60 protein-coding genes (2 of these 60 cut by a window edge) are annotated in these 55,096 nt (G+C 66.1%); 11 read left to right on the top strand and 49 right to left on the bottom strand.

Annotated elements, in window-relative coordinates; all coding sequences use genetic code 11:
• Both AC5Y42_RS07985 and AC5Y42_RS07980 read left to right on the top strand, forming a co-directional pair.
• Positions 1 to 702, top strand: the 3' portion of a protein-coding gene (locus tag AC5Y42_RS07985) for a mycofactocin-coupled SDR family oxidoreductase (RefSeq protein ID WP_499897563.1). 123 nt of this gene lie to the left of the window's left edge; 702 of the gene's 825 nt are visible here — the last part of the coding sequence; its start codon lies beyond the left edge, outside the window; its stop codon occupies positions 700 to 702.
• Positions 703 to 704: 2 nt separating this feature from the next.
• Positions 705 to 1,577 carry an SAM-dependent methyltransferase gene (locus tag AC5Y42_RS07980; RefSeq protein WP_499897127.1) on the top strand — a complete coding sequence of 291 codons (873 nt, stop codon included), beginning with the start codon at positions 705 to 707 and terminating at the stop codon, positions 1,575 to 1,577.
• A gap of 65 nt (positions 1,578 to 1,642) precedes the next feature.
• Here AC5Y42_RS07980 and AC5Y42_RS07975 read toward each other — a convergent pair whose 3' ends face one another.
• The 6 genes from AC5Y42_RS07975 to AC5Y42_RS07950 form a co-directional block, all read right to left on the bottom strand.
• Entirely contained in the window at positions 1,643 to 3,319 is a 1,677-nt protein-coding gene (locus AC5Y42_RS07975; RefSeq protein WP_499897125.1) for a ribonuclease J, read from the bottom strand.
• Between the two features lie 7 nt (positions 3,320 to 3,326).
• Positions 3,327 to 4,229 carry a 4-hydroxy-tetrahydrodipicolinate synthase gene (gene dapA, locus AC5Y42_RS07970; protein WP_499897124.1) on the bottom strand — a complete coding sequence of 301 codons (903 nt, stop codon included), beginning with the start codon at positions 4,227 to 4,229 and terminating at the stop codon, positions 3,327 to 3,329.
• Between the two features lie 21 nt (positions 4,230 to 4,250).
• A complete protein-coding gene (gene thyX, locus AC5Y42_RS07965; protein WP_499897123.1) occupies positions 4,251 to 5,003 on the bottom strand; it encodes an FAD-dependent thymidylate synthase in 753 nt (250 codons plus the stop codon).
• A 72-nt stretch (positions 5,004 to 5,075) separates the two neighbouring features.
• On the bottom strand, positions 5,076 to 6,284 hold the full coding sequence (locus tag AC5Y42_RS07960; RefSeq protein WP_499897122.1) for a winged helix-turn-helix domain-containing protein: 1,209 nt from the start codon (positions 6,282 to 6,284) through the stop codon (positions 5,076 to 5,078).
• Complete coding sequence (locus tag AC5Y42_RS07955; protein ID WP_499897120.1) at positions 6,284 to 6,766, bottom strand: dihydrofolate reductase; 483 nt, start codon at positions 6,764 to 6,766, stop codon at positions 6,284 to 6,286. The genes AC5Y42_RS07960 and AC5Y42_RS07955 overlap by 1 nt, the downstream gene beginning before the upstream one ends.
• The gene (locus AC5Y42_RS07950) at positions 6,763 to 7,563 is read right to left on the bottom strand and encodes a thymidylate synthase (RefSeq protein ID WP_499897119.1); all 801 of its coding nucleotides are present in this window, start codon (positions 7,561 to 7,563) and stop codon (positions 6,763 to 6,765) included. Before AC5Y42_RS07950 ends, AC5Y42_RS07955 begins: the two co-directional genes overlap by 4 nt.
• 98 nt (positions 7,564 to 7,661) lie before the next feature.
• Here AC5Y42_RS07950 and AC5Y42_RS07945 point away from each other — a divergent pair, with 98 nt between their 5' ends.
• Both AC5Y42_RS07945 and AC5Y42_RS07940 read left to right on the top strand, forming a co-directional pair.
• Positions 7,662 to 8,402 carry a dienelactone hydrolase family protein gene (locus tag AC5Y42_RS07945; RefSeq protein WP_499897118.1) on the top strand — a complete coding sequence of 247 codons (741 nt, stop codon included), beginning with the start codon at positions 7,662 to 7,664 and terminating at the stop codon, positions 8,400 to 8,402.
• 9 nt (positions 8,403 to 8,411) lie between these two features.
• A complete protein-coding gene (locus AC5Y42_RS07940; RefSeq protein WP_499897117.1) occupies positions 8,412 to 9,428 on the top strand; it encodes a TIGR03617 family F420-dependent LLM class oxidoreductase in 1,017 nt (338 codons plus the stop codon).
• Positions 9,429 to 9,435: 7 nt separating this feature from the next.
• Here the strand turns inward: AC5Y42_RS07940 and AC5Y42_RS07935 are convergent, their stop codons facing one another.
• From AC5Y42_RS07935 to AC5Y42_RS07845, 19 genes are all read right to left on the bottom strand, one after another.
• Entirely contained in the window at positions 9,436 to 10,464 is a 1,029-nt protein-coding gene (locus AC5Y42_RS07935; protein ID WP_499897115.1) for a phosphotransferase family protein, read from the bottom strand.
• Positions 10,457 to 11,221, bottom strand: a complete 765-nt coding sequence (locus tag AC5Y42_RS07930) for an SDR family oxidoreductase (protein WP_499897561.1) — start codon at positions 11,219 to 11,221, stop codon at positions 10,457 to 10,459. The genes AC5Y42_RS07935 and AC5Y42_RS07930 overlap by 8 nt, the downstream gene beginning before the upstream one ends.
• On the bottom strand, positions 11,212 to 12,033 hold the full coding sequence (locus AC5Y42_RS07925; RefSeq protein WP_499897114.1) for an SDR family oxidoreductase: 822 nt from the start codon (positions 12,031 to 12,033) through the stop codon (positions 11,212 to 11,214). Before AC5Y42_RS07925 ends, AC5Y42_RS07930 begins: the two co-directional genes overlap by 10 nt.
• Positions 12,034 to 12,087: 54 nt before the next feature.
• Positions 12,088 to 12,444 carry a type II toxin-antitoxin system PemK/MazF family toxin gene (locus AC5Y42_RS07920; protein ID WP_499897112.1) on the bottom strand — a complete coding sequence of 119 codons (357 nt, stop codon included), beginning with the start codon at positions 12,442 to 12,444 and terminating at the stop codon, positions 12,088 to 12,090.
• Entirely contained in the window at positions 12,441 to 12,683 is a 243-nt protein-coding gene (locus AC5Y42_RS07915; RefSeq protein ID WP_499897111.1) for a ribbon-helix-helix protein, CopG family, read from the bottom strand. Before AC5Y42_RS07915 ends, AC5Y42_RS07920 begins: the two co-directional genes overlap by 4 nt.
• Before the next feature lie 129 nt (positions 12,684 to 12,812).
• Complete coding sequence (locus AC5Y42_RS07910) at positions 12,813 to 15,989, bottom strand: acetyl-CoA carboxylase family protein (RefSeq protein ID WP_499897110.1); 3,177 nt, start codon at positions 15,987 to 15,989, stop codon at positions 12,813 to 12,815.
• Positions 15,986 to 17,500, bottom strand: coding sequence for a class I adenylate-forming enzyme family protein (locus AC5Y42_RS07905; RefSeq protein ID WP_499897108.1), 1,515 nt, complete (start codon positions 17,498 to 17,500; stop codon positions 15,986 to 15,988). Before AC5Y42_RS07905 ends, AC5Y42_RS07910 begins: the two co-directional genes overlap by 4 nt.
• Positions 17,501 to 17,659: 159 nt before the next feature.
• Positions 17,660 to 18,106 carry a flavodoxin family protein gene (locus AC5Y42_RS07900; RefSeq protein ID WP_499897559.1) on the bottom strand — a complete coding sequence of 149 codons (447 nt, stop codon included), beginning with the start codon at positions 18,104 to 18,106 and terminating at the stop codon, positions 17,660 to 17,662.
• Positions 18,107 to 18,111: 5 nt separating this feature from the next.
• Positions 18,112 to 18,567: a tetratricopeptide repeat protein gene (locus tag AC5Y42_RS07895; RefSeq protein WP_499897107.1), complete on the bottom strand. Its 456-nt coding sequence runs from the start codon at positions 18,565 to 18,567 to the stop codon at positions 18,112 to 18,114.
• Complete coding sequence (dapB, locus tag AC5Y42_RS07890; protein ID WP_499897105.1) at positions 18,564 to 19,301, bottom strand: 4-hydroxy-tetrahydrodipicolinate reductase; 738 nt, start codon at positions 19,299 to 19,301, stop codon at positions 18,564 to 18,566. Before dapB ends, AC5Y42_RS07895 begins: the two co-directional genes overlap by 4 nt.
• A 112-nt stretch (positions 19,302 to 19,413) precedes the next feature.
• The gene (locus tag AC5Y42_RS07885; protein ID WP_499897103.1) at positions 19,414 to 19,647 is read right to left on the bottom strand and encodes a hypothetical protein; all 234 of its coding nucleotides are present in this window, start codon (positions 19,645 to 19,647) and stop codon (positions 19,414 to 19,416) included.
• A gap of 7 nt (positions 19,648 to 19,654) precedes the next feature.
• A complete protein-coding gene (locus AC5Y42_RS07880; RefSeq protein ID WP_499897101.1) occupies positions 19,655 to 19,876 on the bottom strand; it encodes a hypothetical protein in 222 nt (73 codons plus the stop codon).
• 74 nt (positions 19,877 to 19,950) lie between these two features.
• Entirely contained in the window at positions 19,951 to 20,421 is a 471-nt protein-coding gene (locus AC5Y42_RS07875) for an SRPBCC family protein (protein ID WP_499897100.1), read from the bottom strand.
• Between the two features lie 34 nt (positions 20,422 to 20,455).
• A complete protein-coding gene (locus AC5Y42_RS07870; protein ID WP_499897098.1) occupies positions 20,456 to 21,478 on the bottom strand; it encodes a nitronate monooxygenase in 1,023 nt (340 codons plus the stop codon).
• 4 nt (positions 21,479 to 21,482) lie between these two features.
• Positions 21,483 to 22,832, bottom strand: a complete 1,350-nt coding sequence (locus tag AC5Y42_RS07865) for a M16 family metallopeptidase (protein ID WP_499897097.1) — start codon at positions 22,830 to 22,832, stop codon at positions 21,483 to 21,485.
• Entirely contained in the window at positions 22,810 to 25,107 is a 2,298-nt protein-coding gene (locus AC5Y42_RS07860; RefSeq protein ID WP_499897096.1) for a polyribonucleotide nucleotidyltransferase, read from the bottom strand. The genes AC5Y42_RS07865 and AC5Y42_RS07860 overlap by 23 nt, the downstream gene beginning before the upstream one ends.
• A gap of 300 nt (positions 25,108 to 25,407) precedes the next feature.
• A complete protein-coding gene (gene lppU, locus AC5Y42_RS07855) occupies positions 25,408 to 25,914 on the bottom strand; it encodes an LppU family putative lipoprotein (protein ID WP_499897094.1) in 507 nt (168 codons plus the stop codon).
• A 12-nt stretch (positions 25,915 to 25,926) separates the two neighbouring features.
• On the bottom strand, positions 25,927 to 26,196 hold the full coding sequence (gene rpsO, locus AC5Y42_RS07850; protein ID WP_065016389.1) for a 30S ribosomal protein S15: 270 nt from the start codon (positions 26,194 to 26,196) through the stop codon (positions 25,927 to 25,929).
• A 122-nt stretch (positions 26,197 to 26,318) separates the two neighbouring features.
• Positions 26,319 to 27,293, bottom strand: a complete 975-nt coding sequence (locus tag AC5Y42_RS07845) for a bifunctional riboflavin kinase/FAD synthetase (protein WP_499897092.1) — start codon at positions 27,291 to 27,293, stop codon at positions 26,319 to 26,321.
• A gap of 79 nt (positions 27,294 to 27,372) precedes the next feature.
• Here AC5Y42_RS07845 and mntR point away from each other — a divergent pair, with 79 nt between their 5' ends.
• Entirely contained in the window at positions 27,373 to 28,062 is a 690-nt protein-coding gene (gene mntR / locus AC5Y42_RS07840) for a manganese-binding transcriptional regulator MntR (protein WP_499897091.1), read from the top strand.
• A gap of 4 nt (positions 28,063 to 28,066) precedes the next feature.
• On the opposite strand, the gene AC5Y42_RS07835 is transcribed toward mntR, so the two are convergent.
• Positions 28,067 to 28,951, bottom strand: a complete 885-nt coding sequence (locus AC5Y42_RS07835; RefSeq protein WP_499897089.1) for a metal-dependent hydrolase — start codon at positions 28,949 to 28,951, stop codon at positions 28,067 to 28,069.
• Positions 28,952 to 29,037: 86 nt separating this feature from the next.
• Positions 29,038 to 30,084, bottom strand: coding sequence for an AraC family transcriptional regulator (locus tag AC5Y42_RS07830; RefSeq protein WP_499897088.1), 1,047 nt, complete (start codon positions 30,082 to 30,084; stop codon positions 29,038 to 29,040).
• Between the two features lie 58 nt (positions 30,085 to 30,142).
• Between AC5Y42_RS07830 and AC5Y42_RS07825 the strand changes: the two genes are divergently transcribed.
• On the top strand, positions 30,143 to 30,574 hold the full coding sequence (locus AC5Y42_RS07825) for a type II toxin-antitoxin system Rv0910 family toxin (RefSeq protein ID WP_499897086.1): 432 nt from the start codon (positions 30,143 to 30,145) through the stop codon (positions 30,572 to 30,574).
• Positions 30,575 to 30,577: 3 nt separating this feature from the next.
• Here the strand turns inward: AC5Y42_RS07825 and AC5Y42_RS07820 are convergent, their stop codons facing one another.
• The 13 genes from AC5Y42_RS07820 to AC5Y42_RS07760 form a co-directional block, all read right to left on the bottom strand.
• The gene (locus tag AC5Y42_RS07820) at positions 30,578 to 31,423 is read right to left on the bottom strand and encodes an SDR family oxidoreductase (RefSeq protein ID WP_499897085.1); all 846 of its coding nucleotides are present in this window, start codon (positions 31,421 to 31,423) and stop codon (positions 30,578 to 30,580) included.
• A complete protein-coding gene (locus AC5Y42_RS07815) occupies positions 31,420 to 32,925 on the bottom strand; it encodes a flavin-containing monooxygenase (RefSeq protein WP_499897083.1) in 1,506 nt (501 codons plus the stop codon). The genes AC5Y42_RS07820 and AC5Y42_RS07815 overlap by 4 nt, the downstream gene beginning before the upstream one ends.
• Complete coding sequence (locus tag AC5Y42_RS07810) at positions 32,922 to 33,770, bottom strand: SDR family NAD(P)-dependent oxidoreductase (RefSeq protein WP_499897081.1); 849 nt, start codon at positions 33,768 to 33,770, stop codon at positions 32,922 to 32,924. Before AC5Y42_RS07810 ends, AC5Y42_RS07815 begins: the two co-directional genes overlap by 4 nt.
• Complete coding sequence (locus AC5Y42_RS07805) at positions 33,767 to 35,083, bottom strand: cytochrome P450 (protein ID WP_499897079.1); 1,317 nt, start codon at positions 35,081 to 35,083, stop codon at positions 33,767 to 33,769. Before AC5Y42_RS07805 ends, AC5Y42_RS07810 begins: the two co-directional genes overlap by 4 nt.
• An 82-nt stretch (positions 35,084 to 35,165) precedes the next feature.
• On the bottom strand, positions 35,166 to 36,737 hold the full coding sequence (locus AC5Y42_RS07800; RefSeq protein WP_499897077.1) for an acyl-CoA synthetase: 1,572 nt from the start codon (positions 36,735 to 36,737) through the stop codon (positions 35,166 to 35,168).
• The gene (locus tag AC5Y42_RS07795) at positions 36,738 to 37,595 is read right to left on the bottom strand and encodes an alpha/beta fold hydrolase (protein WP_499897075.1); all 858 of its coding nucleotides are present in this window, start codon (positions 37,593 to 37,595) and stop codon (positions 36,738 to 36,740) included.
• A complete protein-coding gene (locus tag AC5Y42_RS07790; RefSeq protein ID WP_499897074.1) occupies positions 37,592 to 38,854 on the bottom strand; it encodes an acyl-CoA dehydrogenase family protein in 1,263 nt (420 codons plus the stop codon). Before AC5Y42_RS07790 ends, AC5Y42_RS07795 begins: the two co-directional genes overlap by 4 nt.
• Complete coding sequence (locus AC5Y42_RS07785; protein WP_499897073.1) at positions 38,851 to 39,717, bottom strand: SDR family oxidoreductase; 867 nt, start codon at positions 39,715 to 39,717, stop codon at positions 38,851 to 38,853. The genes AC5Y42_RS07790 and AC5Y42_RS07785 overlap by 4 nt, the downstream gene beginning before the upstream one ends.
• A complete protein-coding gene (locus AC5Y42_RS07780; RefSeq protein ID WP_499897071.1) occupies positions 39,717 to 40,583 on the bottom strand; it encodes a MaoC/PaaZ C-terminal domain-containing protein in 867 nt (288 codons plus the stop codon). The genes AC5Y42_RS07785 and AC5Y42_RS07780 overlap by 1 nt, the downstream gene beginning before the upstream one ends.
• Positions 40,580 to 41,020, bottom strand: a complete 441-nt coding sequence (locus tag AC5Y42_RS07775) for a type II toxin-antitoxin system Rv0910 family toxin (RefSeq protein ID WP_499897070.1) — start codon at positions 41,018 to 41,020, stop codon at positions 40,580 to 40,582. The genes AC5Y42_RS07780 and AC5Y42_RS07775 overlap by 4 nt, the downstream gene beginning before the upstream one ends.
• Before the next feature lie 2 nt (positions 41,021 to 41,022).
• Positions 41,023 to 42,219 (bottom strand): lipid-transfer protein, encoded by a 1,197-nt coding sequence (locus AC5Y42_RS07770; protein WP_499897069.1) that lies wholly within the window; start codon positions 42,217 to 42,219, stop codon positions 41,023 to 41,025.
• Between the two features lie 106 nt (positions 42,220 to 42,325).
• Positions 42,326 to 42,907: a TetR/AcrR family transcriptional regulator gene (locus AC5Y42_RS07765; protein ID WP_499897558.1), complete on the bottom strand. Its 582-nt coding sequence runs from the start codon at positions 42,905 to 42,907 to the stop codon at positions 42,326 to 42,328.
• Between the two features lie 191 nt (positions 42,908 to 43,098).
• Positions 43,099 to 44,394, bottom strand: a complete 1,296-nt coding sequence (locus AC5Y42_RS07760; protein WP_499897067.1) for a cytochrome P450 — start codon at positions 44,392 to 44,394, stop codon at positions 43,099 to 43,101.
• A gap of 86 nt (positions 44,395 to 44,480) precedes the next feature.
• Here AC5Y42_RS07760 and AC5Y42_RS07755 point away from each other — a divergent pair, with 86 nt between their 5' ends.
• Entirely contained in the window at positions 44,481 to 45,230 is a 750-nt protein-coding gene (locus tag AC5Y42_RS07755) for a MerR family transcriptional regulator (RefSeq protein WP_499897065.1), read from the top strand.
• 1 nt (position 45,231) lies between these two features.
• Here the strand turns inward: AC5Y42_RS07755 and AC5Y42_RS07750 are convergent, their stop codons facing one another.
• The 5 genes from AC5Y42_RS07750 to pptH all read right to left on the bottom strand — a co-directional run bounded on the left by AC5Y42_RS07750 (position 45,232) and on the right by pptH (position 50,156).
• Complete coding sequence (locus AC5Y42_RS07750) at positions 45,232 to 46,422, bottom strand: lipid-transfer protein (RefSeq protein WP_499897064.1); 1,191 nt, start codon at positions 46,420 to 46,422, stop codon at positions 45,232 to 45,234.
• 82 nt (positions 46,423 to 46,504) lie between these two features.
• On the bottom strand, positions 46,505 to 47,608 hold the full coding sequence (locus AC5Y42_RS07745) for a mandelate racemase/muconate lactonizing enzyme family protein (protein ID WP_499897063.1): 1,104 nt from the start codon (positions 47,606 to 47,608) through the stop codon (positions 46,505 to 46,507).
• 30 nt (positions 47,609 to 47,638) lie between these two features.
• Positions 47,639 to 48,523 carry a tRNA pseudouridine(55) synthase TruB gene (gene truB, locus AC5Y42_RS07740; RefSeq protein ID WP_499897061.1) on the bottom strand — a complete coding sequence of 295 codons (885 nt, stop codon included), beginning with the start codon at positions 48,521 to 48,523 and terminating at the stop codon, positions 47,639 to 47,641.
• Positions 48,520 to 49,200: a 4'-phosphopantetheinyl transferase PptT gene (gene pptT / locus AC5Y42_RS07735; protein WP_499897060.1), complete on the bottom strand. Its 681-nt coding sequence runs from the start codon at positions 49,198 to 49,200 to the stop codon at positions 48,520 to 48,522. Before pptT ends, truB begins: the two co-directional genes overlap by 4 nt.
• Positions 49,197 to 50,156: an ACP phosphodiesterase PptH gene (gene pptH, locus AC5Y42_RS07730; RefSeq protein WP_499897059.1), complete on the bottom strand. Its 960-nt coding sequence runs from the start codon at positions 50,154 to 50,156 to the stop codon at positions 49,197 to 49,199. Before pptH ends, pptT begins: the two co-directional genes overlap by 4 nt.
• Before the next feature lie 166 nt (positions 50,157 to 50,322).
• Here pptH and AC5Y42_RS07725 point away from each other — a divergent pair, with 166 nt between their 5' ends.
• Together AC5Y42_RS07725 and AC5Y42_RS07720 are read left to right on the top strand one after the other, a co-directional pair.
• Complete coding sequence (locus tag AC5Y42_RS07725) at positions 50,323 to 50,859, top strand: DUF3558 domain-containing protein (protein ID WP_499897557.1); 537 nt, start codon at positions 50,323 to 50,325, stop codon at positions 50,857 to 50,859.
• 36 nt (positions 50,860 to 50,895) lie between these two features.
• The gene (locus AC5Y42_RS07720; RefSeq protein ID WP_499897057.1) at positions 50,896 to 51,921 is read left to right on the top strand and encodes an alpha/beta fold hydrolase; all 1,026 of its coding nucleotides are present in this window, start codon (positions 50,896 to 50,898) and stop codon (positions 51,919 to 51,921) included.
• On the opposite strand, the gene AC5Y42_RS07715 is transcribed toward AC5Y42_RS07720, so the two are convergent.
• Entirely contained in the window at positions 51,880 to 52,440 is a 561-nt protein-coding gene (locus AC5Y42_RS07715; RefSeq protein ID WP_499897055.1) for a DUF1802 family protein, read from the bottom strand. The two genes, AC5Y42_RS07720 and AC5Y42_RS07715, sit on opposite strands and share 42 nt — an antisense overlap.
• Positions 52,437 to 52,703, bottom strand: a complete 267-nt coding sequence (locus AC5Y42_RS07710; RefSeq protein ID WP_499897053.1) for a DUF2277 domain-containing protein — start codon at positions 52,701 to 52,703, stop codon at positions 52,437 to 52,439. The genes AC5Y42_RS07715 and AC5Y42_RS07710 overlap by 4 nt, the downstream gene beginning before the upstream one ends.
• 42 nt (positions 52,704 to 52,745) lie before the next feature.
• Between AC5Y42_RS07710 and AC5Y42_RS07705 the strand changes: the two genes are divergently transcribed.
• Positions 52,746 to 53,498 carry an enoyl-CoA hydratase gene (locus AC5Y42_RS07705; RefSeq protein WP_499897051.1) on the top strand — a complete coding sequence of 251 codons (753 nt, stop codon included), beginning with the start codon at positions 52,746 to 52,748 and terminating at the stop codon, positions 53,496 to 53,498.
• A gap of 7 nt (positions 53,499 to 53,505) precedes the next feature.
• Positions 53,506 to 53,934: a hypothetical protein gene (locus AC5Y42_RS07700; RefSeq protein ID WP_499897049.1), complete on the top strand. Its 429-nt coding sequence runs from the start codon at positions 53,506 to 53,508 to the stop codon at positions 53,932 to 53,934.
• Positions 53,935 to 53,947: 13 nt separating this feature from the next.
• On the opposite strand, the gene AC5Y42_RS07695 is transcribed toward AC5Y42_RS07700, so the two are convergent.
• A complete protein-coding gene (locus AC5Y42_RS07695) occupies positions 53,948 to 54,508 on the bottom strand; it encodes a sugar O-acetyltransferase (RefSeq protein WP_499897047.1) in 561 nt (186 codons plus the stop codon).
• Between the two features lie 55 nt (positions 54,509 to 54,563).
• On the bottom strand, positions 54,564 to 55,096 hold the end of the coding sequence (locus tag AC5Y42_RS07690; protein ID WP_499897045.1) for an MATE family efflux transporter. Its footprint extends 766 nt past the window's final position; 533 of the gene's 1,299 nt are visible here — the last part of the coding sequence; its start codon lies off the right edge, out of view; it ends in the stop codon at positions 54,564 to 54,566.

Raw genomic sequence — 55,096 nt, 5'->3', positions numbered from 1 at the left:
GATCGGATTTCGAGCGTGCCGTATCCGCTGGCCACCGCCGACGATCTGGCCGACACCGTCAAGCTCGTCGAGGACACCGGAGCCCGCATCGTGGCCCGTCAGGGCGATGTGCGCGAACGCGACTCGCTGGCCGCCGCGCTGCAGGCGGGCCTCGATGATCTCGGCCGGCTGGACATCGTGATTGCCAACGCCGGTATCGCACCGATGCAGGCCGGCGCCGACGGCTGGCGCGACGTCATCGACGTCAACCTCACCGGAGTTCATCACACCGTGGAAGTCGCGATACCGACGATGATCTCCCAGGGCGACGGCGGGTCGATCGTCTTGATCAGTTCGGCCGCGGGGCTTTCGGGGATCGGCAGCGCCGACGCCGGCTCCATCGGTTACGCCGCCGCCAAGCACGGCCTGGTCGGCCTGATGCGCGTCTACGCCAACCACCTTGCACCGCATAGCATTCGGGTCAACTCGGTGCACCCGGCCGGTGTCGACACACCGATGATCAACAACGAATTCACCCGCCAATGGTTGGCTGATCTGGTCGCCGAGTCCGGTTCTCCCCCCGACATGGGCAACGCGTTGCCCGTGCAGGTGCTGCAGGCCGATGACATCGCCAACGCGGTGGCCTGGCTGGTTTCCGACCAGGCCCGCTACATCACCGGGATCACGCTGCCGGTCGACGCGGGCTTTGTGAACAAGCGCTAGCGATGGCGCGAAATCCGGCGGCCCAGACCGCTTTCGGCCCGATCGCGCTGGCGGCCATCGAACAGCACGAACCACCGGGGAAGCGGTTGGTCCACGACGACCTGGCGGCCCGGTTCCTGCCGGCACCTACGCGGTGGCTGGTCACCGCGCTACGCCCGGCGCCGCTGCGGCGGCTGCTGATGGCCGGCATGGAACGGGGCGGCCCGGGACTGTGGACCAACCTCGCCTGCCGTAAGCACTACATCACCGACAAGCTCGACGAGGCGCTGGACGGTATCGACACCGTGGTCGTGCTCGGCGCCGGATTGGACACTCGCGCCTATCATCTGGCGCAACACACCCCCATCCCGATCTTCGAGGTCGACCAGCCGGTCAACATCGCCCGCAAGGCGGCCGCCGTGCAGCGGGTGCTGGGCGGGCAACCGGGCTCGGTCCGTTTGGTGCCAGTGGATTTCGAGCACGATGACCTGCTCACGGTCTTGGCCGGGCTCGGATACCGAGCCGACCATCGGACGTTTTTCATCTGGGAGGGCGTGACGCAGTACCTCACCGCCGACGCCGTGCATGCCACGCTGGCGGGACTGCGAGCCGTCGCATCGGGTAGTCGGTTGGCATTCACCTATGTTCGGCGCGATTTCATCGACGGCACCAACTTGTACGGCGCAAAGTCGTTGTACCGCAAGGTTCGGCAACGTCGCCGACTGTGGCACTTCGGGCTGCACCCCGACGAGGTGGCGCCATTTCTCGACCAGTTCGGCTGGCGGCTGATCGAGCAGGTAGGGCCTGAACAGCTGGTCCAGCGTTATGTCGAGCCGACCGGTCGTAATCTCACCGCATCGCAGATCGAGTGGTCGGTGTACGCCGAGAAGCGTTGAGATTGCGTTCAGGGTCGTGATCCGGCGAAATTCACGACCCTAGACGCAATCTGAAAGGCAGCGGCTTAGATTTCCAGCACCGTCGGCACGATCATCGGCTGGCGACGGTAGGTTTCGCCCACCCATTTGCCGACCGTGCGCCGCACCGCCTGGGCGATCCGGGCCGGATCGGTGACGTTCTCGGCCGTCAGCGATTCCAGTTCCGCCTCGACCTTGCGCACCGCAGGCTCCAGCGCCTTGGGGTCTTCGGAGAAGCCGCGTGAATACAGGTGCGGCAGAGCCGCGGGCTGACCGGTGCCGCGGCGCACTACGACGGTGACGGCGATGAAACCCGATGAGAGGATGAGCCGTTCACCAAGGGTGATGTCGCCGACGTCGCCGGTGATCAGCCCGTCGACGAACATCTTGCCGACCGGCACCGCACCGGCGATGGCGGCTTTGCCGGCAACAAGGTCGACGCTCACACCGTTCTCGGCCAACAGGATCGACTCCTCGGGCACCCCGGTGCGAGCGGCCAGCGCGGCGTTGGCGCGCAGCATCCGCCAGGTCCCGTGTACCGGCATGACCTGGCGAGGCCTCACCCCGTTGTAGAGGAACAACAGCTCACCCGCGTACGCGTGCCCCGAAACATGCACCCGCACTTGCTGGTTGGTGACAACTCGAGCGCCGATTTTGGACAGGGCGTCGATGACGCCGTACACGGCTTCTTCGTTACCGGGTATCAGCGACGACGACAGGATGATCAGGTCGTCAGCGTTGAGCGTGATGCTGCGGTGCTCGCCGCGCGACATTCGCGACAGCGCCGACATCGGCTCGCCCTGGGTGCCGGTGGTGATCAGCACCACCCGTTCGGGCGGCATCATTTCCGCGGCCCCGATGTCGACCAGGTCCGAGTCGTCCACCCGCAGAAATCCGAGCTCGCGGGCGATGCCCATGTTGCGGACCATGGAACGCCCGACGAACGACACCCGCCGGCCCAATGCCACCGCCGCGTCGATGATCTGCTGCACCCGGTCCACATTGGAGGCGAAACACGCCACGATCACCCGGCCCTCGGCACCGCGGATCAACCGGTGCAGCGTCGGGCCGACCTCGCTTTCCGACGGCCCGACCCCGGGAATTTCGGCGTTGGTCGAGTCACACAGAAACAGATCCACCCCGTCGGCACCGAGCCGTGACATACCGGGCAGATCGGTGGGCCGCCCGTCGAGCGGCAACTGGTCGAGCTTGATGTCGCCGGTGTGCAAAACGGTTCCCGCGCCCGTGCGCACCGCGATCGCCAGCGCATCGGGAATCGAGTGGTTGACCGCGAAGTACTCGCACTCGAACACCCCATGCGTGCTGCGCATGCCTTCGGCAACCTCGATGAAGACCGGTTTGAGCTGGTGTTCACGACATTTCGCGGCGACCAGGGCCAACGTGAACTTCGAGCCGACGACCGGAATGTCGGGGCGCTGCTTGAGCAGGAACGGGATTGCGCCGATGTGGTCTTCGTGCGCGTGGGTCAGCACCAGCGCTTCGACGTCGTCGAGTCGGTCTTCGATATGCCGCAGGTCCGGCAGGATCAGGTCGACGGCGGGCTCGTCGTGGGTGGGAAACATGACTCCGCAGTCGATGATCAGCAGTCGGCCTAGATGCTCGAAAACCGTCATGTTGCGGCCGATTTCGCTGATCCCGCCCAGCGCAGTAACTCGCAATCCGCCAGTGGTCAAAGGTCCTGGCGGCGAAAGGTCTACATCCACTTGGGAGTCACCTGAGCACCGAGGCCGCGTGCATATCGGCAGCCAACCGCTCGACTTGCTCAGGGCTGGCCGGCACTTGCGGCAACCGGGGGTCACCGACGTCGATACCCTGCAACCGCAGCCCTGTCTTGGACATCGTCACCCCACCCAGCCGGCTCATCGCATCGCAGAGCGGACCGAGCGCGACGTTGATCTTGCGGGCGGTCGCCACATCTCCGGATTGGAAGGCAGTCAACAAGTCTCGCAGTTGCCCTGCCGCGAAGTGGGAGATCACGCTGATGAAGCCGGTCGCGCCCATCGCCAGCCACGGCAGGTTCAGCACATCGTCGCCCGAGTAGTAGGCCAGTCCGGTTTCGGCCATCAGCTGCGCGCCGGCATGCAAATCACCCTTGGCGTCTTTGATCCCGACGATATTGGGGTGAGATGCCAAGGCGCGGATGGTGTCGGGCTGGATCGGCACCACCGACCGCGGCGGGATGTCGTAGAGCAGGACCGGCAACGCGGTGGCATCGGCGACCGCGGTGAAGTGCGCCAACAGCCCGTCCTGCGACGGCCTGGAGTAATACGGCGTGACGACCAGTAGCCCGTGGGCGCCCACGCCCGCGCAGGCCTCGGCCAGTCGAACACTATGTTCGGTGTCGTTGCTCCCTGCGCCGGCGATGACACGGGCACGATCCCCGACCGCCTCCAACACCGCCCGCAGCAGCGTGAGCTTCTCGTAGTCGGCGGTGGTCGGCGACTCACCCGTGGTGCCGGACAGCACCAGACCGTCACAACCGGCGTCGACGAGGTGGTTGGCCAGCCGCGCCGCCGCTACGGTGTCCACCGAGCCGTCCGAACCGAACGGCGTCACCATCGCGGTCAGGACGGTGCCCAGGCGCGTCCGCGCGTCGAAGCCGGCAGTATTCACGGTCCCAGATTACCCGCGGGTTCAAGCTTCAGTGGCCAGCGGACTGGTCGCGACCTCTGTCCCGTCGGCCAGCGTGGCGATCTGGAAGTCGGCGAAGACGGTCGGCGCGACCTCGGCGAGTTGGCGCAGGCAGGCGATGGCCAGCCGCCGGATCTCCACATCGGCGTGCTCGCTGGCTCGCACCGCGACGAAGTGGCGCCAGGCCCGGTAATTGCCGGTGACCACGATGCGGGTTTCGGTGGCGCTGGGCAGCACGGCGCGGGCGGCTTGGCGGGCCTGCTTGCGCCGCAGGACAGCATTGGGCTGGTCAGCGAACTTTGCTTCCAGTTTGGCCAGCAGTTCGGTGTAGGTGGCCCGGCTGGCGTCGGCGGCCTGGGCCAGGATTTGCTGCAGCTCCGGGTCGTCTTCGATGCCCGGCGGGATCACCACCTGTGAGTTCTTTTCCGGCACGTAGCGCTGCGACAGCTGCGAGTAGGAGAAGTGCCGGTGCCGGATCAGCTCGTGGGTGCACGATCGGGAGATGCCAGTGATGTAGAAGGACACGCTGGCGTGCTCGAGCACCGAGAAATGCCCGACGTCGATGATGTGGTTGAGGTAGCCGGCGTTGGTCGCGGTCTTGGGGTTGGGCTTTGACCAGCTCTGGTAGCAGGCCCGGCCGGCGAACTCGACCAGCGCCTGGCCGCCGTCGGCGTCGGTGCTCCATGGCACCTCGGGCGGCGCCAAGAACTCGGTCTTGGCGATCAATTGCACGCGCAGCGGCGCCGTCTCGGCCACGGCGCTCACCCTAGCGCCGGCCGCGCAGTGGCGAGCCGCCGCGTCGCCCGGCTTGGGTTGCCTGCGCGCGCATCATGCCGACGTCTTGAGCTGGGTCGCCAAATTGCCGTGACTGCTCACCGCGATGTTGCCCAACCCCAGCCAGGACGCCATCGACTCCAGCTCGGCAGCCAGCATTTCGGCTACGCGCGACGGTGACCGGCCGTCCTCGACGAAGGCGCCGACGACCTGCAGCGCATCCCGGCCGCGGTCCGCCTTGAGGTCGACTCGCCCGACCAGTTCGCCGTCGAGCAGAAACGGCCATACGTAATAGCCGTACCGGCGCTGGTTAGCCGGCGTGTAAATCTCGATGCGGTAGTGAAAACCAAACAGCCGCTGCACCCTTGGCCGGAAGAAGATCAGCGGGTCGAACGGGCACAGCAGCGCAGTACCGCGATCCCGCCGCGGAATCGTTTGCCCAGCCCGCAGATAGGCCGAGGCAGGCCACCCGTCGACGTCGACGCGTTCCAGCTCGCCATCGGCGACAAGCTCGGCAATGGCCGGCTTGACCTGGTTCGCGGCCAACCGGAAATAGTCGCGGATATCGGCTTCGGTGCCGACGCCAAGCGCGGTGGCGGACCGCAGCACCAGCTCACGGATGGCCTCGTCGTCGTCCACCCGACGCGCCAGTACCTCGGCCGGCAGCACGTTCTCGGTCAGGTCGTAGTGGCGGGCGAAGCCGACCCGGGTGGCGGTGGTCAGTACCCCGGAGGCGAACAACGCTTCCGCGACCCACTTGGTGTCGCTGCGATTCCACCAGGCCCCCTTGGCTTTACGCGGTTCCGCGGCCAGATGAGCCTCGATCTGTCCGGCGGTCGACGGGCCCAGATGTGCGACGGCGGCGACGATGTCGTCGGCCAGTCGCGGATTGTCCTTGACGATGTGGGAACCCCAGCGGCCGTGCCGGTACCGGCGCATCCGCCAGCGCAACAGCGGCCAATCGTCGACGGCCATCAGCGCCGCCTCGTGTGCCCAGTACTCGACCAGCAGCCGGGGTGTTCGGACCGAATGGCTCCATGCCGCGCGGTCCAGCACCTCACGGTCGTAGGGCCCGAGCCGGCTGAATACCGGGGCGTAGTGGGCCCGCACGGCAACCGACACCGAATCCAGTTGCAGCACCTGAATGCGGGAAATCACGCGCCGCAGATGCCCGCGGGTGATCGAACCCGTGGGGGTGGCGTCGGCGAACCCTTGCGCGGCGACCGCTATCCGGCGGGCCTGCGCCACCGTCAACGTGCGCATTATCGCAGGTAGGTATGCAGCCGGTAGCGCAGCCCGGACCCACTGGTGAGCCATTCCCCCGCCGTACCCATCCAGGTCTCGTCGAGCACCGGGGCCAGCACGTCGCCGTCGTCGCGGGGCAGGTCGATCTCGATCTCGGTGACCTCACATCGGCGGGCCCGCGGCATCGCGAGCGCATAGATCTGTTCGCCGCCGATCACCCAGGTCTCGGAGCCGGTCAGTGCTTGTTCCAGGGTGCCGACCACCTCGGCGCCGTCAGCCATGAAGTCAGTCTGGCGGGTCAGTACGACATTTCTGCGCCCCGGCAGCGGCCGGAACCGCTCCGGCAGCGACTCCCAGGTCAGCCGGCCCATCACCACGGTGTGGCCCATGGTGAGTTGTTTGAAGTGGGCCTGGTCTTCCGGCAGCTGCCACGGAATGCCGCCGCCGCGGCCGATGACCCCCGAAGTCGACTGAGCCCAGATCAAGCTCAGGTGTGTCATACGGCGACGGGGGCTTTGATCGCCGGGTGCGGGTCGTAGTTCTTAACGACGACGTCGTCGTAGGTGTAGTCGAAGATCGAATCTTGCGGTCCGAGAACAAGTTCGGGATACGGCCGAGGTTCGCGTCGCAATTGCTCGGTGACCTGCTCGAGATGGTTGTCATAGATGTGACAGTCGCCGCCGGTCCAGACGAATTCGCCGACGCCAAGACCGGCCTGGGCGGCCATCATGTGGGTCAGCAGCGCGTAGCCGGCGATGTTGAACGGCACGCCCAGGAACAGGTCGGCGCTGCGCTGGTAGAGCTGGCAGCTCAGTTTCCGGTCGGCCACGTAGAACTGGAACAACGCGTGACACGGCGCCAGCGCCATCTGCGGGATGTCGCCGACGTTCCAGGCCGACACGATGATGCGTCGCGAGTCCGGATCGGTGCGCAGCAACTCCAGCGCCGCGCTGATCTGGTCGATGTGCGCACCGGAGGTGGTGGGCCAGGATCGCCATTGCACGCCGTACACCGGGCCGAGATCGCCTGTCTGCGAGGCCCATTCGTCCCAGATGGTGACGCCGTGCTCGTGTAGCCAGGCGATGTTGGAGTCGCCGCGCAAAAACCACAGCAGTTCGTAGATCACCGATTTGAGGTGCACCTTTTTGGTGGTGATCAGCGGGAAGCCGGCTGACAGGTCGTAGCGCATCTGGTGGCCGAACAGGCTGCGGGTGCCGGTGCCGGTGCGATCGGCTTTCGGTGTGCCGCGCTCGAGTACCAGGCGCAGCAAATCCTCGTACGGTGTAGCGATCGACACGCCCCTGAGCCTAGCGGCGATCGCAAGCGCGGCGAAGCCGGGCGCGGCGGGTCGACGCCGATGAACTAGCCACGATCGCGGCGAGTAGAACGGTAGCCATGCCGAATATCACCGACACCGTCGCCACGCAAGACGGCACCTGCCCGATCTGGCTCTACACACCCGAGGGCGAGGGTCCCTGGCCCGGTGTGGTCATGTACCCCGACGCCGGCGGTGTGCGGGACACCTTCTACGAGATGGCCGCCAAGCTGGCCGGCTTCGGTTACGCGGTGCTGCTGCCCGACGTCTACTACCGCTCCGGCGACTGGGCTCCATTCGACATGTCCACCGCGTTCAGCGACAAGAATGAGCGCGGGCGCCTGATGTCGATGATCGGTACCGTCACGCCACTGAAGATGGCGATCGACGCCGAGGCCTTCTTCGACTACCTGGCCGGCCGCCCGGAGGTCAGCGACAACCGCTTCGGTGTCTGCGGCTACTGCATGGGCGGACGCACGTCGGTGGTGGTGGCCGGTCGCCAACCGGAACGGGTCGCTGCGGCGGCGTCGTTTCATGGTGGCGGCCTGGTGACCGACAGCCCCGAGAGCCCACACCTGCTGGCCGACCAGATCCAGGGGGCCGTGTACGTGGCCGGCGCCAAGAACGACGGCTCGTTTACACCACAGCAGGCCGAGCAACTCGATAAGGCGCTGACCGCGGCCGGCGTCGAGCACACCATCGAGACCTATCCGGCTGAGCATGGCTTCGCGGTCCCGGACAACCCGCCGTACGACGCCGACGCCGCCGAACGGCATTGGACCGCGATGCGGGACTTCTTCGGCGCCAAGCTGGCCAAATAGTCGGCGCAGATGCACGTCGACGCGATGACGAGCCCGGTCCCGTTGCTCCAGACCGGGGAGCTCGCCCGGCGAACCCAATCGGCGGGGTTCTCCGGTCTGCTGTTCACCGAGACGGGCCGCACGGCCTATCTCAACGCGGCCATGGCCGCGCAGGCCGCACCCGGCCTCGAGCTGTCCACGGGCGTGGCGGTGGCCTTCCCGCGCAGTCCCTTCGTGACGGCCGCTGCGGCCTGGGAGCTTCAGGAGGCAACGGGTGGGAGGTTTCGGCTGGGTCTGGGCACTCAGGTGCGCACGCACGTGGTGCGGCGCTACGGCGTGGCCTTCGAGCGGCCCGGCCCACGGCTGCGCGACTATGTGCGCGCCGTGAAAGCATGCTTCTCGGCGTTTCGCAGCGGAACCCTCGATCACCACGGCGAGTTCTACAACCTCGACTTCATCACTCCCCAGTGGAGCGCCGGACCCATCGAGGCGCCCGATCCCAAAGTGGATATCGCGGCGGTGAATCCGTGGATGCTGCGAATGGCCGGCGAAGTCGCCGACGGGGTGCACATCCATCCGATCGCCGAGCCCGGCTACCTGACCCGGCACGCCGTGCCGAACATTGCCGCCGGGGCGGCGAAAGCGGGGCGCAGCGCATCGGATGTCGCCGTGATCGTGCCGGTGCTGACGATCGTCGGCGACAGCGACGAAGAGCGGGCCGCCGAGCGCGAACGCGTGCGCGTCAGCATGGCCTTCTACGGAAGCACGCCCAATTACGCGTTCATCTGGGACGAGGCCGGATTCGAGGGCACCACCGCCCGGATCCGGGAGAAGCAGAAGGCCGGCGACTTCGCCGGCATGGCCGCGCAGATCAGCGACGAGCACATCGCCGCCTTCGCCACCGAGTCGACGTGGGACGGGCTGGCCGACGCGTTGACCGACAAGTACGCCGACGTCGCGACCCGGCTCGTGCTGTACAACGCGCTGACCGATCCGGGCCGCGTCGAGCGCTATGGCGAGGTGGCCCGTCGCGTCTCGCGCGCTTGACCAATTTTCAGATGCCGGCGTCGTCGGCCACTTCGCGGGCCCTGCGCACGAGCGCGTCGATGCGTCCGGTGGTCGGGGTGCCGGAGGCGGCCTTATTCCGCGGCTCGTCCATGGCGCGGCGCATCACGCCCTCGGCAATGACGGCAACCTTCCACAGGCCCAGCGCATGCCAGTACTTCAGTGTCGTTGCGTCGCGGCCGTTTTCGGCAAGATATACCTGTGCCATCTCGGCGCGGTCCGGGAACCCGTCAAGCGCAGCGGCGGAAAACGCGCCGGTGGGGTCCTCCGCAGCTAATTCCGGCCAATACGCCAGCAGGCTGCCCATGTCGGCCAGCGGATCGCCGAGGGTGGACAGTTCCCAGTCGACGACGGCCACGACGTCCCCGGTCTCGTGCGATGTGATGACGTTGCGCAGATGAAAGTCGCCGTGCACCAAGGTCAATTCCTGCTGCTCGGGCGCCGCGGCGATCAACCGTTGAGTCAGGTCGTCGAGATCGGGCAGCTCCCGGGTCTTCGACAGCTCCCACTGTCCGGCCCACCGCTTGAGTTGCCGCTGCGCATACGGCTTGTGGCTGGCCAGGTCGTCGAGGCCGACCTGCTCGATGTCGACCGCGTGGATCTTGGCCAGCGTCTTGGCCATTGACAGCCCAATCTGTCTGCGACGCTGCGGCGTCAGCGATTCCGCGACCGGCATCCGGTCCAGCACCAAGCCGTCGACAAATTCCATCAACAGCAGCGGAACACCATCGAGATCCCGAGTCAGGCCGTACACCGCCGGCGTCGGCACCGCGGTGTCCTGCAGCGCCGACAGGATCCGCGCCTCGCGGGCGACGTCGTGCGCCGACGCCAACAACGTCCCCAGCGGCGGGCGGCGCAGCACCCAGCTGCGATCGCCACGGGCGTCGTGCACGCGATAGGTCAAATTCGACTGTCCCAGCCCGATTCGCTCGAAGCTCAGCGGCGGACGGAAATCGATCGCGAGTTCCGGTAACCAGTCCGCGATCGCCGCCGGATCGACGCCCAATACGTTAGCCACGAAACGCCTGCGCGTTGCCGAGCAGCGTGCCCCCGTCGATCACCATGGTCTCGCCGGTGATCCAACTCGCCTCATCCGACACCAGGAATGCGACCGCCGCGGCCACGTCGACCGGCTCGCCAACGCGTCCCAACGGAGTCGACGCCGATAAGGCGTCTTCATGGTCCTTCCATAGCGCCTCGGCCAGCCGGGTGCGGACCACGCCGGGGCAAACCGCATTGACCCGGATCCGCGGCGAAAGCTCCAGCGCCAGTTGCTTGGTCACGTGGATCAGCGCGGCCTTGGTGGCGTTGTACATGCCCATGTTCGGCGCGTAATGCAGCCCGCCGATGGACGCGGTGTTCACCACCGCCCCGTGATGCTCGCCCATCCATTGCTTGACCACAAGCGACGTCCACAGCAGCGGCGCCCACAGGTTGACGTCGAAGACCTTGACGAAGCGGGCGTGGTCCTGGTTGATCAGCGGGCCGTAGGCGGGATTGGTTCCGGCGTTGTTGACCAGAATGTCGATGCTGCCGAAGCGGTCGAGCGCCAGCTCCACGCAGTGACGCGCCGCGTCTTCGTCGACAGCGTGGGCCGCGACCCCGACGGCGTTAGCGCCAACCTGTGCGGCTGCTGCCTCTGCGCTTTCCTGCTTGCGAGAAGTGAGCACGACGTTCGCGCCGGCATCGGCCAGCCGCTGCGCGATGGCGAGCCCGATTCCGCGCGACGCGCCGGTGACGATCGCGGTTTTGCCGGTGAGATCGGTCATCGCGATTCCCTCTGGAGGCTGCGCTGGTAACGGCGCATGCCATGCAGCCAGCGGTCGTAGTCGGTGCCCTTCTGGCGGTACATGTCCAGCACCTGCGGGTGCGGAAGGATCAAAAACCGTTCCTCGTCGATGGCCGTCAGCACGCTGTCGGCGACGGCGGACGGCTCCAGCACGTCACCGGCGGTCGTCACCGCCCGGGTAGCGAGATCCCCGAGCGGGTCGCCGGATTGCTCGCCGGAGTACAGCAGCTTGGTGTTCACGCCCATCGGGCACAGACAACTCACCCGCACCCCTTGGTCGCCGTAGGTGATGTTCAGCCATTCGGCGAATCCGATGGCAGCGTGTTTGGTGACCGAGTAGGCGGCCGAGCCGAGTTGGGTGAGCAGCCCCGCCGCTGACGCGGTGCTGACGAAGTAACCCTCACCGCGTTCGATCCACTCGGGTATCAGCAGTTGGGCTGCGCGGATGTGCGCACGCAGATTGACGTCGATGGACCGGTCCCAGTCGTCCTCGCTGAGGTCCAGCCCCGGAGCGCCGGTAATGCCCGCGTTCGCGAAATACAAATCCACCGGCCCGAATTCGCCTTGGGCCAGTGCGATCAGCTTGCGGATCTCGGTGACGTCGGAGACGTCTGCACCCGCGCCGACGGCCGCGCCCGAGCGCTCGGCGTTGATCTGTCCAACGACCCCCGCCGCGGCAGCCGGATCCAAATCCGCGACGACGACCCGCGCGCCCTGTTGCGCCAGCTTTGCCGCCAGCGCGCCGCCGATTCCGCCGCCACCGCCGGTGACGATCGCGACCTTGTGGTCAACCTTCACACGCACAATCCTTCTAGTTACGGGCCACAATTGCGCCAGATTGATGTGATGGCGTCAGGCGGCGCCTATCGCGACCATGATGCGTTCGCGGATACTCGCCAACTGCACCGCAGTAATCCGCGACTTGGTCGGGTTGACACGCCCCAGCGACACGCTGGTGACGTGATGGGCTAACGCCCAACACGTCGCATCGGCTCCGTTTTCGACAGTCGGTTCGATGCGCTCGGCGAACGACCCATGCGCCAACCCCTCATCGCGGGTCAACGGAACTACCAGCACGTTCGGGTACTCGTCCGGAAATAACTCATGGTCCTCGACGACGACTGCGGGACGCACCCTGCTGGGCTCGTGCGGCAATGCACCGCCCCGCCAATCGACTACCACGATGCTGCCGGCCGCGTGCCGACTCACGGGAGCTCGGTCAGCGGCGTCCCGAGCGCATCGAGTTCGTTTCGTGCTTCGGGGTGCTTGGCCAGGTGAGCCATCACTCGATCCCCATCGGCCCGAATCGTCTCCCGCCGCACCTGTCGCGCCGCGGCTTCGGCGAGCTCTCGAATGAACGCACTCAGTCCCTTGCCTTGCCTACGGGCTGCCGCCTCGAGCACCGCCCGATCCTCAGCGTCGAGTCGAATCGTCAGCGTCTCGGCCATACACGGCATCGTAACACAGACCCGTAACACGCTGGCGTAATCAGCAGGAATGTGGTATCCCACCAGCCGTCGTGTCGTCTGGTCGATGAGCGGTCGTGGCCAGCCATACCAGATGGGGCCCAGTGGCCGTCAACGGCGGACCAATCTCATGATCCATGCCCGCGAATCCGCCGGGTCGATCACGTCGTCGAGCTCAAAGGTGGTGGCCGACGTGAGCGCTTTGCCGTGTTGATAAGCAGCCTCGACGAGTTTGTCGAACAAGTTCTGACGCTCGGTTGGATCGGCGACGGCCGCCAGTTCCTTGCTGAAACCCAACCGCACCGCGCCTTCCAACCCCATCCCGCCGATCTCGCCGGTCGGCCAGGCCACGGTGAACTCCGGCGCATGGAATGATCCGCCTGCCATCGCCATCGCTCCCAACCCATAGCCTTTGCGCAGGATGATCATTCCAAACGGGACGGTCAAACGTGCGCCGTGGACGAACAGCCGGCTGAACCGCCGCACCGCGGCTTCCTTTTCCGCGTCCGGCCCAACCATGAACCCCGGCGTATCGCAGAGCGAGATTACCGGCAGGCCAAACGATTCGCACACGATCAAAAAGTCGGCGATCTTGTCGGCCGCCTCCGCGTCGATGGCGCCGCCTAGATGATGGCTGCTGTTCGCCAGCAGCCCGAATGGTGCGCCCTCGACACGCACCAGCGCGGTGACCACCCCGACCCCATAGTCCGGCCGCACCTCCAGCACCGAACCCACGTCGACAACGGATTCGATGGCCCGGCGCACGTCGTAAGCTCGTAACCGGTTCTCCGGCACCACGTGTCGGGCCAGGCGCGGGTCCGGCGCCGCCCAGCCGTCGACGCCGCCCTGAAAGTAGGACAGATACTGCTTGGCCAGTGCTACCGCATGCGCCTCGTCCCGGGCCGCCAGTCCGACCACGCCGTTGCGCCGCTGCACGTCGATCGGTCCGATGTCCTCCGGCCGGTACACGCCGAGTCCGCCGCCTTCGATCATCGCCGGGCCGCCCATGCCGAGGTTGGCGTCCGGGGTCGCGATGATCACGTCGCAGGTTCCGGCCAGCGCGGCGTTGCCGGCGAAGCAGCGCCCCGACACGATGGACACCAGCGGCACCTGGCCGCTCAGCGCGCCGAGCGCGCGGAAGGTCGGCACGTCCAGGCCGGCGATGTTGGCCACATCGGTGTCACCGGGCCGACCGCCGCCGCCCTCGGCGAACAACACCACCGGAATGCGCTTGCGGGCAGCCACATCGAAGACGCGGTCGGTCTTCGCGTGATTGCGCATGCCCTGGGTGCCGGCGAGCACGGTGTAGTCATAGGACACCACCACTGCCTCGCCCCCGCCGATCATGGCCAAACCGGCAACCAAACCGTCGGCGGGCGTATTGGCGATCAGATCGTCCTCGGATCGCCGGCTGCGTTGCGCTGCAACCGCTAACGCGCCGTATTCGACGAAGCTGCCCGGATCCACCAGGTCGGTGATGTTTTCCCGGGCGGTGCGGCGATTCTGGCTGTGCCGTTTGGCCACCGCTGCGGGCCGACCCTCATCGAGGGTGAGCAGGTGGCGGCTGCGGACCTCGTCGAGATCGCCGCGGGCGCGGTCCAGGTCGAGTTCAGCCGCCGCTTGCCCTTCGGCACCCGCGGCAGTGCGGCTGAAAACCACCAACGGGTCTCCGGTGCCCACGACCTGACCGGGCGCCACCAGGTTGCGCACGGTGCGCACCGCATCCGGTGCGGTGAGCACGTGCTGCATCTTCATCGCTTCCAGTACCACCACCTGCGCGCCGGCGGCCAAGTCCGCGCCTTCGGGTGCGATCTCCACGACGGTGCCGGCGAGATGTGCCCGCAGCGCCTCTTCACCGGGGTACAACTCGAGCGGCGCAGTCGGAGTTTGGGGTTGACGGATGATGGCTCCCGCCAGCGCAGGCAGCTTCTCGTCGACGAAACCCGTCGTCACTACACCGGCCTGTATTTGGCTGTCGGCCAGCAACTCCCGCAGGAATGCGATGTTGGTGCGGATGCCGTCAATGCAGAATTCGTCCAGCGCCGTCTGTGCTTTGCGCAGTGCCGCAGCGAAAAACGATCCGTGCACATGGGTGATCACTTTGGCCAGCAGCGAGTCGTAGGCCGGGCTCGCGGTCAGCCCGGGACGACCGTAGGTGTCGACACGCACCCCGGGCCCACTAGGCGGCGAAAACACCGACAGAGTGCCGGCCGCCGGCAGCACCGACCCGTCGGGTGCAAAAGTCTCCATGTTGATCCGGGTTTGGATCGCGATGCCGCGAGCCGCAGCAGGTTCGGCCACCACGTCGACTCCGTCGATACCGGCCGGCAATTCGAGTTCGACGAGCGCCGCGCCGCCTGCGATTGCCAGCTGCAGCGCGACCAAGTCGATCCCGGTGACTTCCTCGGTGACGGTGTGCTCAACCTGCAGGCGCGGGTTGACCTCGAGGAACACGAACTGGTCGCCGGTGACCAGGAATTCGACCGTAGCCAGCCCGCGGTAACCGACCTGGGCGCACAGCCGCGCTGCGGCGCAGTGCAGCGCGCTTCGAAGTGACGTTGAAATGCCCTGCGCCGGCGCAATTTCGACGAGCTTCTGGTAGCGCCGCTGGATACTGCAATCCCGGTCCCCCAGTGCGAGTGCGTGGTCCGGTGTCGCCGCGATCTGTACTTCGATGTGGCGGGCGTCGTCGAACAACGCCTCGGCGAACACCGCCGGGTTGCCGAAGCCGAGTTGCGCCTCTGCAGCGCAGCGGCGATACGCGTCGTCGATGTCCTCTCCGCGGCGTACGATCCGCATTCCCCGGCCGCCGCCGCCGGCCAAGGCCTTGATCACTATCGCTTCGTCGTGGGCAGCGAAGAAGCGACGAATGTCGTCCAGGCTGCTGGGCCCATCGGTGCCGGCCAGCACCGGGATCCCGGCCGCGGCCGCGGCGCTGCGGGCTGCGGACTTGTTGCCGAACAACTCCAGCAGGTCGGCATCGGGGCCCACGAAGGCGCACCCTGCTGCAGCGCATGCACGCGCGAATTCGGCGTTCTCACTGAGGAACCCGTAGCCGGGGTGAATCAGCGCAGCACCGGACTGCTTGGCCGCCGCCAGGATCGCGGCGTGATCCAGGTAGGCTGCGGGGCCGCTGCCGGACAGTCCGATCGCTTCGTCTGCGGCATGCACATGCGGGCTGTCGGCATCGTCTTCGGCATAGACCGCGACGGTTCCGATACCCAATTCGGTTGCGGTGCGGATGATCCGAAGCGCAATTTCGCCGCGGTTGGCGATCAGCAAGGTCATCGCAGTGCAGCGCCCCACTGCACATGTTCGCGCAACTGGCCCTTGAGGAGCTTGCCGCCCGGATTGCGCGGCAGTGGCTCGCCGGCCACCGCCACGTATTGCGGAATCTTGAAGTCGGCAAGCTGTCCGCGGCAGTAGTCCAGCACCGCCGCCACGTCGATCCGCTCGCCGAACAACACGGCGCCGACCTTTTCACCCATGACCTCGTCGGGCACCGCCAACACGCAGGCGTCGGCGACGCCGGGAGCCGACAGCAGGACCGCCTCGACTTCGACGCTGGAGACGTTCTCGCCCCCGCGGTTGATGATGTCCTTGAGCCGGTCGACGATGTGCACTCGGCCCGCATCGTCAACCCGGACTACATCACCGGTGTGCAGCCAGCCGTCGACGATCGTGGCCGCGGTGGCGTCCGGCCGGTCCCAGTAGCCGACCGTCACGTTGGCGCCGCGTGCGACCAACTCACCCACGGCCGGGTCATCGCCATAGCGGACCACGCCGAGGTCAACCGAGGGCACTGCATACCCGACCGAGTCGGCGTGCTCGACGGCGTCTTCGTCGGGCAGCACGGTCATCAGCGAGGCGGTTTCGGTCATGCCGTACCCGTTGAACACGGTGGCCTGCGGAAACGCCTGCTTCACCGACCTGACCAACGACGGCGCGATCGGCGCGCCCCCGTAACCGACCCAACGGACGCTGGAGACATCCGATGCCGCGAAGTCACTGTGCCGCAACAGCAATGCGTACACGGCCGGCACGGTCACCAGGGATGAGATGCGCTCGGCCGAAAGCACCGTGACCAGCTCGGTCAGGTTCAGCGCGGGCATGATGACCGACGCCCCGCCGACATACCCGGCGAACAGCAGTTGGGAGTTGCAGCCGGTCACGTGAAACAGCGGCACCGAAATCAGCGTGCGCAAATCCTCACCGAGATCGCGCGGTTGCCCCAGGCATCGGATCATGTTCTCGGCGTTGGTCAGGAAGGCCTCGTGAGTCGTCGGTACACCTTTGGGCCGTCCGGTGGTTCCCGAGGTGTAGAAGATCGCCGCGACGTCACCGCGCTCGAGCCCGTCGACCACATAGGGATCACCGTCGGGCAACGGGGTGTCGGCCATATCCAGCTGGGCGCCGGCGTCGGACACAACGAAATCGACCTCCGGCTGGGCCGACCGGGTGTTCACCGGCACTGCCACCCCGCCGGCCATCACCGTGCCCCAGAACGCGAGCACCCAATTGATGCCCGCGGGATAACGCAGTGCGACGCGGTCACCTCGCTGCAGCCCACCGGCCCGCAGCCCGCCGGCCACCCGGGCCGCGCGATCCCACAACTGCCGGTAGGTCAACCGATCGGAGCCCACCTCGACCAGCGCCTCGCTATCGGGCCGGGTTTGGACATGCTCGGCAAGCATGTCCAGCAGCGTGGCCGGTAACTCGTCATAGCGCGGGACGCCGTGTGAGTCGCGGGAGACCCCCGTCGTCGGGGAGGGGTTGTGGTCACGTGGAATCTCAGTCACCGCGCTCACTGAAGTCATCACTGCTTTCTTCCGGGTTGTTTTCATAGGCCATCATCGTTGGTTCTTTTTGCGGTCACCGAACACCAGTACAGCACTCGCGTCGTTTGATCCGACGCGTTTCAGCGCCGCCATTGGATCTCGGCGGTGCACGACAGCCAACTAAGCCATCAGCTGGGCAGCGACGGTCGCGCCGAGGTTCCAGCACGCTTCAAGGTCGTCTTTGGTGGGCTTCCCCGAAACCACCACGGTCTCAGCGACTTTTACCCAGCTAAGCCCCGTGGTGATGGAGTCGACACCACGCTCGGCCCCTTCGGTGCCCTGGTTGCCGTGCAGGTACAGCCCATACGGTCGCCCACCGGTGGCGTCCAGGATCGGGTAGTAGCAGACATCGAAGGCGTGTTTGAGCGCGCCGCTCATGTAGCCGAGGTTGGCCGGGCTACCCAACAGGTAGCCGTCGGCCTCCAACATGTCGGTCGGCGAGACCGCGAGCGCCGGCCTCCGCACAACCTCGACGCCCTCGATCTCGGGATCAGTGGCGCCCGCCAGCACGGCCTCGAACATCTCCTGGCAGTGCGGCGACGGCGTGTGGTGGACGATCAGCAGCATCTTGCTCACTGGCGCCCCTGCAGCTCGACGGCCTTCTTCATGGCCTCCCGGGCGCGCCCGCGGTCACCGGCGTAGTCGTAGGCGCGGGCCAGCCGGTACCAGCGCCGCCAGTTGTCGGGGTCATCGTGCAATTCGGTGCGGACCGTTTCGAACAGCGCGTCGGCGGCGTTGCGCTCGATACGCCCGGACGGCCGCCGCGGTAGCGCGCTGACGTCGAGTTCCAGTCCGTCCTCGGCGATGAGCCGGGCCAGCTTCTGATGTGCGAACCCGGCGCGCAAGGTGGCGATCATCGCCCACAATCCGATGGCGGGCAAGATCAACAGCGCGACCCCCAGGCCGATGGCGGCGGCACGGCCGGAGCTGATCATCACTACCGCGGTGCGGGCCAGTAGCGCGAGGTAGGCCAGCAGCGCCGCGCACATGAACGCGATCAACAGCTGCACGCGCACGGTGTTGGTCATTGCAAGTTGAGTAGCGATTCAATGCCGATTGTCAGACCCGGGCGTTCGGCGACGCGGCGGACCGCCAACAGCACACCCGGCACAAACGAAGTGCGGTCGATGCTGTCGTGGCGGATGGTCAAGGTTTCTCCCGCGGTGCCGAACAACACTTCCTGGTGAGCGACCAGTCCGGCCAGCCGCACCGAATGCACCGGGACACCGTCGACGTCCGCGCCGCGGGCTCCGGGCATGCTGGTGCTGGTGGCATCGGGGTTGGGCGGCAAGCCTTTTCGTGCCTGCGCGATCAGTCCGGCGGTGCGCGCAGCAGTGCCCGACGGCGCATCGGCTTTGTGCGGGTGATGCAGTTCGATGACTTCGACCGAGTCATAGAACGGTGCGGCCTGCTGGGCGAAATGCATGCTCAGCACCGCTCCGATCGCAAAGTTGGGTGCGACAATCGCCGCGGTGCCCGGTTTGGCGGCCAGCCACGACCGGACCTGTTGGAGTCGCTCGTCGGTGAAGCCGGTGGTGCCAACAACAGCATGAATCCCGTTGTCTATCAGAAACTTCAGGTTGTCCATCACGACATCAGGATGGGTGAAGTCGATGACGACCTCGGTTTGGCTGTCGGTCAGCAGGCTCAGCGACTCGTCGGCGTCCACTTCGGCGGACAACTTCAGGTCGTCGGCGGCCTGGACCGCCTCCACCATCGTCGCACCGACTTTGCCTTTGGCCCCCAGCACTCCTACCCGCATGGCTTTACCCTAGCCCGGCCGCTTTTCGCGCGAACGTGCGTGTCGCCGGTCGACACGCCGATGCCAGCGCCGGATCTGCGCACGCTCGTATCAGCTCGATCCGGTCGCCCCGTCACAGCGTGCAGGAGTGGGCGAACAGCAGCACCGGCCAGGAGATGATCGTTGCCATCAGCGCGATCAACCCGTCGGTGCCCTGCTCGACCTGCGACTGGCGCAGACCCTCACCGTAGGTGCCCGCGACGATTGCGCCGACGATCAGATACGGGATTGCGCACAACAGCGCGACCTCGACGAGCGCCCCGATGCTGATCGGATAGTGCATCAGCCGGCGCACCAGGGTGAGCATCCGGGACTCACGCCAAGCAGCCGGTGAAGCCGAGCACCGGCCACAACAGGATCGACCCGAGCACCGACGCTGTCAGGTCGAACCCCTGCAGCTGCTCGAAATGCGCGCTGTGCGTACTGGCCCAGGCAATGCCGATCGCCAGGTACGGCACTGCCAAGATCACTGCGATGCAGACGAGTTCGACGAAGGTGAGCTGAAAGTCCAAGACCCGCTCGAGCGTGGTGAGCACAGCTATCCCCTTCCGCCGAGGACAAAGACAGCCAATATGTTAACGGTGATTCCGCCGCGGCGGGAGATACTGCGCTAACCGGTTTCCGCACGCTCTCTGAGGCGCTCCAGCGTCAGGCGGATGTGATCGGCGTTGACCGACGCGCGGTCGCTGACGCCGGTGGCCAGTCCGGCAACTTTGCGAAACCATCCCGGCCGGCGGTCCCAGGTGCTCTCGGTGACGCGGCAACCTCCGTCGACCGCGTTGAAGTCGTAACACCACCGCGCTACCGGGATGACCGTCGAACGCACATCGAATGCAAATCGCCGGCCCGGCTCGGCGTCGGTCACCGTGCATGTGGTGCTCCAGCGGCGGTTGCCGCTTTGGTTGCGGCCGGTGAACACGGCACCTGGGCGCACCGCGTCGCCTTTGCGCCACCGCATCGCGACGGTCTCCTCGGCCATCGATGCCAACGTGGCCAGATCGGTGACAAGCGCATAAACCGCATCGGCGTCGGCCTTGATGTGCACACTCGCCGTGGCCGACGGCCGGTCGGATTCGCTCATCCGGCGATGATAACTCCGCTCAACTGCTCATCGATCAACCGGCGGCCAGGGCGGCGACGATATCCGCGGCCGGCCCGGAACGCGCCGCGGCGAAAGCCGTTCCCGCCCAGAGGTTTGTCCCGTGTGGATCATCGGCGGCGACCGCTGCCTTGCGAATCGGCGATGTCATGTGGTTGACCTCGGGATAGCCCAGCGGCGCAACGTCGTCGAGCAGCCGAGTGAAATCGTTCTCCAAGCCGCGCGCATACCGCCCGGAGAACGCGCGCGTCACCAACGTCTTGCCGAACTGGGGGTTCTGCAGGGCGGTGCGATGCGCGCTGTTGGTCCCCGCTTCGTCGGACAGCAGCAACGCGGTCCCGACCTGAGCAGCCACCGCTCCCCTCTGCAAAACCCCGGCTACATCCTCGGCGCTCCCCAGGCCGCCCGCGGCGATGAGCGGAACGTGGTGCGCGGCGCTGATCCGGCCCAGCAGTTCGTCCAGCGGCTCGCGGCCAGGCTTCATGTCCGGCGCGAACGTGCCGCGGTGACCCCCGGCTTCCGGGCCCTGCACCACCAGGCCATCCGCTCCGGCGGCAACGGCAACGCCCGCCTCGTAGGCCGACGTCACCGTGATCAGCAGCACGATGCCCAGCGCACCGAACCACCGCAGGACATCCGGCGGCGGTGCGCCGAAGGTGAAGGACACCACCTCGGGCCGTATGTCGGCGACGACCTCGAGCTTGCGCTGCCAGTTGTCGTCGTCACCGAAGCGGGGCCGGCCCACCTCGACCTCGTAGTGCTCGGCCAGTTCGTCGAGTTGTTCCGCATAGTGGTCCAACTGCACGAAATCGGCGGCACTGGGTTGCGGGACAAACAGGTTGACCCCGATGGGCCCGCTGGTTGCTCCGCGCGCGGCGGCGATGTCGTCGGCGAACCGCTCCGGGCTCAGGTAGCCCGCGGCGACGAACCCCATGCCGCCCGCATTCGACACGGCCGCGGCCAGCGCCGGTGTACCGGGACCGCCGGCCATCGGCGCGCCGACCACTGGCACCTCGAGATCCCAGAAGCCCAGTACCATGGCGCTACCGTACTATTGACCGAAGTTGCTGTGGCAGTGACCGTTTCGACTTGTGCGGACCGAGAACAGCCGCACCGTGGGGTTTGTTCAGCAGCCTGCGAGCCACCGCATTGACCTCGTCGAGGGTGACTTTGTCCAGCTCGTGCAGCGTTCGTTCGATGCTGCGGTGCTCGCCGAAGTTCAGTTCGCTGCGCCCGATGCGGTTCATCCGTGAGCCGGAGTCCTCCAAGCCCAGCACCAGCCCGCCGCGCAGCGAACCTTTGGCGATCCGGCACTCGGATTCGGTGATGCCGTCGCGTGCCACGGCGTCGAGCACGTCGGTGGTCACCCGCACCACTTCGCCGAACCGTTCCGGCAAGCAGGCGGCATACACCGACATCGCACCGCTGTCGGCGAAGATGTCCAGCGACGAATAGACCGAGTACGCCAGGCCGCGGGATTCGCGGATCTGTTGAAACAAGCGGGAACTCAGGCCGCCGCCCAGTGCGGTGTTCAGCACCGACAGCGCCCAGCGATGCTCCCAGTGCCGGCCCGGCGCACGCACTCCCAGACAGAGGTGCGTTTGTTCGGCCTCCCGATTGGTCACCGCCAGCCGGGGTCGCCCGATGACCCGGCCGGTGCCCTTGCGCGGCGCCACCGGACGTCGCCCCCGTACCAGGCGCGGGCCGAAATGTTCTCGCACCAGCGCCACCACGTCGTCATGGTCGACGTTGCCGGCCACCGCGACCACCATCCGCTCGGGCGTGTAGCGGCGCGCATGAAACGACCGCAGCTGGGATCGCGTCATCGCCGACACCGATTGTGTGCTGCCGATCACCGGCCGCCCGACCGGGTGATCGCCGAACATCGCATCCAGGAACAGATCTCCGAGCGCGTCTTCGGGATCGTCGTCGCGCATCGCGATCTCTTCCAGGACCACGTCGCGTTCGAGCTCGACGTCGTCGGCCAGGCAGCGTCCGTTGAGCACCACGTCGGCGACCAGATCGACGGCCAGCGCCAGGTCACTGTCGAGCACATGAGCGTAGTAGCAGGTGTGCTCCTTGGCGGTGAAGGCGTTCAGCTCACCGCCGACAGCGTCCATCGCCTGCGCGATTTCGACCGCGGTGCGTGTCGGCGTCGACTTGAATAGCAGATGCTCGAGGAAGTGCGCGGCCCCGGCCACCGTGGCGCCCTCGTCGCGCGAACCGACGCCCACCCAGACACCGACCGACGCCGAACGCACCGCCGGCAGGTACTCAGTGACGACGCGCAGCCCACCGGGCAACGTGCTACGGCGCAGCGCAGCCGACGGTTCGGCCTTGTGCCGGCCGCGTCGCAGCGGCGCGCCCGTCTTAACTGCTGGCGGTCGCGGCATCGGCTGTCGCGGCCCCCGAATCGCCAGTCGCCGCAGCGGGTTCGGCTGAGGCGGCTGCGGGACTGTCCTCGTCGACCGGCACCAGCGAGATCTTGCCGCGCTTGTCGATGTCGGCGATCTCCACCCGCAGCTTGTCGCCGACGTGGACCACGTCCTCGACCTTGGCGATCCGCTTGCCCCTGCCGAGCTTGGAGATGTGCACCAGTCCATCGCGTCCGGGCAGCAGCGACACGAAAGCGCCGAAATCGGTGGTCTTGACCACGGTTCCGAGGAACCGCTCGCCGATCTTGGGCAGCTGCGGGTTGGCGATCGCGTTGATCTTGTCGATGGCGGCCTGCGCCGACGGGCCATCGGTGGCGCCGACGAACACGGTGCCGTCGTCCTCGATGGAGATCTGCGCGCCGGTCTCCTCGGTGATCGAGTTGATCATCTTGCCCTTCGGCCCAATCACCTCGCCGATCTTGTCCACGGGCACCTTGATCGTGGTGACCCGCGGCGCATACGGGCTCATCTCGTCGGGGGCGTCGATGGCCTCGGCCATCACCTCCAGGATGGTCAGCCGCGCGTCGCGGGCCTGCGACAGCGCACCGGCGAGCACCTGCGACGGAATCCCGTCGAGCTTGGTGTCCAGCTGCAACGCGGTGACGAAGTCCTTGGTACCGGCGACCTTGAAGTCCATGTCGCCGAACGCGTCTTCGGCGCCGAGGATGTCGGTCAGCGCCACGAACCGGCGCTCGGTCGATTTTCCGCCATCGATCGCTTCAACTTCAATGTCGTCGGACACCAGCCCCATCGCGATACCGGCCACCGGCGCCTTGAGCGGCACACCGGCGTTCAGCAGCGCCAGCGTCGAGGCGCAGACCGAGCCCATCGACGTGGAACCGTTGGAGCCCAACGCTTCGGACACCTGCCGGATGGCGTAGGGGAACTCCTCGATGCTGGGCAGTACCGGCACCAGCGCCCGCTCGGCCAGCGCGCCATGGCCGATCTCGCGCCGCTTGGGCGAGCCGACCCGGCCGGTCTCCCCGGTCGAATACGGCGGGAAGTTGTAGTGGTGCATGTAGCGCTTGGAGGTTTCCGGCCCCAGCGAGTCGATCTGCTGGGCCATCTTGACCATGTCCAGCGTGGTCACCCCGAGAATCTGCGTCTCGCCGCGCTCGAACAACGCGCTGCCGTGCGCGCGGGGCACCACGGCCACTTCAGCTGAGAGCGCGCGGATGTCGGTGATGCCGCGGCCGTCGATGCGGAAGTGGTCGGTCAGGATGCGCTGGCGCACCAGCTTTTTGGTCAGCGCACGGAAGGCCGCGCTCACCTCTTTCTCGCGGCCCGCGTAGGTGTCGGCGAGCCGCTCGAGCACCTCGGCCTTGATTTCGTCGGTGCGGTCGTTGCGTTCCGTCTTGCCCGAGATGGTCAACGCTTTTGACAGCTCGTCGGTGGCCACCGAGGACACCGAGTAGTAGACGTCGTCGCCGTAGTCGGGGAACACCGGGTATTCGCTCGTCGGCTTCGCAGCTGCGTCGGCAAGCTCCTGCTGCGCGGCACACAACGCCGCGATGAACGGCTTGGCTGCCTCCAGCCCTTCGGCCACAACGGTTTCCGTCGGCGCTTGCGCACCGCCGTCAACGAGTTCGATGACGTTCTCGGTGGCCTCGGCCTCGACCATCATGATCGCCACGTCACCGTCATCGAGCGCCCGGCCGGCCAGCACCATGTCGAACACCGCGCGCTGCAGCTGCTCGACGGTCGGGAAGGCCACCCAGGTGCCGTCGATCAGTGCCACCCGCGCGGCACCGACCGGGCCGGAGAACGGCAGCCCGGCCAACTGGGTAGAGGCCGACGCGGCATTGATCGCCACCACGTCGTACAGGTCGTTGGGGTCCAGGCTCATCACCGTCACCACGACCTGGACCTCGTTGCGCAGGCCGTCGACGAACGACGGGCGCAGCGGGCGGTCGGTGAGCCGACAGGTCAGGATCGCGTCGGTGGACGGCCGGCCCTCACGCCGGAAGAACGAGCCGGGGATACGGCCCGCCGCATACATCCGCTCCTCGACATCGACCGTCAACGGGAAGAAGTCGAAGTGCTCCTTGGGGTTCTTGCTGGCGGTGGTCGCCGAAAGCAGCATGGTCTCGTCGTCGAGGTAGGCGACGACGGCGCCGGCGGCCTGCTGGGCCAGCCGGCCGGTCTCGAACCGGATGGTGCGGGTGCCAAAGCTCCCGTTGTCGATAGTGGCGGTGGATTCGAACACGCCTTGTTCAATTTCAGCTACAGACATGGAGTCCGTGCGGCCTCTCTGGTTTCATGGCTGTTTCGCGCGGTCACACGCAACCCGAGAGGACCGGCCTGGATACGGCTACGGCCGTCGATCGAAGCGGCCGGACAGCTCATCCGGCAGCCACTACCGAAGACCGCCCGATACAGACGTGGCCCTTCTGCATTCGCGGTCGCGCTGTGACGCGCTGGGACGGTGCGCGCGGATCGCGCGAACCGCACCTGCTCGGGCCGATCTGGCCCAGAACGCCCTCACTCTACACGCCGACCTGGCGATTCCTAAGCCCGACGGCGGTCGCGAGGTTCAGGCGACATCCTCCACGCAGACCGTGAACTGTTGATCGGCGTAGGCGTAGCCCACGCCGCTGGCGCACTGATCAACGCTGACCGGGTCTCGGAGATCGGTGAGGATCTGGGTGGCGCGCTGGCGATGCGGTGCTGAGGTGTCGTCGCAATCGACGCGGACCGGGTCGGCGCTGTGCTCCGGGTCGACACTCATGCAGCCGCCGACCACCCAGTCGATATTCAGGCACGCGGTGTTGGTCGAGTCGCTGAACGCGTTACGCATCGAATACGAGGAGTCGACGTCGTCGGGGCACTGATCGCGGTCGGCGACAGTGGCCGCAACCTTGAAATTCGACGTGGGGCTACCGCAGGCGACCTTGCTGGCCTCCGGCCGGTCGGCGGTGCCGCCCAGCTTGAGGCAATCCCCCACTTTGAGGTCCGCGGCGTTGGTCGCCGACGACGAGCAGCCGGTCAGTCCGCCGAGGACGGCGACTGCCGCGATCGCGGCCGCGGCAAGCGCGCGCATCGCGACGGCGAATCAGCGACGCAGGCCCAGGCGCTCGATGAGCGAGCGGTATCGCGCCACATCGATCTGGGCCACGTATTTGAGCAGGCGCCGCCGCCGTCCCACCAGCAACAGCAATCCCCGCCGCGAGTGGTGGTCGTGCTTGTGCACCTTGAGGTGCTCGGTCAGGTCCGCGATCCGCCTGGTCAGCAGCGCGACTTGCGCCTCCGGCGAACCGGTGTCGGTCTCATGCAGGCCGTAGGAGCCCAGGATTTCTTTTTTCTGCTCGGCTGTCAGCGCCACGAAATATCTCCATCAATCGGTCCGCGATCATCGAAATCTGGGGCGCGGCCGCCGCGAACTGCAGCACGCGCCGTGTCGTCGGGAGTTTAGCAGCGGGCACCGCGCGGTCCCCAAACCGCAGGTCAGCCCACCGACAGCAGGGCCCGCGCCCGGTCGGTGTCGTTACCCATCGCCGCGACGAGGTCCTCGACCGCAGCGAACTTCTCCTGCCCGCGGATCCGCGCGACGAAGTCCAGCGCCACGTGCTGGCCGTACAGGTCGGCGGTGGTGTCCAGGACGAACGCCTCGACCGTGCGGGTACGCCCGGAGAAGGTCGGGTTGGTGCCTACTGACACGGCGGCCTGGTAGCGCTCGCCCGGGACGACGGTGCCCGTCACCGGGCCGTGCCCCAGCACGGTGAACCATGCGGCATACACGCCGTCGGCCGGGATCGCGGAGTACATCGGCGGCGCCACGTTCGCGGTGGGAAAGCCCAGCGACTTGCCCCGTCCGTCGCCGCGGACCACCACGCCCTCGACGCGATGCGCGCGGCCGAGCGCTTCGGCGGCGGCCACCACGTCACCGGCGTCCACGCAGGAGCGGATATAGGTCGAGGAGAACGTCACGGTCTCGGTGTTGTGATGTTCGGTGACCAGCGACATCGATTCCACCGCGAAGCCGAACCGCTCGCCGGCCCGTCGCAAGATGTCGACGGTGCCGGCGGCCTTTTTGCCGAAGGTGAAGTTCTCGCCCACCACGACCTCGACCACGTGCAGGCGCTCAACCAGTAGCTCGTGGATGTAGCGGTCCGGGGTCAGCTTCATGAAATCGGTGGTGAATGGCATCACCAGAAACACGTCGACTCCGAACTCCTCGGCGAGTTCGGCGCGCCGGGTCAGTGTCGTCAGCTGCGCGGGATGGCTCCCGGGAAACACGACTTCCATCGGGTGCGGGTCGAAGGTCATCAGCACCGTCGGCACGCCACGGGCCCGGCCGGATTTCACCGCATGCGAGATCAGCTCAGCGTGGCCGCGATGCACCCCGTCGAACACCCCGATGGTGAGCACGCATCTGCCCCAGTCCGTGGGTATCTCGTCTTGCCCGCGCCACCGTTGCACAACCGCAAGCGTACGGCGCGAGGCGGTCTCTGACCGCGCCAGAGTCCCAGATCAGGTGAGCATTGCTTAAACTTCCGGTGTGCGCCCTGACGACGAGCCCGGCGAGCTCACAGCGGTTGCCCAGGACTATCTGAAGATCATCTGGAATGCCCAGGAGTGGTCCCGGGAGAAGATCAGCACCAAGATGCTGGCCGAAAAGCTGGGTGTGTCGGCCAGTACCGCCTCGGAGTCCATCCGCAAGCTCGCCGAGCAAGGCCTCGTCGACCACGAGAAGTACGGCGCTGTCACGCTCACCGATTCCGGCCGCCGCGCGGCGCTGGCCATGGTGCGCCGGCACCGATTGTTGGAGACGTTCCTGGTCAACGAGCTCGGCTACAGCTGGGATGAGGTGCACGACGAAGCTGAGGTGCTCGAGCACGCCGTCTCCGACCAACTGGTGGCCCGTATCGACGCCAAACTGGGGTTCCCACAGCGCGACCCGCATGGTGATCCGATCCCTGCCACCGACGGGCAAGTGCCGACCCCGCCCGCCCGTCAGCTGTGGGCCTGCGGCGACGGGGAAGCCGGGACGGTGGCGCGCATCTCCGATGCCGACCCGGAGATGCTGCGCTACTTCGACAGCATCGGTATCAGCCTTGATTCGCGGCTGCGAGTGCTGACCCGCCGCGAGTTCGCCGGGATGATCTCGGTGAGCGTCGAGTCGGGCGACGGTTCCGAGGCCGCCGTCGACCTGGGCAGCCCGGCCGCCCAAGCGATCTGGGTGATCTAGGCGTTCACTTCAGATGGTCGGCGAGTTGTCCGTCGTCCCCGAAGAGTTCTGCCTGCCACGTGGCGACCAGGTCGGTGGTGTCGATCTGGGTGGGGTGAAAGCTGGGATCTTTGAACGGCTTCATGGCGGAGTAAAACCCCTTCCACATGGGATTGCGCAGCATTTGCACCGTCTCCTTGACAATCCGGACGGGCTGGCGCCGGCCCTCGATGTCGGTGGTAGCGATCGACAGCCAGGAAAACAGCACAAGGATCGGAATGCCGAAGTTTTGCGCGAACCGCATCCAGCGGATGCGCGTCGATTCGGGGACACCAATGCTCCGGTACACGTCGAACGCGACCGACTTGTGCTCCAATTCTTCCAGCGCATGCCAGTTGAGCAGGTTCTTGATCTCTGGGTCATACATCATCGCCTGGATCTCGGGACTGGAGAGGATGTTCTCGGCCCATACCGCGGTGAAATGCTCGGCGGCAACCGTGAACCCGAGGAAGAAATGGCGCAGCCTGACCAGCCGGGCCGGGCTGGGGTACTGCTTGTCCAGAAACTTCTCCATGCGTTCGGTGCTCTGCAGCAGGTACTCGAACCACGCCGTCGGATACCCCATGGCCGCGAGCTGATCGTTGAGTTCGCGGTGCTGCAGTCCGTGCGTCTTCTCCTGCCCGATGAATCCGGACACCCGCTTCTTCAACTCGGGATCGGTGAACGTTTCCAGATAGCGGCGCACCGACCGGACGAAGATGTCCTCACCTGGTGGGAAGATCGCCGACAGGACGGCCACCATGTGGCTGAACATGATGCTGCCGTCGGCGAAATACTTGTTCGTCGAAGCTTGTGCGTCGAACCCGAAATTCATCCGCCGCACCGTCGGGTACACAGCCGCGCCTGCCATGACGACGACGGTAGGTCCTGCGCCTAGGTGAACGGAATGGGCGAAACGGACACGGATTTGATGTCTTCGGACAACGGGTTGTCCGGCTACGGTCCGAGTACGCGTCCGCGGTGTTTGCTCGGCGGCGTACCGGCCCAACGGATATACGCGCGGGTGAAGGCGGCGGTCTCCGAATAACCGAGTTGGCGCGCTGTTTCCTCGACAGTCAGGCCCGACTCGAGTAACGCGGCGGCGAGCGTCACCCGGACCTCGTCGACCAACGCGCGATAACTGGTGTGTTCGGCGGCCAGGCGGCGGTGCAGCGTACGTTCGGTGATGCACAATTCGGCCGCGATGACCGCCATTGCCGGCAGTTGACCAGGATCTCGCACCAGGCGGGAGCGCACTTGCGCTGAGATCCCGCGGCGCTGGCGGCGTGTCTGCAACAGTTCCTCACATTGTTGCGCGCACGCCTCGGCGGCGGCGGCGTCGGCAGCCGGCATCGGAACGGCCAGCACGTCGCGCGGGAAGCTGATCGCGGTACGGTTCGCGGATAAATCGAATTCGATTGTCACCCGCGGAAACTCGAAGCGATCAGCTGGAAAATCGATACCGGGCAACTCGACCTTGACCAGCACATCCGAATCCAGCTGGCCGATCAGTAACGGCACCATGTTGGTCAGCGCGAACAGATCCCGTTCCAGCATGAAGGTCCGGACATCGACGGGGACGGCGCTGTCATCAAATTCAACGACCGCGCCGTCGGCGGTGGCGTATCGGGCCAGCCGCAGAAATGTCGAAGACAGCGTCGCATACCGGCAGGCCACGTTGACCGCGTCACCCAAGGTCGGACTTGCCAGCAGCGCGTAGCCGAGTACACCGGTGTTGGAGAAGTTGTACTGCACGCCGACGTCACGAGCGAACTCGTGTGGGTCTTTAACTCGCCCAAGGATGTTGCGCAGAATCCCAAGTTCTTGGCCGGCTTGGACTTCGGTGGTGTTGTCATCGATGTCGGCCAGCGTCAAATCGGTGCCGGTCAGGCAATCCGCCGCGCCGATCCCGTGTAACCGCGCGGCCTCCAGCAGGTGCCGACAGGTCGCTACCGGTCGCGGAATGTCCCAGTCCGCCTGCTGACGGGCTCCACCGGCCACCACGTGTCCGAAGATATCAACTTCTGGGCCGTACGTGGGCCTAGCGCTTTAGGATCGACCGATGGCCAAACTCGAGCTGTCCCGCGATTTGTCGCTGTCTCCCGAGCAAGCATGGACGCACGCCTCGGACCTGGGCGGGCTGGGTGACTGGCTATCGATGCATCAGGGGTGGCGGTCGGACCTGCCCGGCGAGCTCGCCGTCGGCACGACATTGGTCGGTGTGGCCGGCGCAAAAGGCATGCGCAACCGGGTCACGTGGACGATCCGAAAGGTGGAACCCCCGGAATTGCTCGAGATCACCGGCGATGGGGTGGGCGGCACCAGGTACGCGATGAAGTTGAGCGTCGCTCCAACCGCATCGGGCTGCACGTTCACGGTGCGCATCGACTTGGGCGGCCGGCCGCTGTTCGGCCCGATCGGCGCCACCGCCGCCCGAGCGGTCAAAGGCGATATCGAGCGCTCCATCAAGCAATTTGAAGCGCTCTACGCCTAGGGCCTAACTGTTGTCGCTGGCGGTAGCCCGGGCATGGTAAGCATCCCGGGTGGCCTGATCCACCGCGAGATACACCTGCTCGGTCCGGGTGATCCTGGCCAGCAACCGGCGCGGCCGTTCTGGCATCGACAGCGCCGTCCGCAACACGAATTGCAGCCGGCGCGGCACATAGGACATGGCGCGGCGGGTCCGCGCGGCGGCGACGACGGCCGCCGCGATCTCGTCGGGCTCGACCGACACGAAGGTCTCCACCGCATCCGGGAGCCGAACGCCGGCAGACAGCTCCGTATGCACGACGCCGGGAAGGATCGCGCAGACCGCAATCCCCTTGGGCCGCAACTCTTCGCGCAGCGCGTAGGTCAGACCGACCACACCGAACTTGGTGGCGCAGTATGTCGCAACACCGGGGAAGCCGCCGACACCCGCCATCGAAGCGATGTTGATGATGCATCCGCCGCCGCGCTTGGCGAAGCGGCTCGCAGCGAGCTTGCATCCCAGGATCACGCCCCGAAGGTTGATGTCCACCATTGTGTCCTCGGCGCTCTGCGACTCGGCGAGGAATTCGCCGGTGAGCATGACGCCCGCGTTGTTCACCAGGATGTCGAGCGGCCCGAGAACACGCTCAGCATCATCGAGGAACGCCGAAAAGGACTGCGGCGACGTGACATCGAGCGGTAGCGCGATGACGCCGCTTCCCAGACCAGTCGCCACTTGCTTGGCGAGCGCGGCGTCGAGATCTCCGATCGCTACCTTGGCACCTGTCGCGGCGAATGCCTTCGCGGTGGCCAACCCGATGCCGCGCGCGCCGCCGGTGACCGCAACGACCCGCCCGTGTAGCGCCGTCTTCATCCTGACCTCATTCTCCCTCCGGTAGGAATGCCCGAGCGCGCAGCGGACACCCGGTGGCCCAACTCGTAGTCGCGGGAGTCCGGTTTGTCGGCGAGACGCCGCCGGTAGGCGCTGGGCGTCCAGGGCCAGAGTTCGGGCAGGCCGTCCGGGCCCAGATACCAGCTCGTGCAGCCGGTTGCCCACACGGTGCCCGGCATGGCGTCGTGCATGCTGGCGTTGAACTCGTTCGTGGCGACCACGCTGGGGGCGACGGTATCGAATTCCCGCTCACGCCAACGCTGGATCCATCCGAGGATGTGCCCGGCCTGGGCTTCGGCGACGGCGGTCAGCGAATAGTTGCCGACCGGGCTGTGCGGCCCCATCAGCATGAAAAAGTTCGGAAACCCGGGCAATGCCACACCCAGGTGGGCTTTGGGCCCGCGTGCCCACAACTGTTCGACGCTGAGCTCGTCGCGACCAACCAGTGTCATCGGACGCATGAACGCGTGGGCATCGAAGCCGGTGGCCAGCACGATGGCGTCGAGTTCGTGCAGGGCGCCGTCGGCAGTGACGATGCCGCGTGGTTCGACGTGGTCGATGCCGCTGTCGACCAGGCGCACGTTGGGGCGTTGCATGGCCCGATAGAAGCCGGCCGAGATCACCAGCCGGCGACACATCGGTTGGTAGTCGGGGGTGAGGCGGCGACGCAGCTCTCGGTCGCGGACCGTGTACAGGTTGGCGCGGCACAGGTTGCCGATGAATGTCCGCCGCCATCCGGGCTGCACCAGGGCGTGCGCGAAGAACTCGAACGCCTGGTGGTATGCGCGGTAGGCGACGCCGTCCAAGACCGGCATCCGGCGATGCAACCGGCCCGACCATCGGCGATAGCTGGGGTTCGGCAGCGGCAGTATCCACTGTGCGCTGCGTTGGAACAGATCGAGGCGGGCGACGCAACCGGCGAGACCGCACACGATCTGCACACCCGTCGAACCCGTCCCGACTACAGCCACTCGTTTTCCGGTCAGATCCACGCGGTCGTCCCACCGCGCCGAATGCATGACGGGACCGTGGAAGTCGGCCAGCCCGTCGATTGTCGGGATCCGCGGCTCCCGCAGAATGCCGGCGGCTGAGATGAGGAAGTCATGCGAAATCGCTTCCCCGGCATCGGTGGTGAGCAGCCAGCCGGTCCCGGTGAATCGGGCGTCGACGATCTCGACGCCGAATCGGATAATGTCGGTCAGCGCGTACTCGGTTGTCACCCAGCGGAAGTAATCGAAGATTTCCGGTCCGGGCGAAAAGAACTTCGACCAATCAGGGTTGGTCGCAAAGGTGAATTGGTAGAACCGGGACGGAACGTCACAAGACAGGCCCGGGTAGGTGTTGTCACGCCAGGTTCCGCCGACATCGTGCGACTTTTCGTAGATCGTGACGTCGGTGATGCCGGCCCGGCGCAGCACGATGGCCTGACACAGCCCGGACATGCCGGCTCCGAGGATGCCCACCGACGGTTGTCGCCGCATCATGCGGCTACCTCCACACGGTCGGCGGCGCGCACAATGCGCCGAATACTCGGCAAGGCGGCCAGCAACCGGTCGGCGAGGAAGACCAGCGACCGCAAATCGACCAGCAGACCAACCCACCAAGGTGCATAGACCCGTCGGGCCCGCCGGGCGATGCCAGCCACGACGACGCCGGCCGCCACCTCGACCGGGATGGGTTTGCCCACCGCCCCGGGACGGGCGGCCAGCACAGCACCCAAGCCGGAACGGGTCAGCATGTCCTCGGCCAGCCCGGTGCCGACCAAACCGAAGTAGGCGATGCCGACATCGACTCCGTCGGCGGCAAGCTCGATGCGCAGGGATCGCGCCAGTGACTCGACGCCGGCCTTGGCGGCCATGTAGCCACTGACGGTCGGTCCCGGTATCACCGCGCCAATCGACGCGATGGCCATGACATAGCCCCGGCGTTGGCGGACATAGGGCAGCGCTGCCCGGAGCGCGTGGAACACTCCCACCAGGTTGACGTCGATGACCTGCTGCCACTCAGCGGCATTCACCGCGGCGACGGTCTGGCCCGGGCCGGCAATCCCGGCGTTGGCCACCACCACGTCCACGCCGCCGAAATGCCGTGCGGCGGCGCCAACAGCCCTCATCACCGACTCCGAGGATGTCACGTCGGCTTCGAATACCGCTGCGCTGCCGCCGAGTTCAGCAACAAGCCGCTGTGCGGCCGCCAGATCCCGGTCGAGCACCGCGACGCACGCGCCCCGTTCGGCCAATTCGCGGGTGACCTGGGCGCCGATGCCCTGTGCACCTCCGGTGATCACGACTGACTGTCCGGCAAGCTGACCTGCCCGCGCAATCCTCATGTCGCCCGCCCAACCCGTAGCGGCACCGATACCGGACCCTGCAATGACGGTGTGGTGCCCCACCGCACGGGTCCGGCCAACTCAAGGCCGTCGACCTCGTCGAGCAGGTGGTCGACCGCGGTCAGCACTTCCAGCCGCGCCAGGTGCGCACCCAGACAAAAGTGGACCCCGTGACCAAACGCCATGTGCCCGAGCGTCGGGCGGTGGATGTCGAAGCGGTCCGGGTCTGCGAACTTGGCTGGGTCACGGTTGGCCGACGCGTAGAACAGCACCACCCGCGCACCGCGCGGAATGACCGTGCCCTCGAATTCATACGGGGTGGTGGTACTGCGCGTCACCCATTGCACCGGCGAACCCCAGCGAGCCGCTTCTTCCACCGCGGCAGGCAGCAAGCTGCGGTCGGCGCGTAGCTCGGCGAAGAGGTCGGGTTCCTGCGCAAGCCGGATCAGCAGCATTCCCGACAGGTTGGTGGTCGTCTCGTTGCCGGCCACCAGCACGATCACGGCGTAGAAGAAGGCCTCCTGCTCGGAGATCTCTCCGTCCTCGACTGCGATCCGCAGCCGGTCCAGCAGGCCTGCGCCGGGTGGCGTCCCGCGCCGCCTGAGTTCGGCGGCAACGAAACTGCGGTACTGAACATAGGCCTGCAAACCGGTGGCAGCAAGACGCATGATTTCGGGAACTGTCCTGGGACTGAAGATTTGGGCCCATCGGTCGGAGATCGCGCGGAATTCCGGCCAGACCTCACGGGGCACCCCGAGTATCTGCGCGATGACGTTGATCGGCAGCGGGATGGTCAACGCGGGCACCATATCGACGACGTCACCGCGCATGAGCTTGTTCACCCCGTCGGCGGCCAGCGCGCGAATCTCCGTGGTGAGCGATTCAACCGCCTTCTTGCTGAACATCGGTTGGGTGATGTGGCGCAGCCGCTCGTGGTCGGGCGGATCCGTGGTGATCACCGAAGGCCCGGGGGTGGAGCGCAGCGTGATCCCGTGGGCCGACGAGAAGGTCCGGTTGTCGCGGGCCGCGGCATGCACGTCGTGGTAGCGGCCCAGCATCCACACTCCCAGGCGTTCGTTGACTACCACGGGGTGCTCACGAATGCGCTCGAAATCTGGATAGGGGTTGGCGATGCTCTCCGGCAGCGTGGGGTCGAAGGTCGTTCTGGGCACCGAGTGTGGCGCGACGCGCGCCCGGGGACGGCGGAGGTCACGATATGTGCCAACGACGATGGGACGCCCCAGATCGGCGATGGCCGCCCGCGCGGCGCCGGCGATTGCTCTCGGCGGGGGTCGCAGCAGATCGGTAGCCATAGCACCGACGCTACGGCCGGTGGCCGCGGCTCGGAATGCGCAAATCAGACATTCATTTGATGCTTTCGGACACTTCCTGGTGCTACCTCTCGACCAGCTGGTTTCGCAGCACCTTGCCGGTTTCGTTGCGCGGCAACTCCGCTACGAACACCACGTCACGCGGGATCTTGTGCCGGGCCAGCTGGGACCGCACATACGTCTTGATTGCGTCGGCATCTGGTTTGCAGTTCGGCGCGGCAACGACGAAGGCGCGCAGCCGCTTTCCGAAGTCGACGTCATCGACACCGACGACGGCCGCCTCGGCGATATCGGGATGGTCAGCGAGCAGATTCTCGACTTCGAGCGGAAAGACATTTTCGCCGCCGGAAACGATCATGTCGTCATCCCGTCCGTCGACGAACCACAGGCCGGATTCGTCAAAATGTCCGGTGTCCCCGGTGGACAGCAGCCCGTCGACGATCTCCTTGTTTCCGCCGTCGGTGTATCCGGTGAACGACAACCCGCTCGACACGAACAGTGTGCCGACCCGGCCGGGTTCGGTGATGCGGTGGCGATCGTCGTCGTAGCAGGCGAGCCGGCACCCGAGCGGGGGGCGGCCGACGGTGCCCGGAGCCGCACGCAGTTCCTGCGGTGTCGCGATAGCGGCGGCCGCCACTTCCGTGGACCCGTACAGGTTGTACAGCACATCGCCGAATGCCTCGGCGGTGCGGCGGCACACGTCCGGAGACAGCGCAGAACCCGCGGCGAAAACCACGTTCAGTGATGAGGTGTCGTACCGTTCGAGGATTTCTTGATCCAGGTCGAGGATGCGCTGCAGCATGGTGGGAACCAGGATCAGCGCACCGACACGATGCTCGGCGACGGACTTCAGCGTCGACTCCGGATCGAATCGCCGCGCCAGCACGATACGGTTGCCGAGCGCCAGGCCAAGCGCACACGTCGCCAAACCCGTCGCATGGAACAACGGGGCGGCCACATGGTAGACGCCTCGAGCCGGCCAGGGGACCCGGTCGAGCAGCTGGGCGGTTTGCAGCGGGTCAATCCGGTTGCGGGGTGCGCCTTTCGGGGTGCCGGTGGTGCCGCTGGTCAGCAACACCATGCCGCCGGCCCGTGGCGGGGAGGGCAGTGCACCCGCCGACCGGTCGCGGATCAGCTCGTCGAGGGTGAACCGCCGGATGGTCGCGGGCAACGTTTCCAGCAGCCCGTCGAATTCATCGTCGGCGAGCACGACGCTGATCCTTTCCCGCGCGCAGACGTCGGCCAGTTGTGGTCCGGCGAAGCCGGTGTTCATCAACACCACCCGCGCGCCGATGCTGTTCGCCGCGCTCAGCGCCAGCATGATGGCGCGGTGGTTGCGGTAGAGCACTGCGATCACCGTGGTCGAGTCGACGCCGTGCGCTTGCAATCCCCTGGCCAACGCGTTTGAAGTGGCGCCCAGGTCGGCGAAACTGGCGGTGCCCCATTCGTCGGTGAGCGCCGGCGCGTTGCCGTAGCGGGCGGCGGCGTGCTGGACCATGCCGGCGAACGGTCCGTAGCGTTTGAGCGCCAGGAAGGCGTGCAACGCCCGGTCGGGCCGCAGCGGCTCGACCATGCCGCCGCGGCTCAGCACACGTACCGCGGCGAGTCGATCCGCCGCTCGCTGCCAAATGCCCACCTATCCGGTCCTTTCGACATGATTGCCGGCCCGCTCCAGTAGTTGGGTGATGAGGCGGACCACTTCGGCCGGGTTGTCGAGTTGCGGGCAGTGCCCCGATCGCGGCAGGATGACCAACTCACTTCCTGGGATTTGTCGGTGCAGCGTTCGGCTCGAGTGCACCGGAATGATCCGATCTCGCGCGCCGTGCACGATTACCGCCGGACAGGTGACCCGAACGGTGTCATGTCCCGCTGAGGTTTCGTAGGCGTACTGAAAAGCGTACCGGCCCAGTGTCGCAACGTCTGAGCCCTGCGAAAACAGCTGCGCCCAATATGCGATCACCGCGGGATCGGCGATCACCCCAGGTCCGTAAAGGACCTTCGGTATGGCACGGCGTACTGACCAGCGCAGCGCTGAGCGTGGTATCCGGATCCGGCCGGCACGCGACCAGAACACCTCCGGTATCTCGCGGCGCCGCGCGAGCCTGGCCAGCCAGTGCCGGGCACCAAGCGGATCATCCAGCGCAACGAGGCCCTTGACTACTTCAGGTCTGCGGGCCGCGGCCCGGACCGCAGTGGCCGCGCCGAGTGAGTTGCCGACCAGCACAGCCGGACCCGACTCGGCAAGCACCGCGTCGGCGAATCCGTCGAACTGCGGCACCAGCGCTCCGGACCGGCGCGGGCCGGCCTGCCCGAACCCTGGTAGGTCGACCGCAAACGCGCGCCGTCCCGCCGTCTCGAGCCGAGTCAGCACACCTCGCCAGGTGTCGGCGCTGTCGGCGTAGCCGTGTAACAGCACGACCGGCGTCCCGTTACCGGCTACGGATAACACCCGGGTACCTACACCGTTGTAGGTCACCCGGTTCGCAGTGATCATGCGGTGAGCAGCCCCTTGGCGATGTGGGTCACCTGCACTTCGTTGCTGCCCGCGTAGATCATCAGCGACTTCGCATCGCGCGCAAGCTGTTCGACGCGGTACTCGGCCATATAACCATTGCCACCGAATAGCTGGACCGCCTCCATCGCGACATCGGTCGCTGCTTCGGACGAGTAGAGTTTGATCGCTGAAGCCTCCGCCAGTGAAGGCACCTTGCCCGCCTGTGCCTTCTCCAGTGTCTGGAACACCATGTTCTGCACGTTGATCCGCGCGACTTCCATCTTGGCCAGCTTCAATTGGATCAACTGGAGTTGCCCAATCTCCTTGCCCCACAGAGTACGGGTTTTGGCGTAATCGACGCAGCGCCGATGGCATTCGTTGATGATGCCCAATGCCATCAACGCCACCCCCAGCCGTTCGGCCGCGAAATTGGCGCGCGCACTTTCCCGTCCGTCCCCACCGGTGTGTTGTTCAGTCTCACCGAGCAGCCGATCTGGTGTCAGCCGCACGTTGTCGAAGAACAGCTCGCCGGTCGGCGAGGACATCATGCCCATCTTCTTGAACGGCTTGCCCTGTGTGAGTCCCTCCGTTCCGGAGTCGAGGACGAAGGTCAGCACGGGCCGGTTGCGGCGGTCGACGGAGCCGTCATCGAGCTTGGCGTAAACGATCAGCACATCGGCGTACGGGCCGTTGGTGATGAAGGTCTTCTGCCCGTTGAGGATGTAGTCGTCCCCGTCGCGCTTGACGGTGGTCTTCATTCCGCCGAACGCATCCGAGCCGGAGTCGGGTTCGGTGATGGCCCAGGCCGCGATCTTCTCCAGCGTCATCAACTCCGGCAGCCAGCGCTCCTTTTGGGCCAGTGTGCCGCGGCTCATGATCGTCGCCGCCCCCAGCCCGAGGCTGACGCCGAGTGTGCTCAACAACCCGATGCTGACCCCGGCAAGTTCGGAGACCAGCACCGCGGCCATCGACGCCTGGGCACCTAGCTCCCCCAGACCGCCCGACGTGCCATCCCGCTTCTTGGTCTGCTCCTCGCCGGCGGCGATCGCCGCCTCCTTCGTACGCTGTTTGTCCAGCATCGTCTTGACCGCTTCGGCAGCCATCACATCCAAGCCGAATTCGCTGAACAGCTTGCGGGCGATCGGATATGGCGACAGTTCACCGCTTTCCAACCCATCCAGATGGGGGCGAATCTCTTTGTCGATGAACTCGCGCACTGTATCCCGCATGATGATGTCGGTGTCGGACCATTCGATCATGGCAACCTCGCCGCGATGTCGTCGATGAGCCACGGCCCATCTGTTTCGATGGTTTCGGTGTCGTGCCATCCCTTCAGCGCCGAGATGGCACCGCCCTGCACGGCGTACACCTTGCCGGTGATCGGGCACTTGTCCGTCACCAGGTAGGCCACCAGCGGCGAGATGTTGGCCGGGCTGAACAGATCCAGCTCACCTTCATCCGGTTCGCCCATCAGCTCACCCATGCCGGGGGTGGCCAGGGTGAGCCGGGTCCGCGCGATCGGTGCGATCGCATTGACCCGCACTCCGTAGCGATCCAACTCCTCGGCGGCAATGAGGGTCAGCGCCGCAATCGCCGCCTTGGCCGAGCCGTAATTGGCTTGCCCCGCATTGGCCAGCGTTACTCCGGAACCCGATGCGGTGTTGATCACCGCCGCGTTGGGCTGATCCCCGGCTTTGGACTGCGCCTTCCAGTACGCCGCCGCATGGTGCAACATCGCGAAGTGACCCTTCAGGTGCACCGCGATGACCGCGTCCCACTGTGCCTCCTCCATGCCGGCGATGAACGAGTCCCGCAAAATCCCGGCATTGTTGACCAGCACGTCGAGCCGACCGAATTCGTCGACCGCCTGCCGGACAACGCTTTCCGCGCCATCCCAGGTCGCGATGTTCTCGGTGTTGGCGACCGCGGTACCTCCGGCGGCAATGATCTCGTCCACCACGTCGGCCGCTGGGCCGCTGTCCGCTCCCTCGCCGGTGTTGCTGCCGCCAAGGTCATTGACGACGACCTTGGCTCCCTCGCCGGCGAACAGCAGCGCGTGCTCGCGCCCGATCCCGCGGCCGGCTCCGGTGATCACCGCTACCCGTCCCTCCAGTGCACCCATCACTTCTCCTCAATGATCTCGGCAAGACCGTCGGTGATGACGAAGTCGTCACCGCGCGTGGTCTCGAATGCATAGCGGGTGACTCCGTTGTCGCTGCCCTTCTCCCAGATCCGCGTTTCCAGATCGTCACCAGGCAGCACCGGCTTGGCGAACCGGACCGCGAACCGCTTGAGCCGGTTGACATCCGAGTCGGCAAGCTCGGTGAGCACCGCCCACGAGGTGAACGCGATCGTGCACAAGCCGTGGGCGATAATTCCGGGCAGTCCGGCATCCTTCGCGACCTCCTCGTCGAGATGGATCGGCATCGGGTCGCCGGCCGCCGGGGAGTAGCGGAACGTCTGGTCGGCGTCGATATGCTGCACGACCTTGGCCGCCGCTGCCCGCTCGCGCAAGCTGTCGTCGAACTTGTGGTCAGGACTGAGCTCGCCGACGGCCTTGCCGACATTGAAGCCCCGCACGAACGTGGTGACGTACTGTTCGTTGACCAGCTCGCCGTCCTCGGTTCGGCATTCGAGCAGGATCGCGGCTCGGGTGCCCTTTTCCAGGCCCTGGTAACCGATCATCTTGCCGCGCGAAACCAGCTTGTCGCCCGGGCGGATCGGCCGGTGGAAGTGGAAATCCTGTTCCCCGTGCACGATTCGCGGGATAGCCTCGACTGGCATGACGTCGACGGCCGGGGTGAGCAGCGCCTCGAAGACCGGCACAATCGCGAACACCGGCGGCGCGACGTCGCCGTTGCGGTGCGCCGCGATCGGATCATTGCTCGCCGCCGCGTATTCGGCGAGCCGCTCCCGGGTCACCTCGAAGTGCTCGTCGTCGGTCCAGCGGTCTAGTCCGGTGTCGTCGAACTCCAACGCTTCGGTCATGCCGACGCCGAGGCCAACGCGTCGAGCTGATCGAGCGTCTTGTCGAGTTGCTTGATGCCGTCCTTCTCCACTGCCTTGCCCAGCGCGCCCTTGATCAGCGCACCCTCGAAATCACCGGAAACGGTGAACTTGGAGCCGGCGCCTGCCGGTTCGATGGTGAAGGTGAACTGCGCTTTGACACCCGCCATCCCGGTGCCGCCGAGCACCAGATGGGCAGGAGCGTCGACCGATTCGATCGTCCACTCGATCTTGTTGGCCATCCCGAGCATGACGATCTTGGCGGTCAGTTTCGCTCCGGGCGTCAGGGTGGCGGGCGGTTCCTCCAGCCACTTCTCGTGCACGCTGAACCACTTGTCCCAGTTCGCCAGATCCGAGACGGTCTCCCACAACGCTTGCGGGTCGGCGCTCAGTTCTCGAGTGGCTTCGATGTGTCCCATGTTCAGTTGCTCCGATCTGCTCGTTGATAGGCAGTCACGACGGCGGCGCCGCCGAGGCCGATGTTGTGCTGTAACGCGGCAGTGACGCCGTCGACCTGTCGCTTGTCAGCGGCACCGCGGAGCTGCCAGGTGAGTTCGGCGCACTGCGCCAAGCCGGTCGCGCCCAGTGGATGCCCCTTGGAGATCAAGCCGCCGGAGGGGTTGACCACCCACCGCCCGCCGTACGTGGTGTCACCGTTGTCGATCAGCTTGGGGGCTTCACCCTCGCCGCACAGCCCCAGCGCTTCGTACAGCAGCAATTCGTTGGCAGAGAAGCAGTCATGCAACTCGATCACCTGGAAATCCTCCGGCCCCAGTCCGGATTGGTCGTAGACCCGTTGGGCGGCTTGCACATTCATGTCGTAGCCGATCAGGTTCTTGCAGGTGCCGTCGAACGTCGACGCGAAGTCGGTGGTCATTGCCTGCCCGACGATCTGCACCGCCTGCCCCGCCAACCCGTGCCTGTCGACGAAATCCTCACTGGCCAAGATCGCGGCTCCCGAACCGTCAGAAGTCGGCGAGCACTGCAGCTTGGTCAGCGGGTCGTAGACCATTCGGGAACCCATGATGTCTTCGAGGGTGTAGGACTCCTGGAACTGCGCGTAGGGGTTGTTGACCGAATGCAGATGGTTTTTATGGCCGATCTTGGCGAAATGTTCGGCGGTGGTGCCGTATTGCTTCATGTGTTCGCGACCGGCCGCACCGAACATCCACGGCGCCGGGGGAAACAGCACCTCGGAAATCTCGGCCATCGCCATGATGTGTTTGTCCATCGGCTGGGTTCGGTCGTCGTACATCGACCCCAGCGAACCTGGCTTCATCTTCTCGAATCCGAGTGCGATGGTGCAGTCGGCCAATCCACCGCGAATGGCCTGAGCGGCAAGATAGAGCGCGGTCGAGCCGGTCGAGCAGTTGTTGTTGACGTTGACGACCGGGATGCCGGTCAGGCCCAACTCATAAAGTGCCCGTTGACCAGACGTGGATTCGCCATAGACGTAGCCGACATAGCCCTGCTCGACTTCGGCGTACGCGATACCCGCGTCTTCGAGCGCTTTGGTTCCGGATTCCTTCGCCATGTCCGGGTAATCCCACCCCTCGCGCCGGCCCGGCTTCTCGAACTTCGTCATGCCGACGCCGACCACATACACCTTGTTCGCCATTGCGCTCCTATCAATCGGGACCGGGCCGCCGAAACAGAAACATACAGGCTTGATTGTATCTTTGCAATTGGGTCCGGCGGGCCGTGCTACTCGAGCGTGCGAACAGCTAGTCGATTGTTTCGGCCGGTAAGACGTCGGCCATGAGCGCGCGCAGGTGCTGACATGCCCGTTCCCAGCGTCTCCGCGCGCGTTCGGTGTCCCGGTCGACGAAACTCGCAACCAGGATCCCCCGCAGCGCGTCCATCGCGGTGTAGACGACGTTGCGGATTTCCTTTTGCGCCGGCTGGTCCGGCACCAGCTGCGCGATCGCGGAGATCAGCGTGCTGTTGACGACGGGCTCTACACGTTCGATCTGTTGGGCCAACACCGGATCAGTCCGGGCGGCGACCCAAAGTTCCATAGTCGCAACAAACATCGGCCCCTGGTGTGCCTCCCACAGAAAGTCCAGCACCGTGGATATTGGATCCGGACTCGCTTTGACGCGGCCCAGTTCTCGGATGGCACCCTGAGCGCGCTGCTGCGCCAGGTGCTCGATCGCGGCAACGACCAGGTCTTCCTTCGACCGAAAATGATGAATCTGGGCACCTCGGGTAACACCCGCCATCTCCGCGACCCGCGGCGTCGTGGTCCCGGCATATCCGTAGGACACCAGGCACTCCACGGTCGCGTCCAACAAGCGCGTCCGCATCGCAGCGCTGCGCTCGGCCTGGGTGCGCCGCACGCGCCGCCCGTCGACCTCTGTCGCCACTCCGACCGCACCCGCTTTCCGACCGGTATCACGTTGCCAGACGCAGCATACCGCCTACCGAGGATAAAAATACATTCTAACCTGAATGTTAGAGCTGGGCGGTAAGCAGCCGAGGGTATGGGTTCAACCGATCAGAGCGGCCTGAGCACCACTTGCATCTCCGCCAGGCCACGCAGCGCGCTGTTAGTGGTCCAACTCGGTGTGCCTATCACCTCGATGGCGCCTACCCGATCGATGAGTTCGCGCAGCACGGCTTTGGCCTCCATTCGCGCCAGCCCCGCTCCCAGACACAGATGGATGCCCGAACCGAACGCCACATGCGAGGGATTTCGCGACGGGACAAAGGAATCGGGATCATCGAACTGCCGGGGGTCACGATTGGCCGCGCCCCATAGCAAAAGCACCCGTGCGCCCGCCGGAATGGTGGCGTCGCCCACCCGGTAATCGGTCGTCGCGGTGCGGTAGAAGCCTTGGATCGGAGACGAATAGCGCAGCTGTTCTTCGATGGCGCTGCCCACCAGAGCGTCGGGATCGGAACGGATCAGCTCGAACTGATCCGGGTTCTCCGACAGCGTCAGAAACATCGTGCTCAGCAGGTTGGTGGTGGTCTCGTTGCCGGCCAGCAGCAGCAGTAACGCGAAATGGAACAGCTCGTCGCGGGTGATCTCGCCGCCTTCGGCATCGGCTACCAGTCGGCCCAACAGCGTGTCGGATGCCAACAGTTCGCCATTTTCGAATCGGCTGCAAAAGTACGCGTGCAGGTGACGCACGCCGTTGAGGGTGGGCAAAATCTGCCACAACCCCCTCGGGGTCAACTGGATATTGGCCACCCGGACTGCCTCGTTAGACCAGTACCGGAAGAACTCCTCGTCCTGCGGCGGGATCCCCAGGACGTGCGCGATCATCCGCATCGGCAGCGGTACGGCCAGCCGTTGCACCACGTCAGAACCCGCATTGGCCAGCAGCTCGCTGACCAGTTCGCTCGCCAGCCGATCCACCGTCGGCTGCCAACTACCGAGCGCTCCGCGCGCGAACGCGGGCTGCACCTTGCGCCGCAACTCGGTGTGACGTGGTGGATCCATGTTCAGCAGCACCGGAACGTCGAACCGGGTGCGCGTCACCCCTTCCCTGTTCGAAAGCATCCCGTCGCTGCGGGCCGCGGCGCGCACATCGTCGTAGCGGCTCAAGATGAAGATGTTGCGTCGGCGGTTGTACCGGACCCGCGACCCGCGCAGCAGCTCGCGGTACCCGGGATAGGGGTTCGCCGCGGTCGCGGGGTCGAAGGGGTCGAACGACGTCTCCGGGATAGCCCGATAGGCGGCGCGGTTGACCTTTGCGGCTAGATCCACGTGGAAGTTCGTGTACAGGCTTCTGACGATCGGTTTCGCCGTCGTCGTCGCTAGCAAAGCGTCGTACTTGAGCGTCACTGCTTCTCCGTTTCCGCAGCCTAACTATGCAGAATCAACCGTAACGGACATTTCTGTAACAGACAATAGGGTTAGGATGCTGTCCGATGGAGATGACGATCGATCAGCTCGCGCAACGCGTTTCCATGTCCTCGCGCAACATTCGGGAGTGGCAACGCCAGGGCCTGCTGCCGCCCCCGTCCCGCCGCGGACGGATCGGCATCTACTCCGACGAGCACGTGGCACGCATCGAACGGGTCAAGAAGCTGCATTCGGAGGGCTTCCCGCTCGACTTGATCCGCCGAATGATCGACACGAACACTGGCAGCAAAGCCGACATCCAGCACCTCGCGGCCGAGGTCTTGCGGCCGTTCGCGACGACCGATTCGGCCACGATCACGCAACTGCAGCTCGACGAGCGACTGGGGCCCGACGCCGCGACACAACTCGCAAAGCTCGACTTGATTGCCGACGCGGACGGCGACACGGTGACTGTGCGCGACGCGGAGGCGCTGAACCTGCTCGAAGGGCTTGTGAGCGTGGGCATTTCACTCGAACGTATGGTTGCTGCCCTTTCGAAGGTCAACGCGCACCAACATGCGATCGCCGAAGCGATCCTGCGCCCCTATGCCGAGGACGTCTGGGAACCGTTCGTATCGTCGAAGTTCGCCACGCCCGACTGGGGTTTGCTCGCCGATGATGCGGCTCGCGCGCGCCCGCTGGCAATCAGACTGCTGTCGCATCTGCAGCAGGCCGCCCTCGATGACGTCGCGGGGTCGATCATGCTGCGCGAGGCCGGCCCAACCGAACGCGCACTGGACAAGATCAGCCGGACTCCGCGGAACCGTAACGGGTGACCTATCGCTCGGCCCGCTGATAGGCGGTGACGACGGCGGCGCCGCCCAGGCCGATGTTGTGTTGTAGCGCCGCGCTGACGTTGTCGACTTGGCGCTTGTCGGCGCTGCCACGCAGCTGCCAGGTCAATTCGGCGCACTGCGCCAAACCCGTCGCGCCCAGCGGGTGGCCTTTGGAGATCAGGCCGCCGGACGGGTTGACCACCCAGCGTCCGCCATAGGTGGTGTCACCGTTGTCGATCAGCTTGGGCGCCTCGCCCTCGCCGCACAGGCCCAACGCCTCGTAGAGCAGCAGCTCGTTGGCCGAGAAGCAGTCATGCAGCTCGATGACCTGGAAGTCTTCCGGGCCAAGCCCAGATTGTTCATAAACTTGTTGTGCGGCTTGCACATTCATATCGTAGCCGATGAGCGCTTTGGCGGTGCCGTCGAAGGTGGAGCCGAAGTCGGTGGTCATCGCCTGGCCGACGATCTCGGTCGCCTGGCCGGCCAAATCGTGTCGGTCGACGAACGACTCGCTGGCCAGAATCGCCGCGCCCGAACCGTCCGAGGTCGGCGAACACTGCAGCTTGGTCAGCGGATCGGAGATCATCCGCGCCGCCAGGATGTCGTCCAGCGTGTACGACTCCTGGAATTGCGCGAACGGGTTGTTGACCGAGTGCTTGTGGTTCTTGTAGCCGATCTTGGCGAAATGCTCTGCGGTGCTGCCGTATTGACGCATGTGCTCGCGGCCGGCTGCGCCGAACATCCACGGCGCGACGGGCATCGCGAACTCGTCGATCTCGGCCATCGCCTTGACGTGCCTGCCCATCGGCGATTCACGGTCCTGGGCACCCCCGCCCAGCGAACCGGGTTGCATTTTCTCGAAGCCGAGGGCGATGGCGCAGTCGGCAAGCCCGCCCCGGATCGCCTGCGCCGCCAGGTAAAGCGCCGTCGAGCCGGTGGAGCAGTTGTTGTTCACGTTGACAATCGGGATTCCGGTCATGCCCAGCTCGTAGAGCGCCCGCTGCCCCGACGTCGAATCGCCGGCGACATAACCGACGTAGCCCTGCTCGACCTCGTCATAGCGAATCCCGGCATCGGCCAGCGCGTTGGTTCCCGACTCGCGCGCCATGTCGGGGTAGTCCCAGCCTTCGCGTCGTCCCGGCTTCTCGAACTTCGTCATGCCGACGCCGACCACGTAAACCTTGTTTGTCATTGGCACAGCGTACGGTTCACGCGTCCGCAACTCCAGGCGGTCGGCAGCCCAACTCGCCGACCGGCGTCTCAGATCGTGCCGGCTATCGTCGGTAGGCGCTGATGACCGCAGGATCGGGGTCGAGGCCCAGGCCCGGCCCCAGCGGGACCGAAACCTGTCCCCCGTTCGCAGACAGCGCCTCGCCGTAGATCGATGCTTCCAGATCGAACCGGCGCCACTCGATCATCGCATCGGCACCACCGAGCGCCGCAGTCACATGGATCGCCGCGAGCAACCCCGGACCATCGTAGAAGGAGTGCGTCATCACCGGGACGTTGCGGGCAGCCGCCAGCGGAAACACCTTGCACAGTTCGGTGATTCCGCCCATCTTGGCGGGACTCGGCTGAACGAAGTCGACCGCCTGCGCCGCGAGCATCCGTTCGAACTCCATGAGCGTGGCGACGTTCTCTCCGGATGAAATCGGGATGCCACTGAGTCTCCGCAGCTCGGCGAGACCATCGAAATTCTCCGGCGGCCAGAGAGGCTCCTCAAGGAATTTCAGTCCGACCGTCTTCAGTTCGTCGACCGCGGCACGCGCTTGTGCCAACGTCCAGGCACAGCCGACATCGGCAATCAACTCGACGCCAGGACCGGCTTCGGCGCGGGCTGCCAAGATCGCCGCCAAGTCCGACTCATGAAGCTTGATCGCGTGAAAGCCGGCGTCCACGGCTTGCCGAACCACAGCGCGGACCAGGGCCGGCTCGTCATAGCAGGCCAAGCTTGCATAGCAGGGCAACGCACGCGCGCCACCGCCGAGAAGTTCAGACATGGGCGCGTTGGCGCGTTTGCCGGCGATATCCCACAATGCGATGTCCACCGCCGAGAGTCCATAGGTCACAGGCCCCCCACGGCCTAAGACGTGCAACGTCTTCTGCACCTCCAACATCAGAGGTGCGATGCGTGTGGCGTCCTGGCCGACGCACAACGGCGCGATCAATTCATCGACGGCGAGTCGGGCCGAATCCACTGCGCCGTAACCGAAAGCTTCGCCCCAGCCTTCCATTCCGTCCCGGGTAGTCACCTTGACGAGCAGTGAATGAGCAGCAGACAACTTCTCGCCCCACAGAGACGCGCCCGGCGTGCTGCCTGCGCGAAGCGGGATACGCAACGGGACAGTCTCGATTTTCGCGATCACGGCGGCGGTCATACCGCAATCATGCCGGTGGCGGACAACCGGCTACAGCGTGGCGGGGCGAATCACGACGACCGATTTCGTCCTCGGTCCGTCGTCGCGCAGCAGTGCGATCACCCGGCCGTCGTCGGCAGCCGCGGCATAGACGCCGTCGATACCGGCCGGTGTCAGGGGCCGGCCATTGCGGGCCGCCTCGGCCTCCTCGTCGCTGAGCCGGCGAGGCGGGAACATCAGCAGGCAGGCCTGGTCGAGGTCCAGGCTCAGCCGCGGCTGCTCGGCCAGTTCGTCGAGGGTATGGGCCTGAGCCAGCCCGAACCGCCCGACCCGGGTGCGCCGCAGTGCGGTCAAATGCCCGCCCACGCCCAGCGCCGCTCCGAGATCGCGGGCCAGCGCGCGGATGTAGGTCCCCGACGAGCAGTCCACCTCGACATCGAGATCGATCAACTCACCGGCGCGGCGCGCGGCCAGCATGTCGAACCGGTCGATGCGTACCGGCCGGGCGGCCAACTCGACGGTCCGGCCTTCGCGAACCAGCCGGTAGGCCCGCCGGCCGTCGACTTTGACTGCGCTGACCGCCGACGGCACCTGCATGATGTCGCCGCGCAGCCGCCCGACCGCGGTGGCGATCGCGTCATCGGTGACGTGTTGCGCGGAAACCGCGTGCAGCAGTTCACCTTCCGCGTCCTCAGTGGACGTCGACTGGCCCAGGCGAATGCTGGCGGCATAGGACTTCGACGTCGCTGTGAGCAGCCCGAGGATCTTGGTCGCGCGCTCGACACCGATCACCAGCACGCCGGTCGCCATCGGGTCCAGCGTCCCGGCATGCCCCACTCTTCGGGTCGCATAAATCCGGCGGCAACGTGCGACCACGTCATGGCTGGTCATGCCGGCCGGTTTGTCGACCACGACGATGCCCGGCCCGGTGCTCATAACACGATGGCCGTGAGCACCAACCCACGGTCAACCGACCACCGTCCCCGCAGCACCGTCAGCGGCGGGCCGGACAGCGCGGCCCCGTCGATCAGAATTTTGGAGACGAAGTCGCCGGCCGTTGCGTCCGACGGGTCGACATCGAACACGATGTGGGCGTCTTCGAAACCAAGCCACCGTTTGGTCAACGGAAACCAGGCCTTGTAGGTGGCTTCCTTGGCGCAGAACAGGATTCGGTCCCAGTGCAAGCCGTCCGGCAAGGCCGTAATTTCATGACGCTCCTCGGGCAGCGCGATCGAACCCAGCACGCCGTCCGGCAGCACGTCGTGCGGTTCGGCGTCGATGCCCACCGAGCGCACCGCCGAACGGCGGGCAACCACCGCTCCGCGGAACCCCGCACAGTGCGTCAGACTTCCCACCACGCTGCCGGGCCAGCAGGGCTCGCCCTTGTCGCCCTTGAGAATCGGTGCCGGTGGCAATCCGAGCTCGCCCAGCGCGACCCGGGCGCAATGCCGAACGGTGGTGAACTCGTTACGCCGCTTGACGACTGACCGCGCGATCAACGGCTCCTCTTCGGGCATCGGCGTCAGGCCGGGCGGGTCAGCGTAGAGCTCGGCCGACGCGAGGTTCCCGGCGTCGTCGGGCAGCACCGACGACAACAGCATCCCGGCCGTCATCGCGACTGCCGCTGGCGGGTACGTTCCCGGAACTTCTCGGCCTGCTCCCGCATCTCGGGGGTGATGACGAAATGACCCCCGAAATCGTTGAGATAGCCCGGCGCGTACTGCGGCTCGGGCAGCACCTGACGCAGCCAGCTGTACGGCTTGCGGCGTCGCCATTCCCGCGGGTAGCCGACCGACACCTCCTCGAAGCGCACCCCGTCGTACCAGGTGGTGCGCGGGATGTGCAGATGACCGTAGACCGAACACACGGCGTTGTAACGGGTGTGCCAGTCGGCGGTCTCGGTGGTGCCGCACCACAGCGAGAACTCCGGGTAGAACAGCGCATCGCAGGGGTCGCGCACCAGCGGGAAGTGGTTGACCAGCACCGTCGGCGTCATCCAGTCGAGCTCGTCGAGGCGCTTGCGGGTGGCGGCCAGCCGATCGCGGCACCAGGCGTCCCGGGTGCCGTACGGCTCGCACGACAGCAGGAACTCGTCGGTGGCCACCACATTGCGTTGCCGCGCGATGGCCAGCCCTTCGGCCTTGCTGGTCGCGCCCTCCGGCAGGAAGGTGTAGTCGTAGAGCAGGAACATCGGCACGATCGTGGCGGGGCCGCCCCGCTCGGTCCAGACCGGGAACGGATGCTCCGGGGTGACGATGCCCATCTCGTCGCACATGTGGACCAGGTAGTCGTAACGGGCGCGGCCGAAGACCTGCACCGGGTCCTTGCCGGTGGTCCACAGCTCATGATTGCCGGGCACCCAGATCACCTTGGCGAACCGTCGCCGCAGCAGATCCAGCGACCAGCGAATATCGTCGGTGCGCTCGCCGACGTCGCCGGCGACGATCAACCAATCCTCGGGCGACGACGGGTGCAGTGATTCGGTGACGGGCTTGTTGCCTTGATGGCCGGTGTGCAGGTCAGAAACAGCCCACAACGTGGGTTGCGCCGCGCCCTGCCGAGTTGCCACGACTCACCAGCCTAACCACCGGCCGGCACACCGGACTAGAACAGGTTCTCGTTTCTGCTATCGGCACACTGTCGCGACTTGTACACTCCCACGCAATAGCCAGCGGATCGGAAGGGGTGTTGTGGTCGCCAAAGTGCGCCTGATCGCCGCGCTGGGTGCGTTGGTGATGGCCGTCGTCGTGGTTTGGCAGAGTGCACCCCCGCCGGGCGCCGCTAACGAAACGGTGCAGCTGCGCTCCACCGGAATGCCGATGTCGCCGGCCAGCACGATGAAAAGCCCGATCATCGCGACCACTGATCCGAGCCCCTTCGACCCGTGCAATGACGTTCCGTTCGATGTCGTCCAGCGGCTCGGCCTGTCGTTCACCCCGCCGGAGCCCCAAGAGGGGCTGCGCTGTCAATACGACGCCGGAAACTACCAGCTGGCCGTCGAACCGATCATCTGGCGCAACTATGACCAGACGCTGCCGGCCGACGCACTCGAGACCACCGTCAACGGCCACCGTGTTGCGCAGTACTGGATCTTGAAGCCGACCTATCACAACAGCTACTGGTACGTCTCCTGCATGGTGGCGTTCAAGACCAGTTACGGGCTGATCCAGCAGGCGCTGTTCTACTCGACGGTCTATTCCGAACCCGACGTGGACTGCCCGTCCACCAACCTGCAACGGGCCAACGAGCTTTCTCCCTACTACGTCTTCTAACGCCGCCGCGGCAGGTGTGCCTCTCCGGATCAGCCGATGAGTATCTTCGATGACTGGCACAGCGGCGGCACCGAAATCCGTTGGCGGTCGTCGACGGCCGCCAACAGCGGAGCCGACGTCACGGTCTTCACCCGCCGCTGCGGCACGCCGGGGGCCCCGGCGCTGGTGTGTGTTCACGGGTTTCCGACGTCCAGCATCGACTACTACGCCTTGACGCGGGAACTGGGCGCCGAGTTCGAGATCTTCCTGCTGGACTTCCCGGGTTACGGAATCTCCGACAAGCCGCCCGCGCCGCACGTGTATTCGCTCTACGACGATGCCCGTTTGCTGATCCATGCGATCGCGGACGTCTGGGGACTGAAGCGCTACGCGATGCTCACCCATGACCGGGGCACCAGCGTCGGCATGATTGCGCTGGAGATGATCGCCGCCGCGCAGCAGCCGATCCCACCCGCCGAAGTAATCTTGACCAACGCCAACATCTATCTGCCCCTGGCCAATCTCACCGCATTCCAAAAGGCGCTGCTCGACCCCGCGACCGCGCGCGACACAGCGCGCGCCACAACGCCGGAGATGCTGGCCGCCGGCATGGGTGCGACGACGTTCATGCCGCGACGAACTCTCGAGGATCCCGAAATCAGCGCGTTGGCGCAATGTTTCGCGTACAACGACGGTATCGCCGTGCTCCCGGACACGATTCAATACCTGCATGAGCGCGCCGCCGACGAAACCAATTGGCTGACGGCACTTTCCCGCAGCGACGTCAACACCAGTCTGGTCTGGGGCTGTCATGACAATGTGGCCCCGCTGCGAGTGGCGAACTTCGTCTGGCAGAGATTTCTCAAAGACAAGCCCGGACGTAACCGCTACTGGATCGTGCCGACCGCAGACCACTACGTCCAGTGCGATGCGGCACCGCAGCTGGCCGACATCATCCGGAACACCGTAGGCGGTGCGGACATGCCCCTGCAGACCTTGGGTAATCGACCCGACGGCGCAGTGCTGGTCGACCAGACGTCGTCATCCGACGGCGTCGCGCACCCGGGCGGCGACCAGGCGTAGCGCGGTCTCGTCGTACACCGGTTCAGCCAATGCCGGGGTCACCGGAACATGCACCCAACTGGTGCAGCCCGCGAACTCCGGAGTGCGGGCCAGTTGGAGCGGCTTCGCCAACGGGAGAGCCTGCACGACCAGTACCGTCAGGCGATGCCGGGGCCGGAAGTCCAGCCGATCCGCCCGCACTGACTCGGCGGTCCAGATATGCAGATCCTCGATCGCATCGAGTTGGTCGGGCCGGTTGACCGGCAGCGCCGCAACAACTTTCGCCGCCGCCCGAACGATTACAAGGTCGTCGGTACTGTCCGCGGTCGCGGGCGCGAGCAGATCTTGGTGTTCAGGGCGGACCCGCGGTGTGTGACTGTGCGCGACCGTCGGGAACAAGACGAACTCGCTGGCCGCGACGTCGAAGCGCTTTTCGTGAATCCCGCCCTTGCGCAACAACACTTGCTGCCGGCCGTCCAGCAGCGCGTGCACGACCGCGCTCCACTCCTTGAGCGCCGGCATCGTTGCGGTTTGGGTCATCGCGCCGCCAGCCGGGCAACCACTTCGGGTCGGCGCAGCGGCGGGACGCTTTTGGGAGGCTGGCGCCGCGCCGGCAGCGCGTCGAGCAGTTGCGCCGTCGCGGTGGCGACCTGTGCGACCGCCGCCTCGAATGCCTCGATGTTGGCGGGCGACGGCCGCGCGATGCCGCTGATTTTGCGGACGTATTGGCGCGCCGCGGCTTCGACCTCGACGGCCGTGGCCGGCGGTTCGAGGCCGCGCAGTTCGGTGATGTTCCGGCACATACCCCTCACGATAGGTGCGCCGGCACTGGTTACGGTGATGCGATGACCGAAGTCTTGCTGATCGACACCGCCGAGCGGATCCGCGTCCTGACTTTGAACCGTCCCGAATCCCGCAATGCGCTGTCGACGGCGCTGCGGGACCGATTCTTCACTGCGCTGGCCCAGGCCGAGGCCGACGACGCCGTCGACGTCGTGATCGTCACCGGGGCCGACCCGGTGTTCTGCGCGGGGCTGGACCTCAAAGAGCTGGGCGGACAGTCGGCGTTGCCGGATATTTCGCCGCGCTGGCCGGCGATGAGCAAGCCGGTGATCGGCGCCATCAATGGCGCGGCCGTGACCGGCGGGCTGGAGTTGGCGCTGTATTGCGACATTCTGATCGCGTCAGAACATGCCCGGTTCGCCGATACCCACGCCCGGGTCGGTCTGCTGCCCACCTGGGGGTTGAGCGTGCGGCTACCGCAGAAGGTGGGTGTCGGCCTGGCCCGGCGGATGAGCCTGACCGGTGACTACCTGTCCGCATCCGACGCGCTGCGAGTCGGGCTGGTCACCGAGGTGGTTGCCCACGACGAGCTGCTCACCGCTGCCCGGCAGGTAGCGGCCTCGATCGCGGGCAACAACCAGAACGCGGTGCGGGCCTTGCTGGCGTCCTACCACCGCATCGACGAGTCGCAGACTGCCACCGGGTTATGGCTGGAAGCGAGCGCGGCCAAACAGTGGATGAGCACCGCGACCGGCGACGACATCGCCGGCAACCGGGAGGCGGTGCTGCAGCGGGGCCGTGCGCAGGTGCGCTGAGCAGAACATGACGCCCGACCCGTACAGCGGAAACGTCCCCGGTTATGGGTGGCCGCCGCCTGGTGGGCCACCCGTCGTTCGACGGCGATCGGCCGCGGACACCATCGCGACCGTCGTGCTGTTCACGGCGCTGCTGATGGCAAGCGTGTTCTCGGTGGCGGTGTCCCTGGTGCCGTCGTTGTGGATGATGATGCCGATCTGCAGTGACAACTGCGACAGCCCCGACATTGCACGTCTCGACCATCGGGTGATGGGTGGCGTCACGGTGATCTGGACGGGAGTCGCCGTCGCCGTTCTGCTGGCCGGGATCGGCGCGACCGTTGCCGGTGTGCGCCGTTGGGTGATGTGGATCTGGCCGGCGAGCGCCCTGGCGATAGTTGTCGTCTGCTTTGCCGTAGCCGGCTTCATGTGGCTGGACGCACTACCCAGCGGGTGATGGCGGCGCTGAGTTAGGAGATTTGTCGGATCACTCTGCACGGGTTGCCGGCGGCGAACACGTTCGCCGGCACGTCCTTGATGACGACGCTGCCGGCTCCGATGACCGAGTTGTCGCCGATGGTTACTCCGGGGCAGACGATAACGCCGGTAGCAATCCACACGTTGTTGCCGATCACCACGGGTGACGCCGACTCCCAGCCTTGCCGTCGTACATCGTGGTCCTCGACGGGATGCAGCGCCGTGACAAGCTGCGTGCGTGGACCGATCGAAACGTCGTCGCCGATGGTGATCGGTGCGCAATCCAGCATGATCGCGTCGTAGTTGATGAAACTGTTCGCCCCGATGCTTATCTGTGTCCCGTAGTCGCACTGGAATCGCGGCAGTATCGTCGCCCCTTCGCCCAGCGAAGCGAATAACTCTGTCAGCAGCTGTTGCCGTCGCTCGTCGTCGTCGGCTTGCGTCGCGTTGAACGCATCGAGCAGGCGCTGACATGCTCTGCGGCTCGCGACGAGTTCGGGGTCGTTGGCGTAGTAGAGCGCGCCGCTGAGCATTCGCTCGCGCTGACTGGTCACGCCCACCGATCCTACGGCGCGGCGGATGCCGGTTTGCCGCCCAACGGGTTTCGGCTCAACTGCCCGTCACGGCCCAGCGACCCGACAACGCGCGCCAGCCCACGAAGAGCAGCCGCAGCGCCATGAACATGGTCAGTCCCGACCAAATTCCGGCCAGCCCCCAACCGAACATCAGCGATAGCCAGACCAACGGCAGGAAACCGACCAGCGCACTGAGCACCGTCGCGGTACGCATGAAGGCGGCGTCGCCAGCACCCAACAACACCCCGTCGAGCGCGAAAACGATTCCGGCGACAGGTAATTGGGCAACTAAAAACCACCATGGCACAGCGATCGCGCCCAGCACCGAATGGTCGTCGGTGAACAGTTGAGGCAGCACGGCCGCCCCGGCCGCGAACGCCACGGCCAGAGCTCCGGCAGCGACCGTCGAAAACACCGTGACCCGCAAGGCCACCGATTTGGCATGTTCGACGCGGTTGGCCCCGAGCGCCGCGCCCACCAGTGCCTGCGCCGCGATCGCCAGCGAATCAAGGACAAGCGCCAGAAACGTCCACAACTGCAGCACCACCTGGTGGGCACCCAGCGCTG

Source organism: Mycobacterium sp. NGS48, from assembly GCF_059812585.1.
Note: the sequence above shows the minus strand (reverse complement) of the source record. Positions and strands in the feature narration are given on the sequence as shown.

What these genes read in the sequence shown, in the direction of transcription:
- AC5Y42_RS07980 (WP_499897127.1), top strand. Translation starts at nt 705, where the DNA reads ATGGCGCGAAATCCGGCGGCCCAGACCGCTTTCGGCCCGATCGCGCTG.
- AC5Y42_RS07960 (WP_499897122.1), bottom strand. Translation starts at nt 6,284, where the DNA reads ATGCGCACGTTGACGGTGGCGCAGGCCCGCCGGATAGCGGTCGCCGCG.
- AC5Y42_RS07955 (WP_499897120.1), bottom strand. Translation starts at nt 6,766, where the DNA reads ATGACACACCTGAGCTTGATCTGGGCTCAGTCGACTTCGGGGGTCATC.
- AC5Y42_RS07945 (WP_499897118.1), top strand. Translation starts at nt 7,662, where the DNA reads ATGCCGAATATCACCGACACCGTCGCCACGCAAGACGGCACCTGCCCG.
- AC5Y42_RS07940 (WP_499897117.1), top strand. Translation starts at nt 8,412, where the DNA reads ATGCACGTCGACGCGATGACGAGCCCGGTCCCGTTGCTCCAGACCGGG.
- AC5Y42_RS07915 (WP_499897111.1), bottom strand. Translation starts at nt 12,683, where the DNA reads ATGGCCGAGACGCTGACGATTCGACTCGACGCTGAGGATCGGGCGGTG.
- AC5Y42_RS07910 (WP_499897110.1), bottom strand. Translation starts at nt 15,989, where the DNA reads ATGACCTTGCTGATCGCCAACCGCGGCGAAATTGCGCTTCGGATCATC.
- AC5Y42_RS07900 (WP_499897559.1), bottom strand. Translation starts at nt 18,106, where the DNA reads ATGCTGCTGATCGTCCACCACACGCCGTCGCCGCACTGCCAGGAGATG.
- AC5Y42_RS07895 (WP_499897107.1), bottom strand. Translation starts at nt 18,567, where the DNA reads ATGACCAACACCGTGCGCGTGCAGCTGTTGATCGCGTTCATGTGCGCG.
- dapB (WP_499897105.1), bottom strand. Translation starts at nt 19,301, where the DNA reads ATGCGGGTAGGAGTGCTGGGGGCCAAAGGCAAAGTCGGTGCGACGATG.
- AC5Y42_RS07885 (WP_499897103.1), bottom strand. Translation starts at nt 19,647, where the DNA reads ATGCTCACCCTGGTGCGCCGGCTGATGCACTATCCGATCAGCATCGGG.
- AC5Y42_RS07875 (WP_499897100.1), bottom strand. Translation starts at nt 20,421, where the DNA reads ATGAGCGAATCCGACCGGCCGTCGGCCACGGCGAGTGTGCACATCAAG.
- AC5Y42_RS07870 (WP_499897098.1), bottom strand. Translation starts at nt 21,478, where the DNA reads ATGGTACTGGGCTTCTGGGATCTCGAGGTGCCAGTGGTCGGCGCGCCG.
- AC5Y42_RS07865 (WP_499897097.1), bottom strand. Translation starts at nt 22,832, where the DNA reads ATGCCGCGACCGCCAGCAGTTAAGACGGGCGCGCCGCTGCGACGCGGC.
- AC5Y42_RS07860 (WP_499897096.1), bottom strand. Translation starts at nt 25,107, where the DNA reads ATGTCTGTAGCTGAAATTGAACAAGGCGTGTTCGAATCCACCGCCACT.
- lppU (WP_499897094.1), bottom strand. Translation starts at nt 25,914, where the DNA reads ATGCGCGCGCTTGCCGCGGCCGCGATCGCGGCAGTCGCCGTCCTCGGC.
- AC5Y42_RS07835 (WP_499897089.1), bottom strand. Translation starts at nt 28,951, where the DNA reads ATGGCAGGCGCGGCTGTGTACCCGACGGTGCGGCGGATGAATTTCGGG.
- AC5Y42_RS07825 (WP_499897086.1), top strand. Translation starts at nt 30,143, where the DNA reads ATGGCCAAACTCGAGCTGTCCCGCGATTTGTCGCTGTCTCCCGAGCAA.
- AC5Y42_RS07820 (WP_499897085.1), bottom strand. Translation starts at nt 31,423, where the DNA reads ATGAAGACGGCGCTACACGGGCGGGTCGTTGCGGTCACCGGCGGCGCG.
- AC5Y42_RS07815 (WP_499897083.1), bottom strand. Translation starts at nt 32,925, where the DNA reads ATGATGCGGCGACAACCGTCGGTGGGCATCCTCGGAGCCGGCATGTCC.
- AC5Y42_RS07810 (WP_499897081.1), bottom strand. Translation starts at nt 33,770, where the DNA reads ATGAGGATTGCGCGGGCAGGTCAGCTTGCCGGACAGTCAGTCGTGATC.
- AC5Y42_RS07805 (WP_499897079.1), bottom strand. Translation starts at nt 35,083, where the DNA reads ATGGCTACCGATCTGCTGCGACCCCCGCCGAGAGCAATCGCCGGCGCC.
- AC5Y42_RS07795 (WP_499897075.1), bottom strand. Translation starts at nt 37,595, where the DNA reads ATGATCACTGCGAACCGGGTGACCTACAACGGTGTAGGTACCCGGGTG.
- AC5Y42_RS07790 (WP_499897074.1), bottom strand. Translation starts at nt 38,854, where the DNA reads ATGATCGAATGGTCCGACACCGACATCATCATGCGGGATACAGTGCGC.
- AC5Y42_RS07785 (WP_499897073.1), bottom strand. Translation starts at nt 39,717, where the DNA reads ATGGGTGCACTGGAGGGACGGGTAGCGGTGATCACCGGAGCCGGCCGC.
- AC5Y42_RS07780 (WP_499897071.1), bottom strand. Translation starts at nt 40,583, where the DNA reads ATGACCGAAGCGTTGGAGTTCGACGACACCGGACTAGACCGCTGGACC.
- AC5Y42_RS07775 (WP_499897070.1), bottom strand. Translation starts at nt 41,020, where the DNA reads ATGGGACACATCGAAGCCACTCGAGAACTGAGCGCCGACCCGCAAGCG.
- AC5Y42_RS07770 (WP_499897069.1), bottom strand. Translation starts at nt 42,219, where the DNA reads ATGGCGAACAAGGTGTATGTGGTCGGCGTCGGCATGACGAAGTTCGAG.
- AC5Y42_RS07765 (WP_499897558.1), bottom strand. Translation starts at nt 42,907, where the DNA reads ATGCGGACGCGCTTGTTGGACGCGACCGTGGAGTGCCTGGTGTCCTAC.
- AC5Y42_RS07755 (WP_499897065.1), top strand. Translation starts at nt 44,481, where the DNA reads ATGGAGATGACGATCGATCAGCTCGCGCAACGCGTTTCCATGTCCTCG.
- AC5Y42_RS07750 (WP_499897064.1), bottom strand. Translation starts at nt 46,422, where the DNA reads ATGACAAACAAGGTTTACGTGGTCGGCGTCGGCATGACGAAGTTCGAG.
- AC5Y42_RS07745 (WP_499897063.1), bottom strand. Translation starts at nt 47,608, where the DNA reads ATGACCGCCGCCGTGATCGCGAAAATCGAGACTGTCCCGTTGCGTATC.
- truB (WP_499897061.1), bottom strand. Translation starts at nt 48,523, where the DNA reads ATGAGCACCGGGCCGGGCATCGTCGTGGTCGACAAACCGGCCGGCATG.
- pptT (WP_499897060.1), bottom strand. Translation starts at nt 49,200, where the DNA reads ATGACGGCCGGGATGCTGTTGTCGTCGGTGCTGCCCGACGACGCCGGG.
- AC5Y42_RS07725 (WP_499897557.1), top strand. Translation starts at nt 50,323, where the DNA reads ATGGCCGTCGTCGTGGTTTGGCAGAGTGCACCCCCGCCGGGCGCCGCT.
- AC5Y42_RS07720 (WP_499897057.1), top strand. Translation starts at nt 50,896, where the DNA reads ATGAGTATCTTCGATGACTGGCACAGCGGCGGCACCGAAATCCGTTGG.
- AC5Y42_RS07715 (WP_499897055.1), bottom strand. Translation starts at nt 52,440, where the DNA reads ATGACCCAAACCGCAACGATGCCGGCGCTCAAGGAGTGGAGCGCGGTC.
- AC5Y42_RS07710 (WP_499897053.1), bottom strand. Translation starts at nt 52,703, where the DNA reads ATGTGCCGGAACATCACCGAACTGCGCGGCCTCGAACCGCCGGCCACG.
- AC5Y42_RS07705 (WP_499897051.1), top strand. Translation starts at nt 52,746, where the DNA reads ATGACCGAAGTCTTGCTGATCGACACCGCCGAGCGGATCCGCGTCCTG.
- AC5Y42_RS07700 (WP_499897049.1), top strand. Translation starts at nt 53,506, where the DNA reads ATGACGCCCGACCCGTACAGCGGAAACGTCCCCGGTTATGGGTGGCCG.